Below are 50,700 nucleotides of genomic sequence, written 5' to 3' on the forward strand. Positions count from 1 at the left end.
TGATCATTTCTCTTCACTTGTGATCATTTCTCTTCACTTGTGATCATTTCTCTTCACTTGTGATCATTTCTCTTCACTTGTGATCATTTCTCTTCAATTATAAACAAGACTCCTCCTGAATTCAAGATGTGATAAGAAAAAGCCAGAGACCATTATCTCTGACTTTATGTTTTAAATAGCGTCTTTATCTTTACCAAGGGCACGTTGAATAGCTTTGACTAATTCAACCAATACCACAATCAAGAAGGAACCTACAATAACCGCAAGCCATTGTGTCAGACTAAGGTGTGACACATGGAAAAGGTTATTAAATCCAGGAACTACGATAGTTGCCATCAAAAGAACGAAGGCTACTGGAATTGCCCAGTTGAAAGTCTTGTTTCTAAAGAGACCAACTTTAAAGACTGATTGATAAACTGATTTAACGTTAAAGGCATGGAGCAACTGGATTAATCCAAGTGTGGCAAAGGCCATTGTAAGGGCATCCGCATGAATTTCTGCTTGCGTATGGTGCTCTGGGAAGGCAAGGCCCCAACCATATACTGCAAGAACAAGGATAGTTTGGAAAACACCTTGATACATAATCGCTCCGAAGACACCACCATCAAAGAAGTTTGATTGGCGACCACGAGGTTTGTGAGTCATAATACCTGGTTCAGCTGGCTCAACCCCAAGTGCGATAGCTGGAAGTGTATCAGTGACTAGGTTAATCCAGAGAAGGTGTACTGGTTGAAGCACATCCCAACCAAACAGTGTGGCAAAGAAGATAATGAAGACTTCTGCCATATTGGCTGACAAGAGGTATTGGATTGATTTTTGAATATTTGAGAAGACCTTACGTCCTTCTTCTACGGCAACGATAATTGTCGCAAAGTTATCATCGGCAAGAACCATATCTGAAGCTCCCTTAGAAACCTCTGTACCTGTGATTCCCATACCAATACCGATATCAGCTGTCTTAAGTGAAGGCGCATCATTAACCCCATCACCTGTCATGGCAACAACCTTGCCATCATTTTGCCAAGCCTTAACGATACGAACCTTGTGTTCAGGAGATACACGCGCATAGACAGAGTACTGTTTGAAGACTTTTTGGAATTCTTCATCAGAAAGCTCATTAAGCTCAGCTCCAGTAAAGACATGATCTTCCGTATCATTTGGATCGATGATACCAAGACGCTTAGCGATTGCTTCTGCTGTATCTTGGTGGTCACCTGTAATCATGATTGGACGGATCCCCGCTTCTTTAGCGACACGGACAGCTTCTGCTGCTTCTGGACGTTCTGGGTCAATCATACCTACCAAACCTGAGAAAATCAAATCAGACTCAACAACTGTAGATTCCAAGGTAGGAATGTCATTCGTTGTCTTATAAGCCATCATCAAGACACGAAGGGCTTGTTTTGCCAAGTCCTTATTAGTCGCAAGGATAGCTTGTTTATCTTCATCCGTGATAGGACGGACCTCACCATTGATTTCAATTCGAGTCACACGTTTGAGCAATTGGTCAGGCGCACCTTTAACAGCTACAAAGTATGTGCCATCCGCTTCTTTATGGATAGTAGACATGAGCTTACGGTCGGAGTCAAATGGCAATTCTGCCACACGAGGCTCTGATTTCAAGACGTCACGCACATCAAAATTGTGGTCCAAACCAAATTGAACAAGAGCTGTTTCCGTTGGGTCCCCGATTAGTTTACCGTCTGGATCTACCTTAGTATCATTGGCAAAGTTCATAATACGAAGGGTCGTATTATCAGCACCAAGTTCCGTAGAAGCATTTTGCAATTGACCGTTAGTATAGACCTTTTCAACAGTCATTTGGTTCATGGTTAAGGTACCAGTCTTATCAGATGCGATAATTTCAGTTGAACCGAGGGTTTCAACTGCTGGCAATTTACGAACAATCGAATTGCGTTTAGCAAGGGTCGTTGTCCCAAGTGACAGGAGAATGGTTACAATGGCAGGCAAACCTTCAGGAATGGCTGCAACGGCTAGAGCAACGGCAACCATCAAGCCTTCAAGAGGTTGTTCGCCACGAATGAAGACACTAACCAAGAATGTCACCAAAGCAATAGCGACAATCAGATAGGTCAAGGTCTTAGACAGTTGCTCCAAGCTTTGTTTCAATGGCGTTTGTGATTCGTCCGCATTAGCCAGCATATCAGCAATCTTACCGACCTCTGTATACATACCGGTATTGGTTACAACTCCTGTACCACGACCATAAGTAACGTTAGAATTTTGATAACCCATATTTACACGGTCACCGATACCTGCTTCTGCTTCAACTGTCTCAGTAACGTCCTTTTCAACTGGTACAGATTCACCGGTAAGGGCTGCTTCTTCAATCTTAAGTGAGGCAGCTTCGAGCAAACGCATATCCGCAGGAACAACATCACCAGCTTCAAGCAAGACGATATCTCCAGGAACCAATTCGCGTGAATCAATTTCAACGACATGGCCATCACGGCGCACACGAGCCATAGGACTAGACATGTTTTTGAGGGCTTCAATAGCCGCTTCTGCTTGTCCTTCTTGATACACACCGAAGGCGGCATTCAAAACAACAACGGCTAAAATAATACAGGCATCCGTCAAACCATGCATACCTTCTGTAATAACAGAAAGGGCGGCGGCGACAAGCAAGATGATAATCATCAAATCTTTAAACTGATCGATGAATTTTGACAAGAGGCTGCGTTTTTCACCTTCATCCAACTCGTTATAGCCATAGGCATCTAAACGTTCCTTGGCTTGTGCAGTAGACAAACCATCAACAGAAGTGTCCAAGTTTTTTAGGACTTCTTCCTCTCCTTGTGTGTAAAACAAGGTTTTACTTTGTTCTTTAGACAAAATAATCTCCTCCTTCTATATAGGGAAAAATGGCTAACAAGACTCTTTTCATATAAAAAATCATACAAAAAGAGACTTGTTTAATAAAAAAAAAGTCTCGCTGTTTAAGAATATGCCGGAAATGTAAAATTTCGTAATGACGACATAATCGCAACTGTTAATCAAATCTCATGATTACAGTCACCTGCTACTCCCTTATTTGTACTAAACATTTTATCATAAATTATTCTTTATTCAAGCAAAATGATTCTATTTTTTCAAAAATTAAAACCAAGAAACTTCTAATTCATAATCAGCAAAAACGTCTTCTGTTTCTGGATGTTTTAACTGATAATGAATATCAACTGTCTGTCCATTTGGGTCATGGGCAAATAAACTAGTGTCTGTCAGAAAATGCTGGGTACCTAGCGGTGTCGGAATGTGGACCAAGGCAGGTACTTTAGCTGAAAAACGCATGATGGATTTAGGATTAGAAAAGCGTGTCATCACTAGCTCATCCTGATTCAACTTAATAACCACTTTTTCTTTCTCCGAATTATTGTGAACAAGATAGGTATAATCCCCTTTTTCCATAACTTCACAAGCGTGGATTTCTTCGATAATTTCCGTTTGATCTCCTACTTTAATTTTGTTTTTGATTTTAATTTCCATTTATACTCCATTCTGTTCTAAAACTACTTTTTACTTAAGACGATAGCAACTCTAACCTCAAAGAGAGTTTCAACATTGCGTTTACCCTTTCTGCTTCAAGTAAACCACCTGGGTTTGTTTGACAAAGCCAATCTTTTCATACAAGCGTTTGGCACCTACATTGCTATCTTCCACTGCAATTTGGAAGGACTTGTCATTTTGCGCAATAAGTTGGTTGACGACTGATTTTGCCAGATAGCTTCCATAGCCTTGGCCACGATAGGCTTCTGCTACGGCAAGTCCATAAAGGTAGTTGCTATTCCCAGATAAATCAACCGTACAAACTCCAATCACTTGACCTTCTTTGAGTAGGATGTAAAGCAGGCTATCGGAATCCTCCAAGGCTTCCGCAATGTATTGGCAACTCACCTCAAGTGTTTCCACTTCATCTGAAAAGGCTTGGTGGTGGAGTTGGGAAATTTCATCTAGGTAAGAAGGTTCAGCTAAGAGCACCTTGACATCTGAACGGGAATCCAGAGCATATGGTGTTCTATCTCGCCCTAGCCAGGTTTCCGTCTCTTCATCCTCAACCAAACCCCAATGACTAGCCAAATCAGGATGACCATCTAGAAAAACACGCTCCGTCTGAAAGGTCACTGAGCGAATAGGATAAGATGCCATTTCTTTTTCAAAGCTTCTATACATCGCACGCGCAATACCCTGACGACGATGACTAGGGTCCACTAGGATGCTCACTTCAACGTCTTCATCATCCGCATAGACCGTTAATAAGCCAAGCAACTCTCCCTCTTGGAAATAGAGGAAAAAGGCCGGCATATTGGGATTAAAATTAAGCATATTGGAGAGATAGGGTTCTCGAAAGGTTTGGTCATGGGCTTGGCAGATTGCAATCAATGCTTTTGCTGCCTTCCGTGCTTGCTCCGTCAATTGGTTGGTTACTCGAATCACTTTATCTCTCCTTTATTTGTCTGACCTTATTTTACCAATTAAAAAGCATTTGGGCAATTCTTACCTAATCCACTTCTTCAAAGAGATAATAACACTTTTCTCAGGAAGAACTATGACAAAGCGCCTAAATTTTAGTAAAATAGAAGGGAAACTAACTAAACGAAACAGGTAATTATTATGTCTATTAAACTTATTGCTGTTGATATTGATGGAACGCTTTTAAATAGCCAACGTCAAGTTACACCGGAAGTCTTTCAAGCGATTCAAGATGCTAAAGCTGCTGGTGTAAAGGTTGTTATTGCGACTGGTCGCCCTATTCCAGGAGTGCTTCCACTTCTTGAAGAGCTTAACCTCAACCAAGACGGAGACTATGTTATCACTTTTAATGGTGGTCTTGTCCAAGAAACTTCTACTGGTAATGAATTGATTCGTGAGACACTTTCATACGAAGACTACCTTGACATTGAGGTTTTGGCTAACAAACTTGGTGTTCATTCTCACGCCATTACTAAAGATGGTATCTACACAAGTAATCGCAACATTGGACGCTATACAGTTCATGAGTCTACACTTGTCCATATGCCGATTTATTATCGTACACCTGAGGAGGTAGCTGACAAGGAATTTGTTAAGGCCATGTATATCGATGAGCCTGAAATTCTTGATGCAGCCATTGCCAAACTTCCACAGGAATTTTATGACCGCTTTACCATTGTAAAATCAACACCATTTTATCTAGAAATTCTCAAGAAAACAGCCAACAAAGGGATTGCTGTAACCCATCTTGCTGAGAAACTCGGTCTTTCTAAAGAAGAAACAATGGCTATCGGTGATGAAGAAAATGACCGTGCTATGCTTGAAGTCGTTGGCTCTCCTGTTGTTATGGAAAATGGTAATCCAGAAATGAAGAAAATTGCGAAACACATCACAAAATCAAATGATGAATCTGGTGTCGCTTACGCTATTAGAAAGTGGGTTCTAGAATAATATGTATACCTATAAAACTGGACTCAGTACTTCTGAGCATGACCGCTTTGTTATAGATAGTCCTCAAACGAATTTATTACAGAGTAGTTCATGGGCTAAAATCAAGGATAGTTGGGGAAATGACCGCCTAGGTTTCTATCAAGATGGTAATCTCGTTGCTGTCGCTAGTGTCCTTATTCAGCCACTCCCTCTTGGCTTTTCTATGATTTATATCCCTCGTGGACCTATTATGGACTATCAAGATAAAGAGTTGCTCGCCTTTGTTATGGCTTCGCTTAAAAAATATGCCAAAACAAAGCGTGCCCTCTTTGTGAAATTTGACCCAAGTCTCTTTGTGACAAAAAACTTGATCTCACAAGAAGCTGAAATCCGTGAAGAGACTATGGCAATTGCCAAGTCCATCCAAGCTCTTGGCGTTGAATGGACAGGCCTCACTGAAGATATGGCTGAGAATATCCAACCTCGCTTCCAGGCTAATATCCATAAGGAAGATTTCACTGAGGAACAACTCTCTAAGAGTACCAAGCAGGCTGTTCGTACTGCTCGAAACAAGGGGATTTCAGTCCAATTTGGTGGCACTGAGCTTCTTGAACAATTCGCATCTTTGATGAAGAAGACAGAGGCCCGTAAGAACATCCACCTTCGTGGCATTGATTATTATGAAAAGTTGTTGACTACCTACCCAGAATCTTCTTACATTACACTCTCAACTCTTGATCTACCAGCTCGTCTCAAAGACCTCAATAAGCAACTCGAAAAGAACATTGCTGATGCAGCTAAGTTCACTGAAAAAACTAAACCAGGAAAAATCGAGAACAATAAACAAGAGCACAAGAGACTTAAAGAGGAAATTGACTTTCTTCAAGAAAAAGTTGATGCTGGAAATAAGACGGTCCCACTCTCTGGTACACTCGTTCTTGAATTTGGCAAGACGTCTGAGAATATCTATGCAGGAATGGATGAAGACTACCGTCGTTATCAGCCAGCTATCCTGACATGGTATGAAACAGCTAATCACGCTTTCGAGCGTGGAGCTGAGTGGCAAAACATGGGAGGAATTGAAAATTCACTAGATGGTGGTTTGTATAATTTCAAGTCCAAATTTAACCCACGTATTGAACAATTCATTGGGGAATTCAACCTTCCAGTTAGCCCTCTATACGGACCAGCCAATTTTGCCTATAAACTCCGTAAGAAATTACGTAGCAAACATTAATAATATATAAAATGAGACTCCATCTTGGAAGTCTCATTTTTTGATGATAGCTTAGTCTTTATCAGGAATAACCTTAAAGAGATAATAAGTGATGAAGACCGTCAGGCAAAAGAGTCCGATTTTCACCCATAGTATAGGGGCAAAAAAGATTGAAATTGCCATCAAAACATAGATTTGGATGATAATCTTTTTCTTTCGTTCTTTGGCAATTGATTTGGTTTCTCGAAAATCGGCTACATAACTTTGATACAGCTTAGTATGATATAACCATTTCTCAAAACGTTTGGAACTTCTAGCAAAGCAAGCAATGGCTAAAAGTAGAAAAGGTGTTGTGGGTAAGATAGGGAGGGGAATCCCAAGAATTCCCAAACCGAGCGAGACAAAACCTAACGAGAGATAAATTACTTTCATAAATACATTCCTTTTAAAAAGCTGCACTAAACGTATTAGTGCAGCTCTTCTGCTATTTTTAAATGTCTGTCAGTGGAGTCGCTGTGTCTGGTGAGGTATCATAAACTTTAAAGTCAGTTCCAACACCAAAGTCAGCACGTGCCAACTGATTTTCCATCGTCATGTGGGCCAACTCCTTGATATTATTTTCTTTGGAAAGGTGACCCAAGTAGATCTTTTTAGTTTTATTACCGATGGTACGAATCATAGCATCCGCTCCATCTTCATTACACAAGTGACCTTGATCAGAGAGGATACGTTGCTTGGTTGACCAAGGATATGAACCTGCTCTAAGGATTTCAACATCATGATTGGACTCAATCAGATAGCCGTCGGCATTCTCAATAATACCTGCCATACGATCAGAAACATAACCCGTATCCGTCAACATAACGAAACTCTTTCCATCTTTCATAAAGCGATAGAACTGTGGATCAATAGCATCGTGACTAACTCCAAAAGACTCAATATCAAGGTCTCCAAAGGTCAGAAGCTTGTCACGAGAAAAAACATGTTTCTGGCTATTATCAATCTTGCCAAGCATATTTTTACTATCCATAATCTGCCAGGTTTTCTCGTTGGCGTAGATATCCATGCCATATTTACGAGCTAAAACGCCTACGCCATGGATGTGATCCTTGTGTTCATGCGTTACTAAGATTGCATCCAAATCACTCGGATCACGATCAATCTCAGCTAGCAAACTTGTGATTTTCTTACCAGACAAACCAGCATCTACAAGAATCTTCTTCTCTGGAGTTTCCAAGTAAAAGGAATTACCAGTTGACCCTGAAGCCAAAATACTATATTTAAACCCTAAATCTGAGGTCATTTTTACTACATCTCCCATTCATCAACCATCATGGCATCCTTGTCACATGGAAGCACAATTGTAAAAGTTGAACCCTTACCATACTCACTCTTAGCCCAAATAAAGCCCTTATGTTGTTTAATAATTTCTTTTGCAATGGACAAGCCTAGACCAGTTCCACCTTGGGCACGACTTCTTGCCTTATCAACACGGTAAAAACGGTCGAAAATCAAAGGCAAATCTTTCTTAGGAATACCCAAACCTTGGTCAGAAATAGAAACAATTAACTGTGAGTCAGTTGTCTTCATAGACACTGTAATCTTACCACCATCAGGCGAATACTTGATGGCATTGTTAAGAATATTATCCACGACCTGAGTCATCTTATCTGTATCAATCTCCACCCAAATTGAGTTTACCGGATAATCTCGAATGATTTCGTAAGTTTTACCTGTATTGGTTTCTTGACTTTTAATCTGGTCAAAACGATTCAAGATATAGGTCATGAAGGCTGTGAAATTAGTCATCTCAACATCAAGTTGGGTACTCTTATTGTCAATACGTGACAGTGCCAAGAGATCAGAAATCATTCGCATCATACGATTGGTCTCATCCAAAGAAACTTTGATAAAGTTAGGAGCAATCTCTTCGTCGAGAGCACCATCATCAAGTGCCTCCAGATAGGATTTTACAGAAGTCAAAGGTGTACGCAACTCATGACTAACGTTTGAGACGAAGAGTCGACGTTCACGCTCTTCTTTTTCTTGCTCAGTGGCATCGTGAAGAACGGCAACCAGACCTGAGATAAAACCTGATTCTTTACGAATAAGGGCAAAATTAACACGTAAGGTCACAAACTCATCGTTGGCATCTCGACGTGACAAATGAATTTCAGGAGTCTTAGAGAGCAATTCACTATAAGTATAGGGATTTTCGCCATCTAATAAATCTAAAATGGACATCTGTGTCGCTGTTTCATAATCTAGATTCAACAAACGCTGAGCTGTGCTATTAATCATGGTAATTTGACCACGGCGATTTGTCGCAATAACTCCATCACTCATGTAAGAGAGGACTGATGATAAGCGGTTTTTTTCCTGGGCTAGATTTTCATGCGTCAAACGAAAGACATCCGATAAATCATTCAAGCTGTCAGCTAGCTCTAAAAGCTCTGGATCACCCTTTAAGCGTAACTCCTCGTTATAGTTACCTGCCATTAAGGACTTGACCCTCTTGGTCAACTTTCGAATATTTTTGACTCGTCGATAATCACGATATGCAAGAAAAATAAAGTAGAAAGCCACAAAGAGGAGCGTAAAGAGTAAGGCTAGTTCAAAGCTTGTGATGTTTAAGCCAATACTAGTCATAATTCTTCATATAATAACCAACACCACGACGCGTCAAAATATATTCAGGACGACTAGGTGTATCTTCAATTTTTTCACGGAGACGACGAATGGTTACGTCAACCGTACGAACATCACCAAAATAGTCATAACCCCAAACAGTTTCAAGTAAATGCTCACGCGTCATCACTTGTCCCATGTGAGTTGCCAGATGGAAAAGCAACTCAAATTCACGGTGTGTGAGCTCGACTTCATTTCCACGTTTTTTAGCAACAAATGCATCTGGAACAATAATCAACTCACCAATTGAAATCTCCTGCTTGCCAGAGTTAGAGCTTTCTTCTGCTGCTGTTTCAATAGTCTCTGTACGACGCAAGTGAGCTTTGATACGTGCCAACAATTCACGATTAGAAAATGGTTTCGTCACATAGTCGTCCGCCCCAATTTCTAGCCCTATAACCTTATCGAACTCGCTATCCTTAGCGGAAAGCATGATAATTGGTGTGTGACTTGTCTTTCGAATTTCCTTAGCAACTTCTAAGCCATCTAGTTCAGGCAACATCAAGTCTAGGATGACCAAGTCTGGTTTTTCAGCTTCAAACTGCTCCAAAGCTTCACGACCATCAAAGGCTGTAACCACTTCATAACCCTCTTTAGTCAGGTTAAACTTGATGATATCCGAGATTGGTCTTTCATCATCAACAACTAGAATTTTTTTCATATAAACACCTCATCGGTTTTCTTAAGTCATTCAATTTTGTAAAGTAGAAAACTTTACGTATCAAACATATTATACCAAAAAATAGGTTAAGGACCAAGTTTCTACTATAGATATTGAGCTGATATACAAGCTTTTCTTGTTTTTTAAGATAGCTTTGCTATGTGTAATCGGTTAAAAGACAAACATTATGATTGAATTTTCAAACATTTTTGACATTTTACTATATCTATAGTAAAATACACTCTTGTTGTTACATATATTAATGTAAAATTATTAATGTAAAATTTTAGGAGGCTCTTATGGCACTTATCGAATTTAAAAATGTTAATAAATATTACGGAGATTATCATGCACTTCGTGATATCAATCTAGAAATTGAAAAAGGACAAGTTGTGGTTCTCTTGGGACCTTCTGGGTCTGGGAAATCTACCCTTATCCGTACAATCAACGCCTTGGAATCCATTGATAGCGGTACGCTTATCGTTAACGGACATAATGTGACGGAAGCTTCTGCCAAAGATTTGGTTGAGCTTCGTAAGGAAGCGGGTATGGTATTCCAACACTTTAACCTCTACCCGCACAAAACCGTTCTTGAAAATGTAACATTGGCACCAATCAAGGTTCTTGGAATCAGTAAGGCAGACGCCGAAAAGACTGCTGAAAAATTCCTTCGCTACGTTAACATGTGGGACAAAAAAGATTCATACCCTGGTATGCTTTCTGGTGGACAAAAACAACGTATCGCAATTGCCCGTGGTCTTGCCATGAATCCTGAGCTCTTGCTCTTTGATGAACCAACGTCAGCCCTTGACCCAGAAACTATCGGTGACGTGCTTGCGGTTATGCAAAACCTTGCCAAAGGTGGCATGAACATGGTTGTCGTAACCCACGAAATGGGCTTTGCCCGTAGTGTGGCTGACCGTATCATTTTCATGGCTGAAGGTCAAGTTCTTGTAGACACTACGGATGTGGATGGTTTCTTTGACAATCCAACTGAACCTCGTGCGGTTCAATTCCTTTCTAAGATTATCGACCACAACTCTGATCGTGTCCAAGTGGACGCCTAAGGAGGACTTATGTTAATCAAGAAACTTAGTCGCATTTTAGCTATCTCTGTTATAGCTTTTCTAGCAGTTCTCCTCTGGAACACTAAAAGTAGTCAGGCAGATGAAAGCAGTAAACTACTCAATAGTGCTGCAATTCAAAAAATTGTCAAAAAAGGGACTCTAAACGTTGGTGTCAAACAGGATGTCCCAAACTTTGGTTACTATTCAGCCAAAACTAATACCTATCAAGGGATGGAAATTGACCTCGCTAAGAAAATTGCCAAAGAACTTAAGGTTAAGGTGAATTTTACAGCGGTTACCCCACAAACTCGTGAAGCCCTTATGGATAACGGAACTATTGACATGCTTATCGCTACTTATACCATTACAGATGAGCGTAAGGCTTCATATGCCATGTCAAATCCTTACTACTACGACCAAATCGGTTTCCTCGTTCAAACCAAATCTGGCTATAAGAAACTTTCTGACCTAAACGGTAAAACTATTGGAGTGTCTCAAGGGTCATCTGCCAAAGCTGCTGTTGAAGAGTACGCTTCAGCTAATAACCTTAAGTTTGACTACGTTCAACTTGGATCTTATCCTGAGTTAGCCGTATCACTCTATGCTTACCGTATTGACGCCTTTGCTGGTGATAAATCAATCTTGTCAGGTTACGAAAGTGATAAAACCAAGATCCTTGATGAAGGTTTCAAAACACAAGAGTACGGTATTGCTTCAAGTAAGTCTAACCAAGAGTTGATTGATTATACCAACGATTTGATTGCTAAATGGCAAAAAGATGGTAGCCTTCAAAAACTCTACGATAAGTATCACTTGAAACCAGCTAAGGCTGAAGATAAATAGAAAGGAGTCCTGAATTTATGTATCTTTTAACTGAAACGGCTAGTCCTTTCGCTCTTGAACGTTGGGCTGCTTTCTTCGCTAACTTTGGGCAATTTGCCAAAGGTTTCTTTTACACCCTTGGCATTTCAATTGGTGCCTTGATTGTAGCTCTTCTTCTTGGGCTTATCTTTGGAGCTATGAGTTCGACTCACAACAAGGTCCTTCGTGGCATTTCACGTGTTTATGTCGAAATCTTCCAGAACACACCCTTGCTTGTGCAATTCGTGGTTGTCTTCTATGGGATTTCAATCTTGACTGATGGTCATGTCATGATCCCAATTTCATTGACGGCTATCCTTTGTGTGGGTGTCTACACAGGAGCCTATATCTCTGAAATTATTCGTACAGGTATCGAGGCAGTTCCTAAAGGTCAAACCGAAGCCGCTTTGTCTCAAGGATTCACCTACGCTGATACCATGCGTATCATCATCTTGCCTCAAGCAGTCCGTACTATCTTGCCACCATTGACCAACCAAGTGGTTAACTTGATTAAGAATACTTCTACAGTTGCCATTATCTCTGGGGCAGATATCATGTTCACGGCTAAGGCTTGGGCTTATGATACCACTAACTATGTACCGGCCTTTGCTGGGGCTGCCTTCCTCTACTTTATCATGTGTTTCCCTCTAGCTACTTGGGCACGTCGTAAAGAAGAAGAGAATAAGAAAGCTTACTAAGGAGGTCCACTATGTCAGAAGTTTTATCAGCTACTAACCTTAAATTCTTGGCACAAGGGATGTGGACGACCCTTTACTTGTCTTTCTTCATCATCGTGCTATCTACCCTGTTCGGAACTATTCTGGCGGTGATGCGTAACGGAAAGAATCCTATTCTGCGTTGGATTGCTTCTATCTACGTTGAGTTCGTCCGTAACGTTCCTAACTTGCTTTGGATTTTCATCATCTTCTTGGTCTTCCAACTCAAGTCAACTGCGGCAGGGATTACCTCTTTCACGGTCTTTACCTCTGCTGCCTTGGCGGAAATCATTCGTGGGGGACTGAACTCTATCGACCATGGCCAAACGGAAGCCGGTTTGTCTCAAGGATTTAACAACAAACAAATCTTTATTTACATCATCTTCCCACAAGCTATTCGTAAGATGTTGCCATCTATCATCTCTCAATTCGTAACAGTTATCAAGGATACTTCTTTCCTTTACTCTGTTATCGCCTTACAAGAATTGTTTGGTAAGAGTCAGATTTTGATGGGTGGTTACTACGAACCTAGTCAAATCTTTACCTTATACGGTATTGTGGCTTTAGCTTATTTCGTGGTTAACTTTGCCATCTCTAGCTACTCTCGCTACCTCTCTAAACAATGGGAGCAAGCTAGTGAATAAAACAAAAAACTCACCTACGGGTGGGTTTTTGTTTTTCTGGATACTAAAAACGACTCCAATCGGAGTCGTTTGTTTCGTTAATTCACCGTTACTTTGCCTGAATAATAATCTAGGGTAATTCCCTGTTGGACATTTGGAACGAAGACATTGAACTCAAGCGAGCCATCTGCTGACTTGGCTTCAAGATGTGATCCTGATGGAATGAGGTTATCTCCTTCATAAATGAGGGTCACGCGATAACGGACACGTTTGTTTTTATCCTGAGCTTTTCGTACCAGGCTTTCATAATAGTTTTGGCCTGTGGAAGTTTCGCTATTAGCTTGGTTAGCCCAAGCAGTTTGAACGGCAATATTTTCTGGATTTGAAGTCGAGGCATCAAATCCTTTGAGACCACCTACAAGTGCATAACCTAACAAATGGCCTCGGTCTACGGCATGGCTATACTCTCCTGAAAGATTGTGAACTTGATGCCATCCAGCTGGTGTCCAAGAAGTTGAGCCATTCCCTGTTTCTTGACGATTTTTGTACTGTCTGGTCGCTTTACTTAACAAGGCATTCGCAACTGTAGGAACCGTTTGTCCTTGAACCGTTTTAACTTGGTTATTAGCGTAGGGTTGGCTAGATACCTTAGCATTAAGATTGGTTTTATTACCGTTAACAATATAGGCACCAGCCCCATTCCATTCTATGGCGTTTCCGAGTTGACTCTTGACAGAGCTGGTCATCACCGTCTCTGCGAGTTGCTCTTGTGGCGTAGACTGCCCACTTGTTGAGCCGTTTGATTTGGCGGAGTTATTGGATTTTCCCGAGACTAGACTAGCTACCTGCTTGATTGGATTGTTAGGTGAGAGCTTATTGCTCGTTCCAATGTAACCTAAAACTGCAATCAAAACCGCTATTAGTAACGAGACTAGCTGACGTTTCTGTTTATTTGTTAAAGATGTCTTTCTTTTTGCCATTGTTCTCTTTCTTTTATATGTATGTCATGACTAAAGGAGCGGGATTACTTCCCGCTCCCTTTTATTTTCCTGTAAATTTAGCAACAATTGCCTGCCAAGTTTCTGGTTTTAAGATGCTAATCGGATCCTTGCCTTCTCCTAAAACAGCATAGCCAATCATCAAACCGATAGCTAGAAAAGCAAGGCCAATCACACACACACTCAAAACAAGTAATAATTGACGAAAAACAAAGCCTTTACCAGTTTCCATACTAAGCCTCACTTACACGTGAAATATTTGCTCCTAGTTTAGCTAGTTTCTCATGGAATTGATAGTAACCACGATCCAAGTGTGTCAATTTACCAACAGTCGTTGTTCCTTCAGCTACCATTCCTGTAAGAATAAGTGCTGCTGAAGCTCGAAGGTCAGTAGACATAACCTGAGCACCTTGAAGTGGCAAACCACCGTGAATCATAGCCGTGTCACGAAGGATTTCTGAATGAAGTCCCATACGACGCATTTCTTCCAAGTGTTGGAAGCGATTCTCAAAGACAGTTTCAATCATGGTTGATTCCCCGTTTACCACTGCCATAAGTGCTGTAAATTGAGCCTGCATGTCAGTTGGGAAACCTGGGTGAGGTAGAGTTTTAACGGTTACTGGTTTCAATTGAGAAACATCAGATTTAACACGAATGCCACCGTCTTCTTCCTTAACATCGACACCCATTTCCAATAATTTTGAAATCAAAGGACGGTTATGTTCCCAGATAGCATCTTTGATGAGAACATCTCCAGAAGTCATAGCTGCCGCTACCATAAAAGTACCGGCTTCAATACGGTCCTGAACAACCGCATGTTTAGTACCATGGAGAGCTTTAACACCTTTAATCACGAGCGTTTCAGTTCCAGCACCTTTGACGTCTGCTCCCATCTCGTTAAGAAGGAGGGCCAAGTCAACAATTTCTGGTTCACGCGCAGCATTTTCAATGGTTGTAACACCATCAGCCAAAGTTGCTGCCATCATAAGGTTTTGAGTGGCACCAACAGATGGGAAGTCCATATAAATAGTTGCACCTTTAAGGTTTTCTGCTGTCGCAGTAATGTCACCACCAACTTGGGTAATTTTAGCACCCATTGCTTCTAAACCTTTGAGGTGGAGGTCGATTGGACGACTACCAATCGTACAACCGCCAGGCATTGAAACCTTAGCGTGACCATTACGGGCAAGAATAGGTCCAAGAACTACGATTGACGCACGCATCTTGCTAACATACTCGTATGGTGCTTGATCGAGAATTTCTCCACTAGCATCAACGACAACGGTATTATTTTCCTCGTCAAAGTCTACAGCAATATCTAAACCACGAACAACATTATTCATCGTGTAAACATCTGACAAGATTGGAACATTAGTTAAGGTTGTTTGACCTTCTGAGGCCAAGATAGTCGCTGCCAACAAAGGGAGGACAGCGTTTTTAGCACCTTCAATGACAACCTCACCACTTAATCGAGTGTTGCCACCCTGCACAATAATTTTATCCATAAGGATTCCTTTCAAGGGTCATTTTCATCTTTTTGTATTATATCAAAAGTCTTTTAAAATCACTAATTTAAGAAATCGAGCTAGCCATATTCTGTCCAAAAGCTAAAACCGCCAGAACAAAGGAGCTGATAAGGTAGCCTAAGGCAATACTGATAAAGAGCAAAAAGAGTTTCAATTTACCAGTATTTTCAATCGGATTTTTGATGATCTTCGCCCAATCAAAAAGGCTAATCAGCATTTGGTAGCTCAATCCTATAAATACAAGGTGACTCGCCAAAGTGACGAATTGATTAATTATAGTCATAGTTTCATTATACCATAGAAAGCTAAGCTTAAACATAAAAAGAGGGTGAGACAGTTCTAAATCTGTAATCATTTAGTGACCGCTCCCACTCCTCTTCTCTTTATTTTTGAAGCTACTAGATTAGGCATAGTTTAAAATAATCTAGTGCTTATCTTACACTCCCTAGGAACTGATAATTTGAGTTATGCTACTTAGTCTTCATAACCGTTTGGGTTAGTCGTTTGCCAACGCCATGAATCTCTAACCATTTCTTTCAAGGTCTTCTTAGCTTCCCAGCCAAGGACTTCTTTGGCCTTTTCAGGAGAGGCATAGCAAGTAGCAATATCGCCAGCACGACGTCCTTGAATACGGTATGGGATAGCAACCTTGTTTTCAGCTTCGAAAGTCTTAACGAGATCCAAAACGCTATAACCATGTCCAGTACCCAAGTTGAAAATCTCAGCACCTTTATGACTCAAATTATATTTGACAGCAGCCAAGTGACCTGAGGCCAGGTCAAGAACGTGAATGTAGTCACGCACACCTGTACCATCTGGAGTTGGATAGTCATCCCCAAAGACGTTAAGCTCAGGCAGTTTACCGATAGCTACTTGTGTAATATATGGCATCAGGTTGTTTGGAATACCGTTTGGCAATTCCCCAATCAAACCACTTTCATGAGCACCGATAGGATTGAAATAACGAAGATTTGTGACAGACCATGACGAATCTGAAGCAGCTACGTCTGTAAGAATTTGTTCCATCATCAACTTAGTATAACCATATGGGTTAATCGCTGACGTTGGCATATCTTCGGTCATTGGAGAAGGATTATTGGTACCGTAAACTGTTGCACTTGAACTGAAGACGATGTTTTTAACATCATATTCCTTCATTTTTTCAAGGAGGGTAATGGTACCACTGATGTTGTTCTTATAATATTTCAAAGGTTTTTGAACAGATTCACCCACTGCCTTGAAGGCCGCAAAGTGAATAACTAACTCAATATCTTCATTTGTGAAAACCTTATCCAAAAAATCAGTATCTAAAATGGAGCCTTGATAAAATGGAAACTTTTTACCCGTAATCTTTTCCAAACGTTCAAGTACCGCTGGCGAACTATTTGAAAAGTCATCAACTAAGACTACATCGAAACCTGCATTAAGGAGTTCAACGGTTGTGTGGCTACCGATATAGCCAGCTCCTCCTGTAATTAAAATAGACATTTATTTTTCCTTTCTTACTTGCCAGTGCCTTTTTGATCCTTTTGAATCGTTGCTAATTTAGGCATAACTTCTCCTTCAAAACCTTTCATGGCAAAATGAACCGAAGGCTCTTGTGTCATTGGAGATAGAATTCCTAGCTTCACTTGATAGTTCTGATCTTTAGAATAGGCGAAACTTGCCTTAAGTTCAGTTGTTTGATCAGGAAGCAATTCAGACAAACGACACTCAAGTTGTTGTGCTTGAAGAACCTTGCCATTAGTATTACACAAGTATAATACCACAGGCCAATCCCCATATAAAGGGGCAACCCCAGAATTTTCCAAATTAAGGGTAATATCAACCTTGCTCTCTCCTTTGGAGATTGTCAAACCTGATACCCAGAGGCGATAGCCCATGTTCTTCAAAAGCTCCTTATAAGCAGCATGCCCGTCACCGATATCTTCAGCAACCTTTGGACCCAAGAAGGTCAGATGAGCTGCCTTAGCTTCTTCAGTTAACTCATCTAAGTTATTACCGAGTAAGCTTGACATAGACTGTGAACTTGTTAATTCACCACCGATAGGAGCCTTTTCCCAAGCATTAGGCATGGCTTTCAAGGCTGCTTGCTCTTGAGTTTGATCGTATGAGCCACCATTTTGAATCCAATTTAACCAGGTTTTAGTTGCTGATTTGTCTCCAAAGACATCATTGTAGATTCCAAAATCACCTTCCAAACCTGTATCAAAAGGTCTTCTCATAAGAATCTTCGCTTTAGGAAAGGCTGGTTGAAACGGTGCAATATAGTCCTTACGAACTTCTTTTCGTGGCAATTGGCGAATGCCAGCATCTGAGTGAACATGCCACTCGCCCCAGTGTCCTAAGCCACCAAGTTCGATGTAGGCGATAAAATCATCATTGCCCCAACGCTGTCCCATAGCAGTAACAGCTTCTTTATAGTATTTTCTAAGCAGTTTATTTTGGTAATTTGGTGAAAATCCCTTACCGTAGGATGTGTTATAAGCATCCCCAAGGTCAGAAATTTCATTTCCCAACCAGTCAGGGATATCCTTATGACTTGATTTGCCAGGGTAATCTAGCAAGAAACGTAAGACGACCTGCTTGCCTTCTTTCTTCCATCGTTTGAACTGGTTACTTTCTTCAATTGTTTCCCAGTTATAGTGGCCCTTTTTAGGTTCCAATTCTTTCCATGTGATATCAACATAGACAAGATGAACATCTTCAGAAACTGTTTTTTCTTCCGCTGAAGGGACATAACCCATGAGCGGATTCCCAAAACTCTTGTCTGAAAGCGTATATTCAAACTTGGTACCTGTATTTCTGGTATTCAAATACACAAAAATAGCATAAAAACCACTCGTAATGATGATTAGACAGATGACGAGCCAAAGTTTCTTCTTTCGACTACTCCAACTCTTCTTCTCACGCTTACTAGCCATGGTATTCGCCGTTGTATTGGATCAGCGTAAGGTCTTTGACACCTTCGATAGATTTAATGTTTTCAACGAAGGTAAGGTCGTTATTTTTCACAAAGACTTCAATAGCCATCTCAACACTGTCTTTTCTCATAGTTTCAGACTTGATAAAGTGTTTGATGCGACCAAGTTCTTGAATAACTTTGTCACCTGTGTGCTCACCATCATAGTGAACCACAGCGATATACACCTTACCAGTCTCTTGCAAGCGGCTAAAGACAATAAGCATTAAAAGGATAACGATAGACGTTACAACGGCTAGGACATACATACCTGCCCCTACCGTAATCCCTGAGGTAATTGCCCAGAACAAGTAGAGCAAGTCCATAGGATCCTTAACAGCGGTACGGTAACGGACGATAGAGAGGGCACCGACCATACCAAGTGAGATAACGATGTTTGAACTGATTGCCAGTGTTACCATTGACGTAAGCAAGGTCATACCGACCAAGGTCATGGCAAAACTGCGTGAATAAATAACGCCTGTAAAGAAATGCTGGTAAACCTTATAGATAAAGGCTCCAATCAACAAGGCAAGTAGCAAGACGATAACAATACGAAACGGTGATTGTGTCGCATAGTTATCAGACTGCAAAATTGATTTTTTTATAAAGTCTTGAACACTCATAAACTCCCCTTCTTATACTAAGTTCTTCCAAACTTAGCCTTTTCCTATTTATATATTCCCATCTTCCCAGTATTCAAAACCATTTAGATACTGAGATTTTTCATAAGCCAATACGTACTTAGAGACAGCCATCATGTCTGCTTTCCCTGGCAAGACACTCTGGACAATCTTTGGCAGATACTCTGTGTATTTAACTTCGAAAACCATCTTTTCTGGATCAATGACTGGAATTGTTGGTAAGTCTGGATCAAAAATATCAAAACTTCCAACCGCTACTCTAACATTTTGGTCAAAGGTTAAGCGAACTGTTCCAAAGTCATAGACCCACGGCTCTCGCTCATAGTCAACGATGGTCCGTGGACGCATCATGTTACTAACGCATTCATAGTAAAATTCCTGACAGAGAGGATATGGACTTTTTAAGAGAAAGTCATAGTCTCCATCAATAATTTTATAAAATTCTTCAACGGTTAGAGGTGCATCCTCTTTCAAAATGTAGGTATCTACCTTTTTCTTACGCTCTAGTTTAATACTATTGGTACCGAAATTATAGATACGAATCCGATATTTTTTACGAACTAGAATACCTGCATCTTTTTCAGCATAGGCACTATTCCAATAGTCGTCAAAGTAAAGACTCCTAATGGTATAACCACCATTTGTCGCATGCTTATCCAATTGAATCAAATGTTTAAAACGCTCAGTCAGCAGAGCCTTTTCTGGTTCACCGATGACATATTTCAACTCATGGCGAAAGGGCTTCTCTTTAGTCTTCATAGCCATCTACCCCAATTTTTCCATCTTCAAGGACAAAGAAGCTCATGATACCAAATTGTTTTGAATTATCACTATTGACATAGTAGTCAAAGGCACGTTGTGATTGTCCAGCTTCGTTAGTTGCAGTCACACGTACAAAGTATTGTCCCTTAGGCAAGGTATCTGTTTCGGCACTGAGGGTCTTGAGACCAGATTTTTCAAAGACCTTGTCTTTAAATTCATAGTCCTTAGCTAACTCAACTGTGTAAGTCAACTTGCTGTTATTGAAGTCGTAAGAGGCACCCCAACTTAATTTCAATTTGTTATTGGCCACTTCCGGCTTATTAATAAAGAATGGTTGTGGTTTTTCAAGACTTGTTTTGTAAATCTTGTAGTTGTTCTCCAACTCATTTGGCAAATCTGCCAAGATCTTGTCGTAATTATCAGGTGTTGTCTTAGCATGCATTTGGTCAGGCATCTTAGCTAGATAAGGTTTAATGACTGCTGCGTATTCATTACTCATTGAAGAAATCTTGTCACCAGTAATTGTCTTACGTAGCTCATCCATCTTCTCATCTAGACCCTTGCGGAACTCTTTTGATTTGAGCAAACGTTGGAAAAGTTGGTTACCCCAATAGTTGCTGACACCGACTTCCCAGCTATTGGCTTGGTCGCTGTCCTTACTTACCAAACGACGTTCATTCTTCATCAGGATACTATCGTTATCCCAAGGAATGATGTACCATTTGGTTGAGTTTTGTGGACTATAGAGATACATGTTACGACTCTGTGTATCATCATTACCAAGCAACATCTGGAATGCCATCCAATATTGGATGTTCTCAGGATCTACATACTTGTCCATGATGGTTTCAATCTTCACCGATGGATCGTTGAGCTTGGTTAGAAAATCAATAAGTTTGGTGTGATCATGGCTACCTTTAATTTCCAAAAGTTTCTCGAATTTATCCTTATCAAATTTAGGATCATCTTCTTTAACAATCGTATCCTCATAGCGGAAGAATTCGAAGAAGTTTGGTTTATAAAGGTTGGCATTTTCATCCAGACCGTGATCTTTCAGATAGTTTTTGTTAATCTGTTCGACTTGCGTGTAGAGACCATAATCTTCAAACTTACCTGAAGGATTGTCAGAGGTTTCATCTTTAACATAGAGGTGAACAAAACTCGTTCTAGCACCCATGAGTTGAGGAATTTCTTCCATTAAATCATAAGACAACTTATTTCTAAAGCGAAGGGCTTCTGTCTGGTGTTTGTTAATGTTAATCGTACGTTGGCCGTTCCACTCACCCTTGTTCTTTTTAATCTTGATTTTGTAGTTCTTTTGGGCGTTCTTACTTGAACTTTCCCCACGAATCTGAACACTGGCATTTGGCACGTCTTGGTCATAACCTAACTCACCAGAGACAGGACCGTCCTCGTTACCAACTTGAAGGAGCCCTGCTACTTGATATCGTTTAACATGCATTTTCTGATAATCTTCAACGGAATATTGATTGACCTCAGACCATGAGTGATTTTGATTTTCTGTAGCATCTCCTCGACGTACTGTCAGGTACATGGTCGTTACCTTTGTATGATCCTTATCATAGAGGCTCTTCTTATCTCTTAAGTGCACATTCGTGATATCAGTAGTTGCTTGTTTATCTACTTTTTTAGTTGTCACACCATTTTTTGTTTGCTCCTTGGTCCCGCATGCTGTAAAACCAAAGACCGTACAGAGCAACAAAACTGCTGCTAAACTCTTTTTCCTATTCATTTCCCCCACCTCTTTTGTACGTTTTCTAAACGCTCAGTCCATTTTTCAAAATAGCCCACGTCTTTCTTAGATACCATGGCTTGGCTTCCTAAGAAATGATACTGAAGATCACTTGTGTATTTATCGATTTCCTGACCACTTTCAAGGAAAAGAAGTAAAGAAGAAATCAAGAAGGCATAGCCTAGGAAGGCTGAGTCCAAGAACTGAGAACCAAAACTCAAAACTACTGTCAAAATAGCAAAGTGTTTGGCAAGTTTCTTGGCCCCCTTATAATCTGCAAAATACATCAATAGCAAGATATTTACATTACCAACAGCATAGAGGCCATAAGCAAGACATAGCGTTAAAAAGTACCCATGCATTTGATTGTTAAAACCAATTGGTAAATAAGTCAAGGCCACGCTTCCGAAGAACATAATGAAAATTGTTGCTAGCAATTGTTTCCAAAAAACATATTTGAGTTCGTTACTCATGACATCCAACATTTGAGTTTCAGCTTCCTGGATATCCGAAAGACTCCCCTCTTCATTGTAGAGGTTAAAATAACGTCGGAAATGTGGATAGAAGGAAACCTCGACAGACATAACGAAATTAAGTGTTGATACCAAAGTCGTTAAGTAGGCTAGCATGGCTGGCACATCGTAGACTGGAGCTGTACGGAAGAAACCATCAAAACTCTTACTAATTGGCCCAAACCAGTTAATAATAATATGAGCAAAGAGTGCTACCAACATGTAAAGCCCTGTCTTGGCAAGATCAGAGAATTGATCAAACCATTTCAAAAACTCAAAGGACATTTTAAGATTAGATGGGAAATAGTCATGGATGAGACGAACCATCCAAAACATCATTCCACCGTATCCCAAACAAACACTTAGGAAGATACCATACTTTTGATGTAGGAAAATACTAAGTAACCCAGAGACAATCGTCACACCAATCGCTAAAAAGAAACCTTTGATAATTTCTTTATAGGATTTGATCGCTGTCAAGTAGGTAATGACATTCCAAACGAGACAGAGCTCACCAAAGAGCAAAACTCCCATAGCCACTTCTGCTAAGCTTCGACTAGCCAAGGCTAGATAGATCGCATAAAGCGGTGTCCCAATTAAAAGCATCAAGGCACTCGACGCATAAAATGAAGGGATAATAGTCTCAAATTTCTTCTCGTAGAGCATGTCCGCAACAAAGCGGGTTACCACCAGAGAAAAGAGACTGGTAATCACGAGTGAAAAGATGATAGCGTAGGTTAAGTTCGAAAGAATATAATCACGCTCATTTTCACTGATTCCCGCTACCATTGTCAAAACAACGACACCAGCTGTAAGTAAAATCCCCAAAAGCATAGGACCGGTATAAACAATTCCAGCATAAGCGTAGGCCTTTTGTTTTGAAAAAAGGCTATCCTCGTTGTAAATTTTACGTAATTCAAATCCAATACCGGCCATTAAACAGCCACCTCCTCATATAAGCGTCGGTACTGACCGATCATTTGCGGATATTGATATATCGCTTCAACACGCTTACGCGCAATTTCACCCATTTCAAGACGTCTAGCATCATTAATCGCCATCTTCTTCATAGCTTCTGCAAGAGGTCCTGTACAAGTAGGTGGCGCACAAAATCCTGCAATCCCTAGATTGTCATCCTCACGACCTTCTAGCAATTCTCGACAACATCCGACATCTGTCGTCACACAAGGACGACTAGCCGCCATTGATTCCAAAACAGAAAGTGGCAAACCTTCAGAAAGACTGGTCAAAAGCGTAAAATCAATTTTCTTCATATATTCTCGAATATTAACACGACCAGTGAATAGGAGACGATCTCCCAAATCCATCTTATCGGCCAAGCTAAAACACTCATTCGCATATTCTTGGTCATCTATACCACCCATGATATGCAAACGAACGTTTGGCACTTGCTGAGCTAGTTCGTAGAAAGAATACAACATGGTTTTGATGTCCTTAATTGGAGCCAAACGAACCACGGCTCCGATATCAATCCAACCATCCGGTTCTTTCAAAGGAATTTGAGAAAACGCATCGTAGTCAATCCCGTTTGAAATAACCTGACATTTCTCTGGATCACACCCCATCTCAATCTGAATTTCCTTGGCCTTAGTAAAGAGGCTAGTAATTTTTTCAGCATTTTGATAAATCGCATCAGACAACATATAGAAGAATCTTACCCACTGTTGGCGCATTGTAGGTAAAACCCACTTGGCACGAAGCAATTCTTCCTCACGTTCACGTGTATAAATCCCGTGTTCAGTTAAGAACAGAGGTTTGTCATAGGTCAAACTGCCCAAAGTTGCAAGAATACCACCATAACCTGTAGAGATTGAGTGGTAAACATCTGCTTCAGGAGGTGGACAAGATAAAATATTTAAAAGTGGAAACAGCATAGAACGGATAGTGTGAAAAACATCTGAAAAAGATAGCTGCGTGTAGCGCTCATTACAGAGATCCTTCAAGACCTGAAAAAAGGCCTCACTACTCAAGAGATCGTTAGGAACGACCTTACCATCCTGTAAAAGTTTAAACAAGACTTTCCAATCAGGTTGTTGACAAAAAACCATATCTTTAAGCGCTTGTTTTTCCTCATCTGTAAACTGATGTGGCTCTATGTCTTCTTCTTTATCTGGCACAACATAGTCCAAGAAGACTTCGTGTACTTCTACGACATTTTCAGGGAGTTCATAAACAAACTTTCCCTTTTGCTCATGTGTTGCCCCCACAACCCAGAGAACAAATTCATGCTCTTTCATTTCTGTAATATATTGATGCATCCAAGTAGAGACACCACCGTGAACATACGGATAGGACCCTTCAAGAATTAAACATATCTTCATCGGCATTTCCCCTATTTTGCCTTATTTTAATGTGATGGTGACTGACTTATTCGTAGCCTCCAATAGGTAAAGATTACCCGTTAAATGCGTAACCTTACCATTTTTTACCTTCTTAACCTCGTTTTGATTTAAACGAACCATAAGGTAAGCATGATCATGAAAATTCTCAAGATCTATTTTTAGGGCGTCTTTTGTATATTTTTGAGAAACTTTCAAAATACCGTAACGCTGAACAGCACCTGCTAATTCTGAACCTGTTAGATTCCTGAGCGAAGGTGACATATTGTGGACCCAACTAACTTCCTTGTCTAAAGCCTTATACATCTTTGCCCAACCCAATTCTGCACCACGATCGACATCAAGAACGTCATCAGGGTGAAGGAAATGGTTATTGACATAGTGCATATTCATTTCAGAAAAGACCGTCATCTGTGAGAAATCGTCCCAAACCGCACCAGAAACTGTACGTGGCTCTTCAATCATTCCATCAGGTGACACTTCAAACTCTTGCGAATAAGTGAAATCTCCTGGGAAATAGTTACTTGAAATAGCCTTGATTTCTGGGAAATCATTAACGATTACCTCTCGCCCTTCTTTTGAAAGGATATTTGATGGTGGAACGTAAACTGATTTTTGCGCTTTAGGAAAGAGTTGGTTGACAAAACGAATCAACTCAGACAGACTGGCCTTCATAGCAGCCTTATCCTTCCAAGTCTTGTAGCTGGCATACTTTTCACCATAATTAACAGATGAAGGACTCAAAGGTTGGTGGTTGTAACCATGATAACCAAGTTCACCACCATTAGCCAAAAGCGAATTTCCAAAATACTTGAAACGATCTAAATCATTTTGTTGAACAATTTTACCATCTGTCTGGGCCTCATAGTTTTCAATGACCACACCTGTATGAACGATACCATACTTTTCGTGCAGTTTAAGAAGGTCTGGCCACCAAACATTGGTATAAAATTCAGATACAGACATGTCGTAGTCACGTTTAACGAAACGACCATCTCCGGCTGGAACAGGTGATGGGAAATCATCAATATAATAGGTAGAACCATTGATTACCGGATAAACTGTCGCTTCAGTCAAAAGACTATAAGAAGCGGCATAAATACCACGGACATTACGCTCATAGATTCCAAGGTTATCAACGACAAACTTCCCTTTGCCGTATGATTTTTCCCAAATCAACGGTGTATGAGAATCATCTGTTGTTTTAGCATGTACCTTAACATCACTTTCAAGTGAGACTTTTCTAGCTGACTCAAAAGGTTCCTCAATTTTATAATTGCGTCCCCCACCAATCATGAAGTCAGGATCCACGTAGATTTCCTTGACCTCATCCATCTCAAAATTGGAATAACTTACGCCGAGATTATGATCAATGGCATCCAGATTACTTTCTTTCCCCATGGTTACTGCAAAAAGTGTTTGACCACCTTTTTCAGTCCAATCCATGAGAGGCTGAACCTGGTCCTCCATTCGAGAAAGGTCAGTGACAAGAAGAACTACTTTTTTATAGTCTGAAAGTGAATAGGACTCGTGTTTAGCCACATCGACTAACTTAGCTCCCATACGCATATCTTTTAGAATTTGCTCGAACTGTTTCCAAGCCCTTTGACTCGTATCGTTTTCACTATCATAAAGAACCAGCGTATCTTTATCTAAATCTTTGACCACTGAGGCCGTAGATGGTACTTTTCCGGTAAGATAGGCTTCCTTACCTTGAGTTGGGTACCATTCCCCCTTCTTTTGAACAAAGAGTCCGATGGCCAAACACAAAATAAGGCCAACCCCTAGCAAGGTTTCTTTGCGGATAACATTCTTTTTACCTAATTTCATGCCATCACCTCTTTTCCTTGCCAGAAGTTCAAGAGATCTTGCTTGTCCTTAGAAAGAACAACCTGTTTGCCTTGCATCTCACGAATCATGTTCTTAAATTCATCAAACTGACCAGTTTGATAGTAATATTCTAAATACAAATAATACACATCATCCGCATTTGATTTAATTGAAAGCTGCGTCAAATGCTTTTGAGCCAAATCATACAAACCAAGAGCTAGTTCATTATGGATAACTCTCACTAAGTCTTTAGCAGTCGTTCCGTGACTAAGTTTCTGCAAGAGACGTTCCTCGTACTCCTTACGAAGCAAACCTTCCATTTGTTTACTTAGAAGTTCTTTAGAGAGGTAATCTTCCATAAAATCACAATACTCGGTTAAGAGATCAAAGTCTGCTTCACCCTTTTCAAAACGTTTCTCAAAGGCACTCAACTTCTCATCGTATTGACTTGAAATTTCAGAAATAAAGGTTGTCGCATAGTGAACAATTTCACTGTCCTCATTTAAGCGAGCCAAGTAGAGCAAATCCATAAAATGAGATGGATCATTATTAGCCAATCCCATCAATTGCTGACGAGCTTCTTTAGCTTTATTCAAATAGAGAGACTCTTCAAGAGGAACGATGTCTTCTTCAACCAATTCCTTAGGACGTTGAAAATCATCGATATTTCCAAAATCAATGGTCAAATCTTTAATTTTGCCACCAACTGCTGCTTCTTGACCACGACGGTGTCTACCAGGATTTGGCTTAGAAATCATATGAATCAGACCGGCACCAAAGAAAGGTAAAGCAATTGGGAAAATCAAGTAAAAAATGGTTAAATCTGATTTGCCACTAACAATGGCTTTATAGACAAGTGCTATAGATAGGAAGTAACAAACCGTTAAAATACTAGTAATTAGGACTGGAATCATTGTGCAACCCTCCCTTGATGACTAGCTTGTTCAAGAAGTTCTGCCTTTTCAATGAAAGAACGACTCATTTTTGAAAGAACCTCAAGCTCGTTTAACACTTTAGTAGACATAGCTTCAAAAGGAACAGCCTCTACCCAAATGATAAAGGTACCCTCTGCCTTGGTCTTAACTTCCATGGCATAAGCTGGACGATTCTCAAGCAATGATTTATTAGCCCAGACACGTCCATGACCGAATGCATCTCTAACTTCTTTAAAATCTGTCAAAGATACTTGCTTCTTATCGTTATCTCCCAAAAGAAGTTCATATTGGAAAGGACCACCACCATATAGTGAAACTGGAGCATTCAAAATTTCTGAAACCAAATCAATCGTCTGTCTAAGAACCTTCTCAACACTAGCATGATCTAAGGTCACAAAGTAAGAATAGGCTTTTCCAAGACCATCTTGACTTGCCAACAAGGCATTTTTCAGGTCTTTATTTTCATTAAGTAATGTATGGTAGGATTGATTAAGGATAAGATAGTCTTCCTTAACTGTTTCCAATTGTTTGTCTAGTTGTAGCTTGTCATCTTTTTTCTTCATTTCCACAAAACCACAAACAACAGCGATAAAGATATAGGCAATAAAAGCAACCCAACGATCCGTATTATATAGAAGTAATTGCCAGCTAGTTCCAGACAAAATTTGACTAATTGTCAAACCAATAATTGCAAGGACTGCTGAGAACAAGCCATAACCCATGCCCAAAACTGTACTAATCAAGACAACAAAGAGCAAACGTAGGTCGATCAATTGAAACTGTAACTGACCTTGAGTCATATATCGAAAAGCTTCAAAGATTAAGAAAGTCGCGACAACAGCAGCAAGTTTCTTATTTCTCTTTTGCTTAACGATATTATCTACGATATTGCGGAACTTAGAAACACGCAAAGACCCTTTTCGCTGTTTTTGATAATCTTCATAAATATCTGGCAAGTCACGCACCAAGGCATAACGCATAAACCAAGCGAATCGATCACGCAAATCATGGTGCTTTTCAGGATCGTTATCATATTTCCTAATTCTTCTTTCCTCTAAGAAATGAACCTGCTTGTTAGGGAAATATTTATCCAAAGCTTGCAAGAGCTCACCAAAAGTCAGTTGGAAGGGATCCGGAATAATAATACTTTCATAGATGTCATTCCAACGCTCACATAATTTGTGAAGCAAATCTCCCAAGTCAGATAGACTGATAAAAGTCGCCTGACTTTGTGATGACTCCTTCAACTCCACCTGCTCATGATCGTCTAAACGTACAAACAGTTTATATAGATAATCTTCTTTATTAATGACTGAATAAAGAAAGGGACTATGCAGAACTTTAAGGTTGACCCCAAATTCTCGAGTCCAAGATAATAAGGTATCCTTAGTTGTCGTCTGTAAGCTTCGTTTCCCATCCTCAAGGACAGGACCTGTAATGTAAAGTAAACGTTTGTTTTTTCTATCTTTAAGACACTCTAACAATCTGATGAGATTTTCAATCTCCCCTGAACTTTCATGTCCATAATTGAGATATTCCGAAAAATAGATGATTTGATCATAATCATGAAAATCAAAAACATCTTCTAATTGATTGTTCTCATAATGTTTGGTATATACGGTGATTTTATTCTTACGAGAGTTCTTTACACCTGTATGACCAAAAATAAAAACTGCTTGATTAGGAAACGTTTTCAAAATGAAATCGTTTGTTAATCCAGCAGTATTACCAAGTATCAAAATATTCATAAACTTCTCCCCACTTTTAAGAGTGTCCCCTTAACTACACTCTCTACCCATTCTAATCATTAGTCTCAAGTATTTCCCAATAATCTCAAGACCACCATGTAATGCCTTTCTTAAGAAAGCTCTTTGAAAGTTATGGCCTCCTCCCCAATGAGTGAGCACGTAACTCTCATCTGAATCTCTTTCGAAGATTCTTAAAGATTTTAAAAATATAAGAAAGAACAAGATCATTCTAAATAAACATTAACGTAAATTAATATTATTAAAGAATAGATTAAATTAACTAACTAAATATCTTGTTATGTTGATTAGCTTCCCCAAGAAATCACAAACTAACCAGATCACTTTAGATTATCTAACACCTGTTAAACCTTATTTAAAGGTATTTCTTCTTACTCTATCAATCTAAAATGACTCTAGTTTTATATTTACATCGTCACTTTTATTATAGCAATTTATTCTTATTTTTCAACTCCTTTCAAAGGTTTTCACCAAAAGAATTTATCTATAGCTAGTAGTTTTTATCCTTAAATCACTCAATCCATAGGCTTTACAAGTGTTTAAAGTCAGAAAATTCATATTATTTATTTTCAAAACAAAAAAACAGAATTCAAAAAAATTAAATTCTGTTACTTTGATATTATTAAATTGAAAGTAATATTAAATCTTTTTAAGCTTCTACAGCCGCTTTGAGGGCATCTACCTTGTCCAATTTTTCCCATGGAAGATCGATGTCCGTACGTCCCATGTGACCATAGGCCGCTGTTTGACGATAGATAGGACGTTTAAGATCCAGCATTTGAATGATACCTGCCGGACGCAAGTCAAAGAGATCGCGGACAGCAGCTTCAAGTTTACTTTCAGCAACTGTCGCCGTTCCGAAAGTATCAACACGGACAGACACAGGGTTAGCAACACCGATAGCATAAGCCAATTGTACTTCTGCTTTCTTAGCAAGACCAGCAGCTACGATGTTTTTGGCAATGTAGCGAGCTGCATATGAAGCTGAACGGTCAACCTTAGTGGCATCCTTACCTGAGAAGGCACCACCACCGTGTCTTGAGTAGCCACCATAAGTATCAACAATGATCTTACGACCAGTCAAACCAGAGTCCCCTTGAGGTCCTCCGATAACAAAACGACCTGTTGGGTTGATAAAGAACTTAGTCTCATCATCCAAGTATTCGGCTGGAATAACTGCCTTAATGACTTTTTCAATGACATCTTGACGAATTTGGTCGTTAGTCGCTTCAGGATCGTGTTGCGTTGAGATAACGACTGTATCAACACGTACTGGTTGGTCATTCTCATCATACTCAACGGTAACCTGAGATTTAGCATCTGGACGAAGGTATGAAATCTCACCAGATTTACGCAAATCTGCCAATTTTTTAACCAATTTATGTGAAAGGCTAACTGGAAGTGGCATAAACTCTGGAGTTTCGTCAATAGCAAAACCAAACATCAAACCTTGGTCACCAGCTCCGATAAGATCAAGTGGGTCTTGATCACCAGTTCCACGAACTTCAAGTGCTTCATTGACACCTTGAGCAATATCTGGTGATTGTTCAATCAATGATGGGTGAACCCCTACAGATTCTGCCGCAAAGCCGTATTCTGCATTGTTATAACCAATTTCAGCGATAGTATCACGAACCACACGGTTAATGTCCACATAAGCTGTTGTAGAAACCTCACCGAAAACATGGACAGAACCAGTGTAGACAGCAGTTTCTGCTGCAACGTGTGCATCTGGATCCTCTGCTAAAATCGCATCAAGAATGGCATCTGAAATTTGGTCTGCAATTTTATCTGGATGCCCCTCAGATACTGATTCAGACGTGAAAAGTTTACGTTCTGACATATAAAATGTCCCCCTTTTAATATGAAAAATAGTATTAGATAGCACGGATTTAACCGTCTCCTAATAGGTAAAACGCTATACTCCTAATGGAGCTAGACGCCGTTAAAAAGTTACAAAGAACCAACAGCCAACTCTAGGATGACTGTTGCCTTATCGGGACTTAATAACTACTTTCCATTATATCATGTTTTTTCAGTCTAGTCATATAGTTATTTATTATCAAGCCTTATCAATAATTTATAGTGAGCATTTTACCATCTTTTGTATTATACTTAGGATATGAAAACTTATGAACACGTTTATCACATCTTATCGAAGAGTCCTGACTTTGTAACGGGAGAGAGCTTGGCTAAAAGCCTTGGTGTCTCACGGACAGCCATTTGGAAGGCAATTCAAACACTTCAAGAACAAGGAATTGACATTACCAGTGTCCGCAAGAAAGGCTACTATTTAGAAAAGGGAGATATTCTTCTTCCTCAAGACATCTCTAAGCAACTCAACATTCCAGTCTACTTTAATCCAGATTCTAACTCTACCCAACTAGATGCTAAACATGGCATGGAAAAGATTAATCCGACGCCTGCACTTTATCTGGCATCAAGTCAAAAGGCAGCCAAAGGACGATTTGAACGTCACTTCTTTGCCAGTCCACAAGGTGGTATCTACATGAGTATCCACTTAAAGCCCAATTGTCATTTTGAGGAGTTACCACCTTATACGATGATGGTGGCAGCTGCTATTGTCAAAGCTATCCAGCGTCTAACTGGCATCAATACAGAAATTAAATGGGTTAATGACATCTACCTCAACAACAAAAAAATGGCTGGTATCCTTACCGAAGCCATTAGTTCTATCGAATCTGGTCGCATCACAGATGTCATTATCGGGGTTGGGCTTAACTTCTCAATCACTGATTTTCCTGAAGAGTTAGCTAATAAAGCTACTAGTCTTTTTACTTCTGAAAAACCAAGCATCACTCGAAACCAGCTCATTTCAGAAATTTGGAAACTCTTTTTAACCATTCCTACAAGCGATTTGGTCAAAGTTTATAAAGAAAAGTCCCTCGTTTTAGACAAACAAGTGACCTTTGAACAAGCTGGAAGGACTTATACTGGTATTGCCAAGGAAATTGGCGATAAGGGCCAACTTCTCGTTCTTACTGATGATGGTAAGGAAAAATGGTTGACCGCTGGCGAAGTGAGCCTTACTTCTTGGTAGACTTGTCGGCTGCACGCGCAATGCGTGAAACAACATAGGTTGTCCAAAGACGACGAAACAGTAAATAACCAAAAAAGGCTGTGAAAAAGTAATAGCCGTGCTGTAAACTGTAATTAAAACAAACCGTTTCAAAAATAGTTTCAAGCGTAATAAACAAAATTTGTTGAATCATAAGATTATTATATCAATAGATAGAGCCTAGGACAAGCAGTCTAGGCTCTTTTCATTTTTACACGGATGGAACAGCTTCAGAAATCTATCAAATTACACTGGACATCCTCACTTTTGGGTTTCTTGGCTCGGACCTAAAAAGGTCCACTGGACAGCCTCGCTTTTGTGTTTCTTGGCTCGGACCTAAAAAGTTCCACTGGACCTTTTTAGTCCTCTATTTCTACTACATCAGAGAGAAATTCGAGTTCTTGAGGAATATACTCTTCGCGATCTTCTTTTTCCAATTCTTCTTTGGATTTGAGGCTACGTGCAAATTCTGTTCGGAGTTTTTCAAATTCTGCTTTTGGAACAGCCATAATATTAGGTGAGAAACCGGCAGCTGAACTCATGATATTACCAAACATATCATTGAGATCACTGCGTTTCATGACCTGTTCAGCATTAAAAGCAGCATTAAAGGCTAGGATGGCATTTTCCTGATTGGCTAATACAGGCTCGGAACCATTCAAAAGTGCCCTATTTTGTGGGCTGATAGAATCCAAAATTTCAGGCCAAGTTGCCTTTAGGGCATCCAGACACTGGCGTGATTTCTGAGGATTTTCCATAGTTTCACGCATAATCGTGAGAATCTTTTCACGATCCACCTTGTACTGATAAGCAGGTTTGGCTTTTCGACTTGGTGCTACTTCTCCTTGGACTTTGCCCTCTTTAAGAGCTTTACGTAGACCTTCTACCTCGCGACGAAGACTATCTAACTCTTCTTTTAAATTCCCTGGAATTTCTTGTGAAACCTGAGTATGGGTTTCTGACAATTTTATAGTCAGCATTTCCGCATAGATTTTAGGATGTGTTCCAGTTTTAATTTCTGGCAAGGCACTTGTAACCAAGTCAATCAGTTGGAAAAGTCGGTCTTGCTCCAGAGAAAGATTCTCTTCAAAAAGGGGACTATGGTGACTGTTCTCTCCGCCCGCTTTGACAATCAAAAGATCACGAAAATACTCCAAGAGATCCGTCGCAAAACGGCTCATAGACTTACCATTATCAAAAAGAGTTTCAAGATTTGATAAAGCTTGCGTAGTCTCTTGATTGCGAACGTTAGCGACAAAACTGTCTAAGGCTGTTAAACCAATAGAACCAGTGATTTCTTCAGCTACGGCTTGGCTGACATGATTGTCAGGAGACAGACTCAGTGCTTGGTCTAAGATTGACAAAGCATCACGCATACCACCTTCCGCACGACGAGCAATAATGGTCAAAGCCTCATCATCAAAGGTTAATCCTTCTTTTTCCAGGATTGAAGCCAAATGCTCTTTAATAGCTCCCTGCTTGATCGATTTAAACTCAAAACGTTGAACGCGAGAGAGGATGGTTGCAGGAATCTTATGTAATTCAGTGGTCGCTAGAATAAAGACAACATTTTCGGTTGGTTCTTCCAAGGTTTTCAAAAGAGCATTGAAGGCACCTGTCGAAAGCATGTGAACCTCGTCGATAATATAGACCTTGTAAGTCGCACGACTTGGAGCATAGGTCGACTTATCACGAATCTCACGAATCTCATCAACACCATTATTGGAAGCCGCATCAATCTCGATAACATCTTCGAGACTTCCGTTAGTAATATCGCGACAAATATCGCAGTGATTACAAGGCTCACCATCAACTTGATTAGGACAGTTCATAGCCTTGGCAAAGATTTTCGCCGCACTGGTTTTACCGGTACCACGTGGCCCAGAAAAGAGATAGGCATGGCTGATTTTCCCCGACTCTACCGCCTGTCTGAGGGTGGTTGAAATCACTTTTTGACCAACCATTTCGCCAAAGGTCTGACTACGGTATTTACGATATAAGGCTTGATACATTAGTTTACCTCAAACATTCCAAATGTAAGCTCGGTTTTCTCAAGTAGAATTTTGACAAATGCTTCAAGATAATCTTGGTCTACGTCGTTATAGTCTCCTACTTGGTGAGAATCCAAATCGAGAACACCAACTAATTTGCCATCTTTTATCATTGGTACAACAATTTCACTTCGAGCAGCGGAATCACAAGCGATGTAATTGTCGTGTTTGGTGACATCTTCGACAATTAGGGTTCTATTTTCTGCTGCAGACTGGCCACAAACACCCTTACCTAGGGCAATTCGAACACAAGAAACATTACCTTGGAAAGGGCCAAGGATTAACTCATTCTTGTCATTATCCATCAGGTAGAAGCCTGTGAACACAGAATTTGGCAGGGTTGTATTCAAGAGAGCTGAGGCATTAGAAAAGTTGGCCAAAGCATTGTCTTCATTGGCAAAAAGCACTTTAGCCTGTGCTAGCATTAATTCATAGGCTGATTTTTTTTCTTCGTTAGTCATAACTACCATTATAGCAAAGATTGGTTCTTAAAACTAAGATTGACCTACCTTTTCTCCTTCCCTTTCATTTAAAAATAATTCAAGATCTTGAACGACATTTTCAGGATATTCTGGACTAGAAATCTGATAAAACTTAACAGTCATTCGATTTCTGAACCAGGTTAATTGACGTTTAGCAAATCGACGCGTATTTTGCTTGAGTTTTTCCAAAGCTTCGTCCAAGGTTTGGTTCCCAGCAAAATAAGGAAACAACTCCTTGTAGCCTATACCACGAGCTGACTGGGCATCAGGATAATTATCGTACAGCCACTTGGCTTCTTCCAAGAGCCCAAGTTCAACCATCTTGTCTACTCGTGTATTGATGCGGTCATAGATCAAGGAACGTTCATCATCTAATCCGATAAGAAAGGGATCATAAGTCGTCTCAGTATTTTCAAGATTCTCCGAAAAACGATGAAGCTCAAGTGCTCTAATAGCACGACGACGGTTAATCTCTTTAATCTCAATACCTAAGCGATCAATTTTTTCAAAAAGTTCCTGATCAGATAATTGCTCTAATTCCGACCGATAGGCTAAAACCTGCTCCTGATCTACCTGCCCCCCTAGGTGATACCCTTCTAGAAGGCTTTGTAAATAGAGACCTGTTCCTCCTACTATAATAGGCAGCTTGCCACGACTAACGATATCTGTAATGGCAGCCTCTGCCTCTGTCACAAAATCATAAGCTGAATAGGTCTCATCAACATCGCGAACATCAATCAGATGATGCACTGCTGCTACCTGCTCTTCAGGAGTGGGCTTGGCAGTTCCTATATTCAATTGTCGGTAAACCTGCTGGCTATCTCCTGAAATAATTTCCCCATTAAAACGCTTGGCCAATTCAATTCCAAGCGCTGTTTTTCCTACAGCAGTAGGACCAGCTACTACAATAAGTTTGGTTTTCATAATGTTTTCACTTGCTATTCTAGATATTTTTTTAGATAATATAAGCATATTATAACATATACGGAGGATAGTCTCATGGCTAAAAAACATTCATTCGCTAAAGGTGTCGCTACTGGCGTTATCGGAACTGCTGCTACTGTAGCAGGTGCTGTCTTCGCAGTTAAGAAAACCATTATCGAACCAGAAGAAAAGAAATTGGCTTTCATCGAAGAAAACCGTAAAAAAGCAGCTCGCCGTCGTGTAAGCCGCTAATAATGAGAACCAGGGAAACCTGGTTTTTTACTGTTATTTTTAACTCTTCATCTATGACTAGGAACGGAGCCAAATTTGAAAAGAAAAAAATATAATATTATCACCTTCTCTTTGCTAGCTTTCTTCTTTCTCTTCGGTTTTTTATCAAAACATTTAAAAGAACCTGTAAAGCCAGCAGCAAAAACGCATCACATCTCTCACAGCCTTTCATCAAAAAGCAGCTCATCTCATAAAAAAGAGAATACTAAATCATCAAGAGCTACTTCGACGGAAGATCATAAGAAGGAGGCTAAGGACGAAAATAAGCATCAAGCATCTCCTTCTGCTCAAGAAGCAAATCAAAAACAAAACAACCAAACACCTCATCAAGATGGAAATCAAGATAAATCCAAGCCTGCTGAAGGCGGACGAGGTTGGGGCGGGCCAGAAGATGGCTCCTATGCCACTAACGGAGGAGGCGGTGGTGGTCACGATGCAGCCTTCGCCGCAGGTGCTGGTGGAGGAAGCAATCACTCAAGCTCAACTGATCAGAGCAATGAGTGGATTAACGACGTTGATAACAATCCTTACGAGTACCCACAAGCTTCATCAAGCACAGACACAACTGCCAATTCCAATTAATGAGATAACAGAATACTTATCATCACCAGTATTCTATTTTCAACCCTAGTTAGGACTAATCCTGACTAGGGTTTTTGCTTATCAAAAAAACACCTATAATTCAATAGGTGTCAAATACATTTAGCTTAAATTTTGAGCAAACTAGCTTAAAACCTTTTCGTTACAAGCCCATAAAGAACATAACGATAAAAAGATAAAATAAATGTGGACAAAACGCTTTAAAACCGCATGGTTAAAGGCTTAAAAATGTCCCCTGCCGGAATCGAACCAGCAACGACTCCTTAGGAGGGAGTTGTTATATCCATTTAACTAAGAGGACTTATGAAAAAATCTGCCACGAGGACAGATTTTTTATGTGAAATCTGTAAATTATTTACGGATTTCTTTGATACGTGCAGCTTTACCTTGCAAAGCACGCAAGTAGTAAAGTTTAGCACGGCGGACTTTACCGTAGCGTACAACTTCAATCTTTTCAACACGTGGAGTGTGGATTGGGAAAGTACGTTCTACACCGATACCGCTTGAAATTTTACGAACTGTGTACATTTCTGAGATCCCTTGACCTTTGCGTGAAATAACTACACCTTCAAAGATCTGGATACGTTCGCGAGTTCCTTCGACAACTTTCGCGTGAACGCGAACTGTGTCACCAGGACGGAATGATGGGATGTCAGTACGAAGTTGACCTTCTGTCAAACTTTGGATCAATGGATTCATTTTTATATACTCCTATCTTACTAATCTTAAGAGCAACCTCTGTGTCTCAGCGGATTAGCCGTTATTTTTGTGTGTCCATTACACACTCTTAATATGTTATCAAAAATTTTTAAAGATGTCTAGTATCTTATTGCATTTCTATCATTTTTTGTTGACCATAAATGCTTGTCTTATGATTGATGAGATAAGCAAAAGCCATGACAATTGCATAAGGGATTGCATTAGCTGGACCAAAAACCTCAACGCCTATGAAAATAGGTGCTAAAAGGGTATTGGTACTGCTACCAAAGACAGATAGATAGCCAAGACCTGCTACAAGTGGGATTGGAAGTCCTAGAACTGGTGCTAAAACAGCACCAAGACTTGCTCCAATGGCAAATAGAGGGGTTACTTCTCCTCCTTGGAACCCAAGAGATAAGGTAAAGACGGTCAAGAGCAATTTCAAGAGCCAATCCAATGGATAAATGGTCCCACCACCAACACTTAAAGCAATCAAATTCGTTCCAAGACCTGTATAGCGACCCTTCCACAAAATTAAAAGAAGACAGGTCAATATGAGGCTTCCAAAAAGAACACGATAATAGGGATTTGGGAGCAGACTTGCTACCTTCTTTTTACTTAGTGACAAGAGATAAGCAAAGAGATTTCCTGCTAGACCAAAGGCCAGACCTAAAAGAGCTAATTTGACAAAAGTCTCGAAATCAATAGTCAAACTGTCAGATACAAAATGACTAAATTTTTCAAGACCTAAGAGATGGCTTGTCGTACTAGCCACAAATGATGCAATAAGAGTCGGTACTAAGATTGGCAGACTTAATTGTCCTAGAGTCAGAACTTCAAGAGCAAAAAAGGTCGCAGCGACTGGTGTTTGGAAGAGTCCTCCAAAACCAGCTGCCATACCCATGGTCAAGAAAATGCGTGACGCATTAGGGAGCTTAAAATAGCGACTAAAAGCATGTGATACTGTGGCTCCGAGCTGAACAGCAACTCCCTCACGGCCTGCAGATCCTCCAAAAAGGTGGGTCAACCATGTGGTTACAGTCACCAGTGGGATTAACCTTAGAGGCACTTGATCCTCCTCGTTATGTCCCACCTTGAAAATCAAGCCCATTCCCTGTGCTGCCTTACCCGCAAACTTTTGGTAAAGGTAAACTATCAAAAGACCTGCTAAAGGAAGTGCCGGGACTAGATAAAAGAGATGGTGGTCACGAAATTCCGAGAGTCCTATCAGCACGCGCCCAAAAACAGCATCAATCAGTCCAACAAGCACCCCCAAAAAGATTGCATAAAGACTTAACATTACTAAATGTAAGTAAGAAAGACCTTGACTATCACTTAATTGTCTTACTTTCATCCTAGTTGCCTACTTTTCCTCTAGCTTACTTGCTTGATAAGTACGTGAATGCTTCATAATATCCGCAAAACTAGCAACAATAGCTTCTTGATAGTCGGGATTAACGACACTAGCAGCTACTTTATCAAGCAAAGCCTGTTCACGTTCGGGATCATAAATCGCCTTTCCAGTGCGTTGTTTATAAGCACTTACTCGAGTTACTAATTTCATACGTTCTTCCAACAAAGCCACAATCTCATTATCAACGGTATCAATCTGTTGGCGAATCTCATTTAAGTCCATACTGACCTCCTTTTTTTCTCTCCATTATAACAAAAATGACCTGAGGACAAAAGAGCCTCAAGCCATTGAATTGCTTATAAAAAGAGTTTTCTTACCTGACTGATATTACTTTCATTAACAACTAGATACAGGGTTGCTCCTGCTTTTAGACGTGTGTCTCCATGAACAACCTCAGACTGGTCTTGAAAAATCTGAGTGGAAATCAAAACTCCATCAGGTAAGGTTAAATCCTTAACCAATCGACCAGCTAGACTATCTGTAACCGGTAAGTCAATCATCGTCGGTATATTATCAACTTGCTCTGGTTTGTGAGCGATTAGATTGTGAAGCATGGCTTCATAGACAGGTTCTCCTCCCATGAAATCCATGACTAGATAGGCAATCAGGGTCACGACACCAATTGTCATCAATTGGTGAAGGTCACCTACCATCTCAGTCACTAAAATCATAGCAGTTAGCGGTGCCTTAGACACAGCACCGAAATAACCAGCCATACCAAGAATGATAAAGATAGGAAACTGAACGGGATGTAAAAAGCCTAGGTTTTCAAAAGCTGCCGCAAAGACGCTACCAGAAAGAGCACCTAGAGTCAAAATCGGCAAGAAAATCCCACCAGGAAAACCAGAACCAAAGGACAGCATACTCCAAATAAAGCGGATAGCCAAATAGAGGATAGCCACAGTTAGAGCAGGATGTAAACCATTTAAGGCAAGAATCAATTCATTCCCGCCACCTAAAAGATGTGGAAAATAGAGACCAATAGGAATGATAAACAGAACTGCCAAAAGGCCATGAAAATGAGATGGCAAGTGGAAGATTTTCCCTAACCCTTGGTAGACCTTACCAATACGTAAGACAACCCACTCATAACCGTATCCAAGCACACCTAGAAAAATCCCCAAGACAATAAGAATCCAATAATCCTTCAAAGGAAATACGGGTAATTTTTCTGTCATAGCAAGGACTGGTACCTGGCCAAAGATGCGTAGGGAAACAGCATTGGCTACTAAAGATGCCGTTAAAGCTGTCACCCAAACATGACGAGAGAAATGATGATAGACTTCTTCGACGACAAACAAAAGACCAGCAATCGGGGCATTAAAGGCAGCCGATAACCCTGCTGCTGCTCCTGCAGCAATCAAGACACGCTTCTCACGTGCAGAGAGCTTAAGTCCCTCCGCTAATCCCTTAGCAGTCATGGCACCTAGTTGAATGCTAGGTCCCTCACGTCCCAACATCAGTCCCATTGAAATCCCAAGGACTCCACCTAGGAATTTACGCCATAAAACTGACCACCAGGACGGATGTAGAAGCCCCATCAGTTCCCCTTCAACGTGAGGAATCCCTGAGCCCTTGATGTCTTTTTCCTGTTTAATAAGGTAACCAATAAAAAGGGCAATCAAGAGATTAACAAGTACAATTCCCAGAATCAGAAGTGGATTATGAAGAGCGTCTTCGTAAATAGCTACAGAAAATGCAGCCCCTTTGGCAATTAACCAACGAAAAAGACTGACTACTGCTCCTGCTGTCACCCCCACTAAGAGTCCTCGCCAAACGGACCAAAGGAGATGCTGAGATTGCGTCCTAAAATCTCTTTCTATTTCATTCATAAAAACTCCATTTTTGACTACAATAAAAGCAGACTTTACTCTGCTTTTTTCTTATGCTAATGCTTCTGAAACTTTTTCAGCGAAAGCTTCGAGGTTTTCGATATCTTCATCTTCAGCAGAAAGGTCAACCTTGACGCTATCAGCACCCTTAGTCGCCCCTGTGAATGTGAATTGATTTTCAAACTCATCCACTGAATGACAGAAATAATCGTAGAAGGTATCTCCTGAACCTACAACACCAAAGATTTTACCTGACAAGTCGAGGTCAGCCAAATCTTCGTAAAAGTCAACGATTTCATCTGGCAACTCACCATCACCATAAGTGTAAGTCGCTACGATACAGATATCCGCATCTTCAAAATCAGCGGCATCAACCGTTGTACACTCGTCTACATCTACAGTGTGACCCAATTCTTCCAATTTTTTGGCAACGATATCTGCGATTTCTTCAGTGTTACCGGTCATACTGGCATAAACGATTTTTGCTAAAGCCATAATGTCCTCCAAAATAATAAATTAGCTATATTATATCATATTTCTTCAGAAAATAAATGACCTAACAACTCAAAAAAACTGCCCATCAGGACAGTTTTAGATTTTGTAAGAGTTCAAAGTGTCGATAGACTAGCCATAAGCCAAGACCAACTATAAGAATGAGAATCACTGCTCTCATGAGACCTCTAAGAAAAGTCAAGAGCCAAGTAAGAAGCATAGAGGTGATTAACCAACTCCAACCAGAGGCCCCGTATAGGGTTTGAATACTCTGTATGGAATGACTGGTCAGCGTTTTTACCCAATTGGGAATATAAATCCAAATACCATCACCTGATAATCCCAAACGATTGGCAATCATGGTTCCTGTTGTTTGCAACCAAGTAAAGACCCCAGCATTGAAAAGAAAAAGGAAGGTTTGCATGGGGTAACGTCTAGCAAGGCGTTTCAAATAGCGCATGACACCCCTCCTTAATTTGCATAGAGAGCATGGACCGTATCAATATCCACCTGTTGAATCCCGTAATAAGATCCTGCTGATTGCATAACAGATGTCTTAGAGTCATCATGGTCTAAGCCAATGGCATGACCCAATTCGTGTTCAGCTGTATTCACAATACGCTTGTGAGTATAACCAAAATCACTATTCAAGAGGAAATAACGGTTCAACTTCACATCTACATGAGTGATGCGATTGGTCAAAACATTGGTTTGAGTGTCTGCTAAACCTGCTGCCTGTGAATTCGCATCGGAATAGTCTGTCGCAACAATGTCAGCCGTTGAGGCATCATCAGTTAATGTAAAGATGAAAGCACCCGTGTTATTCCAGTTAGTAATAGCTTCCTTATAAGCTGCTACCAAGGTTTCATCTGTAGATTGTATATAGATGCTAGCTGTATTTTGCGCCCATCTAGCTCCATTAGACTCTGGAATGGTATCTGTCGTTGATAGGTTAGAGACAACTTTCTCAACGTCACTAGTACTGGTACCACTAAAACCTAGCTCTACTTGATGAAAGGCTTGGTTAATGTTTGTGGCTAAGGTACTTGAAGAATTATTGGCATAGTAGACGAGTCCATAACCAATAAGGGCTAGAACTAGGGCAAGTTTAAATATAGCCCAAATAAGATTCCAAATAAATTGTAAAAGAAGTTTGGGAATATAGAAGATTACTCTGAATAATTTTTTCATTATTGAGCCTCCTTTTCGAAACTTCCCCTAGTATATCAAGCTCTAATAGTTCTGACAAGCAAAAAATATCACTTTAAGCTTTTATCATCTCTTTGATAAGATGTTACAAAATTGACCTATTAAGACAAGCGTTCTTCTTTAACGTAATCAATAGGTAACCATTCTAAGTAGGCTTCTAGTTGTTTTTCCCAATAATACCACTCATGTCTTCCATGGTCTGTACGGTAGTCAATGTCTAAACCAAGGGCCTTCAAATCAGCAACTGCCTTATCTTGAGAATCAAAAAGGAAATCCTCAAGGCCACACCAGGCAAAGAATTTGGTTTTCTTGTCATGTTGTTTGGCTAGGTTAACCAATTTGTGCTGCTCAATGTCTTTTCCTTCCAAATCGCCAAAGACACCTTGCCAGTATTCCTTAGACTCACTCGTTTCATCTGTAATCATCTCTACTGATAATCCAAGGGCACCAGAGAAGGAACCCGCACAAGCAAAGTTATTTGTCGTTAAGGCTAGTTTGAAAGAACCATAGCCACCCATAGAAAGTCCAGCGATAAAGGTCTTTTCACGCTTCTTAGTCATACTAGGGAAGAAACGTTGCATGACTTGAGGAAGCTCCTTAGCAATGGCATCGTAATACTTAACCCCGTAATTGGTATTTGTATACCAGCCATTTTCAGAGTTAGGCATAATAACGATGAGATTAGTCTTACGAAGGAGACGCTGAATATTGGTACGGAAGGCCCAAGAATTATGATTGCCCCCCATGCCATGAAGGAGATAGAGAACTGGGATGTCCGTATCACTTTCCGTTTCAGCAATCTGATCACGATCTGGATAGATGACATCCACTTGGCGGTATTGTCCTAGAACATCTGATGAGTATTCAATTTGAAAAAAAGCCATTTGTATTTTCCTTTCTTAATGTTAGAAAAGCTGGGAAACCCCAGCTTTTGATTTTAAAACAAAGTCTTGTTGAGACTTTCCTCAATGTCTATGGTGCAAGCGACACGCTCACACTCTTATGTTTTAGTCAGTTATTAGCGGACTTCCATAACTACTGGAAGGATAGCTGGGCGACGTTTGGTTTGGTCAAAGAGGAACTTAGCTACATCGTCTCGGACGGCACCTTTAAGTTCACCCCAGTCGAAGCTGTCTCCTGCCAAGTAATTTTCAACTGTAGCATTGACAATGTCAGCAGCCTCACGGAGAATGTCACGGCTCTTCTTCACATAAACGAACCCACGTGTATTCACACGCGCTTTAGAGACAATCTTACGTTCCTTCTTGTTAACAGTGATAGCTACGATAAAGATACCATCTTCAGACAAGACCTTACGGTCACGAAGGACGATATTACCCACATCACCAATGGCATTACCGTCAATCATAACATCACCAGCTGGAACAGCTCCTTCATGAAGAAAACCTTGGTCCTCTGACAAGTGCATGATATCACCGCGTTTAACGATATAAATATTTTCTGGAAGAATACCAACTTCCAAGGCTAACTCTGCATGTGCTTGAAGGTCACGGTACTCCCCTTGGACAGGGAAGAGATACTGTGGACGAAGGAGGTTAATCATCAATTGAAGTTCGCGAGCATTGGCATGCCCAGACACACGGAGGCTTTGTGTAATCATCTTAACAGAACCGCCAGCTTTATAGATAGCATTGTTGACACGTGCCACTACTGCTTCTTTAGCAATACTTGGGGTAGTTACGATATAAACCAAGTCTCCATCCTTAATTTGAACGTAACGGTGACGACCAACTGCCATCTTTTGAAGGCCATCGATTGGTTCACCCATACGACCATTTTCGAGGATAATCAACTCGTGGTCTTCAAACTTGTTCATGTCTTTTGGTTTGACAATAAGTTTCTCATGCTCCACAGTCAATTTTTTGAGACGAATGGCTGTGCGGACAATATTTTCTACGTCAAAACCAGTAAGAACAACACGACGTCCGTGATCAGCAGCTGAATCAAAGACTTGTTGAATACGTACCAAGTTTGAGGCAACTGCAGCAACAATAACACGTCCTTCTGCATCGGCAATAACTTGGTCAATTTCTTGGCCAACTTCTGCTTCAGAAGCTGTTTGTTCAGTACTTGTCGCATTTGCTGAGTCTGACAAGAGGGCCAAAACACCTTCACGTCCGATTTCAGCCAAACGACCTAAATCAGTTTTGTAGTAAGGACGGGCAGCTTGGTCAAACTTGAAGTCACCTGTATAGACAATATTTCCTTGGTCAGTACCAAGAACAATCCCCATTGATTCTGGAATTGAGTGAGTTGTTTTGAAGAATGAAACCTCAGCATCCTCAAATTCAATTTCAGTTTCTGCGTCAATAACATGGAAATTATTGAATTTCTTAACGCCAGCATTCTTGACAAAAAGTTTAGCTAACTCGATTGTGAGTGATGATCCAAAAACTGGTGCTTTGACGTCTTGCAAGATATAAGGTAGGGCACCAATGGCATCGGCGTGTCCGTGAGTTAAGAAAATCCCTTGGATACGATCTCTATTTTCAATCAAGTAATCTAAGTTAGGGATGACAAAGTCAACACCTAGTTGTTCATTTTCAGGATACTTTAGACCAGCATCCAAGATAAAGATAGAGTCGTTAATCTCAACAATATAGAGGTTCTTAGCATTTTCACGTACTCCACCTAGGGCAATAATTTTAATATCGCTCATGCTTGTTTTTCTCCTTTTTAGTTTGACTCTCTTCTAGAGCCTATTTTTACAGACGGTCCAAGAAGCTGAACGTTCGTGCGAACAGTCTCCTTGTCGATTTACAGGCCACAACAAAAAGTTGCATACCCTTTAAGTATACAACTTTTTGGCTTATTTTACAATTTAGAGTCAGACTAGGCTTACTCAAACATAGCGTAGTAGTCTGTGATATCCAATTGACCTTTTTCTTCCTTGGTAAGATCTTTAATGATTTGACCATCCTTCATAACAATCAGACGATTTCCATATTTTAGGGCATCTTCCATGTGGTGGGTAATCATCAAGGCTGTTAGATGGTCTCCCGTCACAAACTCATCAGTCAACTCCATGAGTGCTACACTGGTCTTAGGATCCAGGGCTGCAGTGTGCTCGTCTAAGAGCAAGAGCTCAGGACGTTTAAGTGTCGCCATCAAAAGACTGAGAGCCTGACGCTGACCACCTGAAAGGAGACCTGCTGGTGTATCTAAGTGTTTTTCTAAACCATTACTGATACGTTCGATCAGACCTTGAAATTCCTCTGTGTAGAGATGAATTTGGCGTGATTTAAGCCCTCGTTTTTCACCACGGTATTTGGCAATCAAGAGGTTTTCTGCAACAGTCATACGAGGAGCTGTCCCCATTTTAGGATCTTGGAAGACTCGTGAGAGGTACTTAGCACGCTTCTCAGCAGGGAGAGCCGTAACATCTTCACCCATGATGAAAATCTGACCACTGGTCAACATGAGTGTCCCTGCAATGACGTTGAAGAGGGTTGATTTTCCGGCACCATTTCCACCAAGAATGGTAATAAAGTCACCTTCTCTAATGGTAAGATTAACATGGTCCAAGATTGTTTTTTCGGTGTCAAAACCGTTATTGACCTTAACAGTCGCATCTTTGAGTTCTACAATAGCTGTCATCGTGATAAGGTCACCCCCTTAAAGAATTTTCGGCGTAGGACAGGCGAAATCAAACAAATAGCCAAAACAATTGCACTAAAGAGTTTGAGGTAGTTTGTGTTAAAACCAAGAGCAATAACCGCTGTCAAAAGGAACTGATAGAGGATTGAACCAATACAGATGGCAATCAAACGTTCCAACAGAGTCAAGTTAGTCGCATAAAGGACCTCACCAATGATAATGCTGGCAAGACCAATGACGATAACCCCAATCCCTTTAGAAACGTCGGCATAACCGTCCTGTTGGCTAATCAAGGCTCCAGAGAGGGCAATAATACCGTTTGAGATAACAAGACCCATCACTTCCATATTGTCTGTGTTGATACCAAAAGATTTGGCCATGTCTCTATTATCACCTGTGGCAATATAAGCTTGACCTAGGCGCGTGTTAAGAAAGGCAATCAAGGCAGTGATAACAATGGTCACAGCAATGAGACCAACAATCAAGAGATTGTAGTCCTTGCTGAAAGGAAGCAAATCTTGAATAGTCTTAATATCAAGAAGTCCCAAGTTGGCCCTTCCCATAATCATAAGCATGACTGAGTTAAGAGAGGTCATGACCAAAATCCCTGCCAAAATAGTAGGAATTTCTCCCTTAGTATAGAGGAGACCAGTCACAAGTCCAGCACCACAGCCGGCCAAAACGGCAACCAAGGTTGCTAAAATTGGGTTCCAACCAAAGTTCATAAGGGTTACTGCTACTGCCCCACCAAGAGGGAAGGAACCTTCTGTTGTCAAATCAGGAAAATCCAAGATACGGAAAGTCATGTAAATCCCAAGACCTAGGATTCCGTATAGAAGCCCCTGATAAATAGATGAAATAATCATAAGTCCTCCTTATTTATCAGCTTTAACAGCGATGTCTGACTGTTTAAGCACATCGTCAGGGATGGTGATGTTGAGGTCTTGAGCAACTTTAAGGTTAAGTGTTGGTGTGCCATCATCGATAACATCTACAGGAACATCCTTAACTCTCTTACCTTTAAGAACCTTAACGGCACTACGAGCTGTAGCCTTTCCAAGTTCATATTGGCTTTGCGCCACTGAAGCCAAACCGCCTTCTTTCACCATAGTATCAACCGTCGTATAAACTGGAATCTTAGCCTGGTTGGCTGATGAGATTACTGTTGAAAAGGCTGAAGCAATAGTATTATCTTGAGGCGTCCAGATGGCATCTACCTTACCAGTCATGACTGACATGGTTGTATTGATTTCATTGGTTGATGGTACGGCGTACTCGACCACATTCAGGCCATCTTTTTCAGAGTATTTCTTAAAGCTTTCAACCTGTGATTTGGAATTATCCTCACTTGAAGCATAGAGAATACCAATCGTTTTGGCATTTGGTGTCAGTGATTTGACCAATTCTACTGTCTGCTTAATCGGCACTTGGTTAGAGGTACCAGTGACATTGCCTTCCGGATGCTTGAGATCCTTAACCAATTTTGCCCCAACAGGGTCTGAGATAGCCCCCATGATGACTGGAATATCCTTGGTAGCTGCCGCTAGCCCCTGTGCTGCTGGTGTGGCAATACCGATAACAACATCGTTCTTGTCATTAACCAATTGTTTAGACATGGTTTGAATTTTAGACTGGTCTCCTTCGGCATTTAGGAGGGTGATTTTAACCTTGTCCCCCTTATAACCAGCTTCCTTAAGGCCATCCTCAATTCCCTTCTCGATTTGATCCAGGGCGTCGTGAGTCACGAACTGGAGGATCCCTACTTTGACGACCTTATTGGTATCTTGGTGTTCTTTTTTGAACAGATCTGTACCAATAGAACCGAGCGTCAAGATAGCTAAGAAAACCAAAGTCCAAATTAAACGCTTGTTTTTCATATGTGTCTCCTTCTATAAATTCTTCCTTTCTATTGTAAGTCATTTTCAGTCAATTAGCAATATTCTTAATTTATAAAAATTACCCTGATTAAAAAAAAGAACCAGAACACGATGTCTGATTCTTTTCCCTTATTATTACTGATATTGTGCCAAGTCTAACTTCATAATATAAAAGTAAAGGTCACCATATTGTCCCTTGTAGCCAATATCATGTCCGTTTATTGTCACCTTAGTGACTGGCGTTGAATCTGGTAAGGCAATCCAACAAGCTTGCTGTGCCCTAACAAATTCATTGTAATCTTCAAAGGAAGTGTGTTTTTCTTGCTTGGCGGTATTTAAATAAGTTACTTCAATCATCGAGGGACCTCCTTATAATCCTTTAACTAAGGTCTAGATTACGCTTCCTAGAGAGCAAAGTCAATCATGACGACTTAAAAAAACTCGCAGTCTGGGCCATACAAATAGACCCCATGGCAAATACCATGAGGTCTATTTTAATTGAAATCTGGATTCTTAAGGTCCTATACGACCGTTAAATCATTTTAACGTTTGCGTCGTTTTGTGCCATAGAGTCCGAATCCAGCTAGAAGACTTGCCAAACCAAAGATTGCAAGGTTTGAATCTTCACTACCAGTTTCTGGAAGTTGGGCTGTCTTATCAGTTGGATTGATAAAGTGAGCTTCTTCTTTTGTTTCTGGAAGCACTGGAGCCTTAGGCTCTTCTGTTTGTGGAGCTGGCTGTGGCTCTGGTGTCGGAGTTGTATCCGGCACAGGTGTTGGAGTCACAATTTGTTTGTAGATGTGTTGAGTATTACCATTTTCATCTACAACTGTCTTCACAAATTCATAACCAGGGATGTCTTTCTTAGGTTGTTGGCCATCTTCGGTTGGATAACCAGGGATTGGAGTACCATTTTCATCTACATATGATGTTGTTACTTGCTCATAGACATGTTCGATATCACCATTAGGTAATTTCTTAGTTTCTACGAAGCGGTAACCTGGGATCTCAACTTTTGGCTGTTCACCATCAACTGTAGGATATCCTGGGATTTCCTTACCTTCTTTATCAACAAACTTAGTGATTGGAAGGACAGTTGGTGTGTAGGTAGCTGAAGCCTTAGTTCCGTTGACATCTTCACGAACAACTGTTACTGCTGGGGCAGTTCCTGTAAATTCAGGTTCTGGTGTGAAGGTTACAGTTCCATCTGCAGCTACTGTGTATGTACCAACACCTGAAATCGTCTTGGTAGTTGAACCATCTTCAAAGGTAGCTGGAACTTGGTTATTCATTGGTACACGGCTATCGCCTTCAGTGAAGCTTGGTTTACCTGTTTGCGTTTGACCCTTATTACCAATTGAAGTAACTGATTCTGCAGTTGGTGTTACTGGTGTAACGGTTGGTGTATAGGTAGCTGTAATAGCTGTACCGTTCTTATCAACACGTTTCACTGTTACGCCTGTACCTGTTCCTGTGAATGCTTTTTCTGGAACAAAGGTTACTGTTCCGTCTGGAGAAACGGTGTAAGTTCCTTCTCCTGGAATAACTTTAGTTGTTGAACCATCTTCAAAGGTAGCTGGTACATCATCATCCATTGGCACACTTGGGTTACCAGGCGTAAAGCTTGGTTTACCTGTTTGCGTTTGACCTTGGATATCTGTTGATGTTGCTGGGGCGGCAGTTGGTGTAACAGGAGTTACTGTTGGTGTGTAAGTTGCTGAGGCTTTTGTGCCGTTCTTATCTTCACGGACAACTGTCACTGCTGGAGCTTCACCAACGAATGATTTCTCAGGTACGAATGTAACTGTTCCGTCTACTGCTACTGTATAAGTACCAACGCCTTCTACTGTCTTAGTTGTTGAACCATCGTCAAATGTTGCTGGAACGTCATCGTTCATTGGCACACGGCTATCACCTTCGGTGAATACAGGTTTACCAGTTTGTGTTGCACCCTGGATGTCAGTAGATACTGCTGGAGTTGCAGTCGGTGTGACTGGTGTAACAGTTGGTGTGTAGGTTGCTGAGGCTTTAGTGCCGTTCATGTCTTCACGGACAACTGTCACTGCTGGGGCTTCACCAACGAATGATTTCTCAGGTACGAAAGTTACTGTTCCGTCAGCCGCTACTGTGTAAGTACCAACGCCTTCTACTGTCTTCGTAGTTAATCCATCATCGAAGGTTGCTGGAACGTCATCGTTCATAGGCACACGGCTATCACCTTCAGTAAATTTAGGCTTACCAGTTTGAGTTTGACCTTGGATATCTGTCGATGCTGCTGGTTCAGCAGTTGGAGTTACTGGTGTCACAGTTGGTGTGTAAGTAGCAGAAACTTTAGTGCCGTTCTTATCTTCGCGAACAACTGTCACTGCTGGGGCTTCACCAACGAATGATTTCTCAGGTACGAATGTAACTGTTGCATCAGCCGCTACTGTGTAAGTACCAACACCTTCTACTGTCTTGGTAGTCGAACCATCGTCAAATGTTGCTGGAACAGCATCGTTCATTGGTACACGGCTGTCACCTTCGGTGAAGCTTGGTTTACCTGTTTGTGTTGCACCTTGGATATCTGTCGATGTGGCATCTTCAGATGTTGGAACGACTGGAGTAATCTTAGGTGTATAAGTTGTTTCTACTGTTGTTCCATTTGCATCGGCTGCTTGAACCTTAACTGGAACAACATCACCTGAGTAAGATTTATCAGTTGGTGTGAAGGTTACGACACCTGTGTCTTTATCAACTGTGAATGTACCAATAATATTGCCCGCTGGTGATTTCGCAAACACCGCCGCTGCTGGTTGACCATTTTCATCAAGAAGTGTAATCGAATCCCT

Annotated in this window: 49 protein-coding genes and 1 tRNA gene; 9 read left to right on the forward strand and 41 right to left on the reverse strand. The window is 40.6% G+C overall.

What is annotated here, in order from left to right; all coding sequences use genetic code 11:
• Positions 1–171: 171 nt before the first annotated feature.
• From HMPREF1519_RS06885 to HMPREF1519_RS06895, 3 genes are all read right to left on the reverse strand, one after another.
• Entirely contained in the window at positions 172–2,856 is a 2,685-nt protein-coding gene (locus tag HMPREF1519_RS06885) for a cation-translocating P-type ATPase (protein WP_022495836.1), read from the reverse strand.
• A gap of 264 nt (positions 2,857–3,120) precedes the next feature.
• Positions 3,121–3,507, reverse strand: a complete 387-nt coding sequence (locus HMPREF1519_RS06890) for a DUF1934 domain-containing protein (RefSeq protein ID WP_022495837.1) — start codon at positions 3,505–3,507, stop codon at positions 3,121–3,123.
• An 81-nt stretch (positions 3,508–3,588) separates the two neighbouring features.
• Positions 3,589–4,455, reverse strand: a complete 867-nt coding sequence (locus HMPREF1519_RS06895) for a GNAT family N-acetyltransferase (RefSeq protein ID WP_022495838.1) — start codon at positions 4,453–4,455, stop codon at positions 3,589–3,591.
• 177 nt (positions 4,456–4,632) lie between these two features.
• Here HMPREF1519_RS06895 and yidA point away from each other — a divergent pair, with 177 nt between their 5' ends.
• On the forward strand, positions 4,633–5,442 hold the full coding sequence (yidA, locus tag HMPREF1519_RS06900; RefSeq protein WP_002890845.1) for a sugar-phosphatase: 810 nt from the start codon (positions 4,633–4,635) through the stop codon (positions 5,440–5,442).
• A gap of 1 nt (position 5,443) precedes the next feature.
• Positions 5,444–6,658 (forward strand): aminoacyltransferase, encoded by a 1,215-nt coding sequence (locus HMPREF1519_RS06905; protein WP_037611659.1) that lies wholly within the window; start codon positions 5,444–5,446, stop codon positions 6,656–6,658.
• A gap of 51 nt (positions 6,659–6,709) precedes the next feature.
• Here HMPREF1519_RS06905 and HMPREF1519_RS06910 read toward each other — a convergent pair whose 3' ends face one another.
• Genes HMPREF1519_RS06910 through yycF form a run of 4 tightly spaced genes read right to left on the reverse strand, consistent with a single transcriptional unit; the run spans position 6,710 to position 9,986 of the window.
• The gene (locus tag HMPREF1519_RS06910; protein WP_037611660.1) at positions 6,710–7,069 is read right to left on the reverse strand and encodes a YbaN family protein; all 360 of its coding nucleotides are present in this window, start codon (positions 7,067–7,069) and stop codon (positions 6,710–6,712) included.
• Between the two features lie 58 nt (positions 7,070–7,127).
• Positions 7,128–7,940 (reverse strand): MBL fold metallo-hydrolase, encoded by an 813-nt coding sequence (locus tag HMPREF1519_RS06915; RefSeq protein ID WP_022496320.1) that lies wholly within the window; start codon positions 7,938–7,940, stop codon positions 7,128–7,130.
• A gap of 5 nt (positions 7,941–7,945) precedes the next feature.
• Complete coding sequence (vicK, locus tag HMPREF1519_RS06920; RefSeq protein ID WP_022496319.1) at positions 7,946–9,286, reverse strand: cell wall metabolism sensor histidine kinase VicK; 1,341 nt, start codon at positions 9,284–9,286, stop codon at positions 7,946–7,948.
• The gene (gene yycF, locus HMPREF1519_RS06925) at positions 9,279–9,986 is read right to left on the reverse strand and encodes a response regulator YycF (protein WP_002884978.1); all 708 of its coding nucleotides are present in this window, start codon (positions 9,984–9,986) and stop codon (positions 9,279–9,281) included. Before yycF ends, vicK begins: the two co-directional genes overlap by 8 nt.
• A gap of 299 nt (positions 9,987–10,285) precedes the next feature.
• Between yycF and HMPREF1519_RS06930 the strand changes: the two genes are divergently transcribed.
• The 4 genes from HMPREF1519_RS06930 to HMPREF1519_RS06945 are packed head-to-tail and all read left to right on the forward strand — an operon-like array spanning position 10,286 to position 13,274.
• A complete protein-coding gene (locus tag HMPREF1519_RS06930; RefSeq protein WP_037611663.1) occupies positions 10,286–11,053 on the forward strand; it encodes an amino acid ABC transporter ATP-binding protein in 768 nt (255 codons plus the stop codon).
• A 9-nt stretch (positions 11,054–11,062) separates the two neighbouring features.
• Positions 11,063–11,896 carry a transporter substrate-binding domain-containing protein gene (locus tag HMPREF1519_RS06935; RefSeq protein WP_037611665.1) on the forward strand — a complete coding sequence of 278 codons (834 nt, stop codon included), beginning with the start codon at positions 11,063–11,065 and terminating at the stop codon, positions 11,894–11,896.
• Positions 11,897–11,913: 17 nt separating this feature from the next.
• The gene (locus tag HMPREF1519_RS06940; RefSeq protein ID WP_002886251.1) at positions 11,914–12,612 is read left to right on the forward strand and encodes an amino acid ABC transporter permease; all 699 of its coding nucleotides are present in this window, start codon (positions 11,914–11,916) and stop codon (positions 12,610–12,612) included.
• 11 nt (positions 12,613–12,623) lie between these two features.
• Positions 12,624–13,274: an amino acid ABC transporter permease gene (locus tag HMPREF1519_RS06945; RefSeq protein ID WP_002886253.1), complete on the forward strand. Its 651-nt coding sequence runs from the start codon at positions 12,624–12,626 to the stop codon at positions 13,272–13,274.
• A gap of 77 nt (positions 13,275–13,351) precedes the next feature.
• Here the strand turns inward: HMPREF1519_RS06945 and HMPREF1519_RS06950 are convergent, their stop codons facing one another.
• From HMPREF1519_RS06950 to metK, 15 genes are all read right to left on the reverse strand, one after another.
• Complete coding sequence (locus tag HMPREF1519_RS06950) at positions 13,352–14,233, reverse strand: DNA/RNA non-specific endonuclease (protein ID WP_013990683.1); 882 nt, start codon at positions 14,231–14,233, stop codon at positions 13,352–13,354.
• Positions 14,234–14,294: 61 nt separating this feature from the next.
• Positions 14,295–14,483, reverse strand: a complete 189-nt coding sequence (locus HMPREF1519_RS06955; protein ID WP_022496462.1) for a DNA-directed RNA polymerase subunit beta — start codon at positions 14,481–14,483, stop codon at positions 14,295–14,297.
• A gap of 1 nt (position 14,484) precedes the next feature.
• Positions 14,485–15,756, reverse strand: a complete 1,272-nt coding sequence (murA, locus tag HMPREF1519_RS06960; RefSeq protein WP_037611666.1) for a UDP-N-acetylglucosamine 1-carboxyvinyltransferase — start codon at positions 15,754–15,756, stop codon at positions 14,485–14,487.
• Positions 15,757–15,823: 67 nt separating this feature from the next.
• Positions 15,824–16,060, reverse strand: a complete 237-nt coding sequence (locus HMPREF1519_RS06965; RefSeq protein WP_037603973.1) for a DUF1146 family protein — start codon at positions 16,058–16,060, stop codon at positions 15,824–15,826.
• 191 nt (positions 16,061–16,251) lie between these two features.
• Positions 16,252–17,265, reverse strand: coding sequence for a UDP-glucose 4-epimerase GalE (gene galE / locus HMPREF1519_RS06970; RefSeq protein ID WP_037611668.1), 1,014 nt, complete (start codon positions 17,263–17,265; stop codon positions 16,252–16,254).
• 14 nt (positions 17,266–17,279) lie between these two features.
• Positions 17,280–18,701 carry a DUF4832 domain-containing protein gene (locus HMPREF1519_RS06975; RefSeq protein ID WP_037611670.1) on the reverse strand — a complete coding sequence of 474 codons (1,422 nt, stop codon included), beginning with the start codon at positions 18,699–18,701 and terminating at the stop codon, positions 17,280–17,282.
• The gene (locus HMPREF1519_RS06980; protein WP_021144271.1) at positions 18,694–19,365 is read right to left on the reverse strand and encodes a DUF4956 domain-containing protein; all 672 of its coding nucleotides are present in this window, start codon (positions 19,363–19,365) and stop codon (positions 18,694–18,696) included. The genes HMPREF1519_RS06975 and HMPREF1519_RS06980 overlap by 8 nt, the downstream gene beginning before the upstream one ends.
• A gap of 48 nt (positions 19,366–19,413) precedes the next feature.
• A complete protein-coding gene (locus tag HMPREF1519_RS06985) occupies positions 19,414–20,142 on the reverse strand; it encodes a polyphosphate polymerase domain-containing protein (protein WP_002883511.1) in 729 nt (242 codons plus the stop codon).
• Complete coding sequence (locus HMPREF1519_RS06990; protein ID WP_037611672.1) at positions 20,132–21,898, reverse strand: CotH kinase family protein; 1,767 nt, start codon at positions 21,896–21,898, stop codon at positions 20,132–20,134. Before HMPREF1519_RS06990 ends, HMPREF1519_RS06985 begins: the two co-directional genes overlap by 11 nt.
• Positions 21,895–23,346, reverse strand: a complete 1,452-nt coding sequence (pelG, locus tag HMPREF1519_RS06995; RefSeq protein ID WP_037611674.1) for an exopolysaccharide Pel transporter PelG — start codon at positions 23,344–23,346, stop codon at positions 21,895–21,897. Before pelG ends, HMPREF1519_RS06990 begins: the two co-directional genes overlap by 4 nt.
• On the reverse strand, positions 23,346–24,752 hold the full coding sequence (gene pelF / locus HMPREF1519_RS07000) for a GT4 family glycosyltransferase PelF (RefSeq protein ID WP_037611676.1): 1,407 nt from the start codon (positions 24,750–24,752) through the stop codon (positions 23,346–23,348). The genes pelG and pelF overlap by 1 nt, the downstream gene beginning before the upstream one ends.
• 21 nt (positions 24,753–24,773) lie before the next feature.
• On the reverse strand, positions 24,774–26,600 hold the full coding sequence (locus HMPREF1519_RS07005; protein WP_037611677.1) for a DUF2194 domain-containing protein: 1,827 nt from the start codon (positions 26,598–26,600) through the stop codon (positions 24,774–24,776).
• Entirely contained in the window at positions 26,597–27,514 is a 918-nt protein-coding gene (locus HMPREF1519_RS07010) for a hypothetical protein (RefSeq protein ID WP_037611679.1), read from the reverse strand. The genes HMPREF1519_RS07005 and HMPREF1519_RS07010 overlap by 4 nt, the downstream gene beginning before the upstream one ends.
• Positions 27,511–29,283 carry a DUF4118 domain-containing protein gene (locus HMPREF1519_RS07015; protein ID WP_037611681.1) on the reverse strand — a complete coding sequence of 591 codons (1,773 nt, stop codon included), beginning with the start codon at positions 29,281–29,283 and terminating at the stop codon, positions 27,511–27,513. Before HMPREF1519_RS07015 ends, HMPREF1519_RS07010 begins: the two co-directional genes overlap by 4 nt.
• A 667-nt stretch (positions 29,284–29,950) precedes the next feature.
• Positions 29,951–31,144: a methionine adenosyltransferase gene (gene metK / locus HMPREF1519_RS07020; protein WP_014634398.1), complete on the reverse strand. Its 1,194-nt coding sequence runs from the start codon at positions 31,142–31,144 to the stop codon at positions 29,951–29,953.
• Between the two features lie 279 nt (positions 31,145–31,423).
• Between metK and birA the strand changes: the two genes are divergently transcribed.
• A complete protein-coding gene (gene birA, locus HMPREF1519_RS07025) occupies positions 31,424–32,362 on the forward strand; it encodes a bifunctional biotin--[acetyl-CoA-carboxylase] ligase/biotin operon repressor BirA (RefSeq protein WP_037611683.1) in 939 nt (312 codons plus the stop codon).
• Here birA and HMPREF1519_RS07030 read toward each other — a convergent pair.
• From HMPREF1519_RS07030 to miaA, 4 genes are all read right to left on the reverse strand, one after another.
• On the reverse strand, positions 32,349–32,534 hold the full coding sequence (locus HMPREF1519_RS07030; protein ID WP_002883500.1) for a DUF3272 family protein: 186 nt from the start codon (positions 32,532–32,534) through the stop codon (positions 32,349–32,351). The two genes, birA and HMPREF1519_RS07030, sit on opposite strands and share 14 nt — an antisense overlap.
• Before the next feature lie 205 nt (positions 32,535–32,739).
• Entirely contained in the window at positions 32,740–34,392 is a 1,653-nt protein-coding gene (gene dnaX / locus HMPREF1519_RS07035; RefSeq protein ID WP_037611684.1) for a DNA polymerase III subunit gamma/tau, read from the reverse strand.
• Complete coding sequence (locus tag HMPREF1519_RS07040; protein WP_331279446.1) at positions 34,392–34,892, reverse strand: GAF domain-containing protein; 501 nt, start codon at positions 34,890–34,892, stop codon at positions 34,392–34,394. The genes dnaX and HMPREF1519_RS07040 overlap by 1 nt, the downstream gene beginning before the upstream one ends.
• A 33-nt stretch (positions 34,893–34,925) precedes the next feature.
• Positions 34,926–35,837 (reverse strand): tRNA (adenosine(37)-N6)-dimethylallyltransferase MiaA, encoded by a 912-nt coding sequence (miaA, locus tag HMPREF1519_RS07045; RefSeq protein WP_037611688.1) that lies wholly within the window; start codon positions 35,835–35,837, stop codon positions 34,926–34,928.
• A 75-nt stretch (positions 35,838–35,912) separates the two neighbouring features.
• On the opposite strand from miaA, the gene HMPREF1519_RS10390 reads away from it, so the two are divergent.
• Positions 35,913–36,089 (forward strand): DUF3042 family protein, encoded by a 177-nt coding sequence (locus HMPREF1519_RS10390; RefSeq protein WP_002883513.1) that lies wholly within the window; start codon positions 35,913–35,915, stop codon positions 36,087–36,089.
• A gap of 75 nt (positions 36,090–36,164) precedes the next feature.
• Positions 36,165–36,710 (forward strand): hypothetical protein, encoded by a 546-nt coding sequence (locus tag HMPREF1519_RS07050; protein ID WP_022496446.1) that lies wholly within the window; start codon positions 36,165–36,167, stop codon positions 36,708–36,710.
• Between the two features lie 247 nt (positions 36,711–36,957).
• On the opposite strand, the gene HMPREF1519_RS07055 is transcribed toward HMPREF1519_RS07050, so the two are convergent.
• The 15 genes from HMPREF1519_RS07055 to HMPREF1519_RS07125 form a co-directional block, all read right to left on the reverse strand.
• Positions 36,958–37,029, reverse strand: a tRNA-Arg gene (locus HMPREF1519_RS07055).
• A 50-nt stretch (positions 37,030–37,079) separates the two neighbouring features.
• Entirely contained in the window at positions 37,080–37,427 is a 348-nt protein-coding gene (gene rplS / locus HMPREF1519_RS07060; protein WP_002883489.1) for a 50S ribosomal protein L19, read from the reverse strand.
• Positions 37,428–37,554: 127 nt separating this feature from the next.
• Positions 37,555–38,781, reverse strand: a complete 1,227-nt coding sequence (locus HMPREF1519_RS07065; RefSeq protein ID WP_037611691.1) for a chloride channel protein — start codon at positions 38,779–38,781, stop codon at positions 37,555–37,557.
• 9 nt (positions 38,782–38,790) lie between these two features.
• Positions 38,791–39,063: a chorismate mutase gene (locus HMPREF1519_RS07070; protein ID WP_037611693.1), complete on the reverse strand. Its 273-nt coding sequence runs from the start codon at positions 39,061–39,063 to the stop codon at positions 38,791–38,793.
• 74 nt (positions 39,064–39,137) lie between these two features.
• On the reverse strand, positions 39,138–40,673 hold the full coding sequence (locus HMPREF1519_RS07075; protein ID WP_037611695.1) for a ClC family H(+)/Cl(-) exchange transporter: 1,536 nt from the start codon (positions 40,671–40,673) through the stop codon (positions 39,138–39,140).
• A 51-nt stretch (positions 40,674–40,724) separates the two neighbouring features.
• Positions 40,725–41,168: a flavodoxin gene (locus tag HMPREF1519_RS07080; protein WP_002883520.1), complete on the reverse strand. Its 444-nt coding sequence runs from the start codon at positions 41,166–41,168 to the stop codon at positions 40,725–40,727.
• A gap of 85 nt (positions 41,169–41,253) precedes the next feature.
• Positions 41,254–41,625, reverse strand: coding sequence for a hypothetical protein (locus HMPREF1519_RS07085; RefSeq protein ID WP_037611697.1), 372 nt, complete (start codon positions 41,623–41,625; stop codon positions 41,254–41,256).
• Positions 41,626–41,636: 11 nt separating this feature from the next.
• On the reverse strand, positions 41,637–42,356 hold the full coding sequence (locus HMPREF1519_RS07090) for a matrixin family metalloprotease (protein WP_004182633.1): 720 nt from the start codon (positions 42,354–42,356) through the stop codon (positions 41,637–41,639).
• A 119-nt stretch (positions 42,357–42,475) separates the two neighbouring features.
• The gene (locus HMPREF1519_RS07095) at positions 42,476–43,258 is read right to left on the reverse strand and encodes an alpha/beta hydrolase (RefSeq protein WP_037611699.1); all 783 of its coding nucleotides are present in this window, start codon (positions 43,256–43,258) and stop codon (positions 42,476–42,478) included.
• Between the two features lie 134 nt (positions 43,259–43,392).
• Positions 43,393–45,054 (reverse strand): ribonuclease J, encoded by a 1,662-nt coding sequence (locus tag HMPREF1519_RS07100; RefSeq protein WP_022496443.1) that lies wholly within the window; start codon positions 45,052–45,054, stop codon positions 43,393–43,395.
• A gap of 179 nt (positions 45,055–45,233) precedes the next feature.
• The gene (locus tag HMPREF1519_RS07105) at positions 45,234–45,992 is read right to left on the reverse strand and encodes an ABC transporter ATP-binding protein (RefSeq protein WP_002883503.1); all 759 of its coding nucleotides are present in this window, start codon (positions 45,990–45,992) and stop codon (positions 45,234–45,236) included.
• Complete coding sequence (locus HMPREF1519_RS07110; protein WP_002883493.1) at positions 45,989–46,858, reverse strand: ABC transporter permease; 870 nt, start codon at positions 46,856–46,858, stop codon at positions 45,989–45,991. The genes HMPREF1519_RS07105 and HMPREF1519_RS07110 overlap by 4 nt, the downstream gene beginning before the upstream one ends.
• 9 nt (positions 46,859–46,867) lie before the next feature.
• Complete coding sequence (trpX, locus tag HMPREF1519_RS07115) at positions 46,868–47,869, reverse strand: tryptophan ABC transporter substrate-binding protein (protein ID WP_022496442.1); 1,002 nt, start codon at positions 47,867–47,869, stop codon at positions 46,868–46,870.
• 135 nt (positions 47,870–48,004) lie between these two features.
• Positions 48,005–48,226: a DUF4649 family protein gene (locus HMPREF1519_RS07120; protein ID WP_002890796.1), complete on the reverse strand. Its 222-nt coding sequence runs from the start codon at positions 48,224–48,226 to the stop codon at positions 48,005–48,007.
• 185 nt (positions 48,227–48,411) lie between these two features.
• A partial coding sequence (locus HMPREF1519_RS07125; protein WP_037611701.1) for an LPXTG cell wall anchor domain-containing protein occupies positions 48,412–50,700 on the reverse strand: 2,289 nt, incomplete at its 5' end.

It is taken from the genome of Streptococcus sp. SR4 (genome assembly GCF_000517725.1).
In the GTDB taxonomy this organism is placed as follows: Bacteria; Bacillota; Bacilli; order Lactobacillales; family Streptococcaceae; genus Streptococcus; species Streptococcus salivarius_F.

Bases quoted from the DNA above. Each gene is read 5' to 3' on its own strand.
- HMPREF1519_RS06890 (WP_022495837.1), bottom strand. From the start codon at position 3,507: ATGGAAATTAAAATCAAAAACAAAATTAAAGTAGGAGATCAAACGGAA.
- yidA (WP_002890845.1), top strand. From the start codon at position 4,633: ATGTCTATTAAACTTATTGCTGTTGATATTGATGGAACGCTTTTAAAT.
- HMPREF1519_RS06905 (WP_037611659.1), top strand. From the start codon at position 5,444: ATGTATACCTATAAAACTGGACTCAGTACTTCTGAGCATGACCGCTTT.
- HMPREF1519_RS06910 (WP_037611660.1), bottom strand. From the start codon at position 7,069: ATGAAAGTAATTTATCTCTCGTTAGGTTTTGTCTCGCTCGGTTTGGGA.
- HMPREF1519_RS06915 (WP_022496320.1), bottom strand. From the start codon at position 7,940: ATGACCTCAGATTTAGGGTTTAAATATAGTATTTTGGCTTCAGGGTCA.
- vicK (WP_022496319.1), bottom strand. From the start codon at position 9,286: ATGACTAGTATTGGCTTAAACATCACAAGCTTTGAACTAGCCTTACTC.
- yycF (WP_002884978.1), bottom strand. From the start codon at position 9,986: ATGAAAAAAATTCTAGTTGTTGATGATGAAAGACCAATCTCGGATATC.
- HMPREF1519_RS06930 (WP_037611663.1), top strand. From the start codon at position 10,286: ATGGCACTTATCGAATTTAAAAATGTTAATAAATATTACGGAGATTAT.
- HMPREF1519_RS06935 (WP_037611665.1), top strand. From the start codon at position 11,063: ATGTTAATCAAGAAACTTAGTCGCATTTTAGCTATCTCTGTTATAGCT.
- HMPREF1519_RS06940 (WP_002886251.1), top strand. From the start codon at position 11,914: ATGTATCTTTTAACTGAAACGGCTAGTCCTTTCGCTCTTGAACGTTGG.
- HMPREF1519_RS06945 (WP_002886253.1), top strand. From the start codon at position 12,624: ATGTCAGAAGTTTTATCAGCTACTAACCTTAAATTCTTGGCACAAGGG.
- HMPREF1519_RS06950 (WP_013990683.1), bottom strand. From the start codon at position 14,233: ATGGCAAAAAGAAAGACATCTTTAACAAATAAACAGAAACGTCAGCTA.
- HMPREF1519_RS06955 (WP_022496462.1), bottom strand. From the start codon at position 14,483: ATGGAAACTGGTAAAGGCTTTGTTTTTCGTCAATTATTACTTGTTTTG.
- murA (WP_037611666.1), bottom strand. From the start codon at position 15,756: ATGGATAAAATTATTGTGCAGGGTGGCAACACTCGATTAAGTGGTGAG.
- HMPREF1519_RS06965 (WP_037603973.1), bottom strand. From the start codon at position 16,060: ATGACTATAATTAATCAATTCGTCACTTTGGCGAGTCACCTTGTATTT.
- galE (WP_037611668.1), bottom strand. From the start codon at position 17,265: ATGTCTATTTTAATTACAGGAGGAGCTGGCTATATCGGTAGCCACACA.
- HMPREF1519_RS06975 (WP_037611670.1), bottom strand. From the start codon at position 18,701: ATGGCTAGTAAGCGTGAGAAGAAGAGTTGGAGTAGTCGAAAGAAGAAA.
- HMPREF1519_RS06980 (WP_021144271.1), bottom strand. From the start codon at position 19,365: ATGAGTGTTCAAGACTTTATAAAAAAATCAATTTTGCAGTCTGATAAC.
- HMPREF1519_RS06985 (WP_002883511.1), bottom strand. From the start codon at position 20,142: ATGAAGACTAAAGAGAAGCCCTTTCGCCATGAGTTGAAATATGTCATC.
- HMPREF1519_RS06990 (WP_037611672.1), bottom strand. From the start codon at position 21,898: ATGAATAGGAAAAAGAGTTTAGCAGCAGTTTTGTTGCTCTGTACGGTC.
- pelG (WP_037611674.1), bottom strand. From the start codon at position 23,346: ATGGCCGGTATTGGATTTGAATTACGTAAAATTTACAACGAGGATAGC.
- pelF (WP_037611676.1), bottom strand. From the start codon at position 24,752: ATGAAGATATGTTTAATTCTTGAAGGGTCCTATCCGTATGTTCACGGT.
- HMPREF1519_RS07005 (WP_037611677.1), bottom strand. From the start codon at position 26,600: ATGAAATTAGGTAAAAAGAATGTTATCCGCAAAGAAACCTTGCTAGGG.
- HMPREF1519_RS07010 (WP_037611679.1), bottom strand. From the start codon at position 27,514: ATGATTCCAGTCCTAATTACTAGTATTTTAACGGTTTGTTACTTCCTA.
- HMPREF1519_RS07015 (WP_037611681.1), bottom strand. From the start codon at position 29,283: ATGAATATTTTGATACTTGGTAATACTGCTGGATTAACAAACGATTTC.
- metK (WP_014634398.1), bottom strand. From the start codon at position 31,144: ATGTCAGAACGTAAACTTTTCACGTCTGAATCAGTATCTGAGGGGCAT.
- birA (WP_037611683.1), top strand. From the start codon at position 31,424: ATGAAAACTTATGAACACGTTTATCACATCTTATCGAAGAGTCCTGAC.
- HMPREF1519_RS07030 (WP_002883500.1), bottom strand. From the start codon at position 32,534: ATGATTCAACAAATTTTGTTTATTACGCTTGAAACTATTTTTGAAACG.
- dnaX (WP_037611684.1), bottom strand. From the start codon at position 34,392: ATGTATCAAGCCTTATATCGTAAATACCGTAGTCAGACCTTTGGCGAA.
- HMPREF1519_RS07040 (WP_331279446.1), bottom strand. From the start codon at position 34,892: ATGACTAACGAAGAAAAAAAATCAGCCTATGAATTAATGCTAGCACAG.
- miaA (WP_037611688.1), bottom strand. From the start codon at position 35,837: ATGAAAACCAAACTTATTGTAGTAGCTGGTCCTACTGCTGTAGGAAAA.
- HMPREF1519_RS10390 (WP_002883513.1), top strand. From the start codon at position 35,913: ATGGCTAAAAAACATTCATTCGCTAAAGGTGTCGCTACTGGCGTTATC.
- rplS (WP_002883489.1), bottom strand. From the start codon at position 37,427: ATGAATCCATTGATCCAAAGTTTGACAGAAGGTCAACTTCGTACTGAC.
- HMPREF1519_RS07065 (WP_037611691.1), bottom strand. From the start codon at position 38,781: ATGAAAGTAAGACAATTAAGTGATAGTCAAGGTCTTTCTTACTTACAT.
- HMPREF1519_RS07070 (WP_037611693.1), bottom strand. From the start codon at position 39,063: ATGGACTTAAATGAGATTCGCCAACAGATTGATACCGTTGATAATGAG.
- HMPREF1519_RS07075 (WP_037611695.1), bottom strand. From the start codon at position 40,673: ATGAATGAAATAGAAAGAGATTTTAGGACGCAATCTCAGCATCTCCTT.
- HMPREF1519_RS07080 (WP_002883520.1), bottom strand. From the start codon at position 41,168: ATGGCTTTAGCAAAAATCGTTTATGCCAGTATGACCGGTAACACTGAA.
- HMPREF1519_RS07085 (WP_037611697.1), bottom strand. From the start codon at position 41,625: ATGCGCTATTTGAAACGCCTTGCTAGACGTTACCCCATGCAAACCTTC.
- HMPREF1519_RS07090 (WP_004182633.1), bottom strand. From the start codon at position 42,356: ATGAAAAAATTATTCAGAGTAATCTTCTATATTCCCAAACTTCTTTTA.
- HMPREF1519_RS07095 (WP_037611699.1), bottom strand. From the start codon at position 43,258: ATGGCTTTTTTTCAAATTGAATACTCATCAGATGTTCTAGGACAATAC.
- HMPREF1519_RS07100 (WP_022496443.1), bottom strand. From the start codon at position 45,054: ATGAGCGATATTAAAATTATTGCCCTAGGTGGAGTACGTGAAAATGCT.
- HMPREF1519_RS07105 (WP_002883503.1), bottom strand. From the start codon at position 45,992: ATGACAGCTATTGTAGAACTCAAAGATGCGACTGTTAAGGTCAATAAC.
- HMPREF1519_RS07110 (WP_002883493.1), bottom strand. From the start codon at position 46,858: ATGATTATTTCATCTATTTATCAGGGGCTTCTATACGGAATCCTAGGT.
- trpX (WP_022496442.1), bottom strand. From the start codon at position 47,869: ATGAAAAACAAGCGTTTAATTTGGACTTTGGTTTTCTTAGCTATCTTG.
- HMPREF1519_RS07120 (WP_002890796.1), bottom strand. From the start codon at position 48,226: ATGATTGAAGTAACTTATTTAAATACCGCCAAGCAAGAAAAACACACT.